This window comes from Sphaerisporangium sp. NPDC049002 (genome assembly GCF_040649355.1).
In the GTDB taxonomy this organism is placed as follows: domain Bacteria; phylum Actinomycetota; class Actinomycetes; order Streptosporangiales; family Streptosporangiaceae; genus Sphaerisporangium.
The window spans coordinates 1-40,926 of sequence record NZ_JBEZFH010000041.1; the positions used below are offsets into that span (position 1 = coordinate 1).

Consider the following 40,926-nt stretch of genomic DNA (forward strand, 5'->3'; position numbering starts at 1 on the left):
GGGCTCCTGGCCGAGCCCTCAACGGCCCCTGCGGACCTATTCGGCCTCGCTGAAGGTCACTTCGACCCCGCCCACCAGGTCGGAGGCGACGTTGTAGATGACGGATCCGAGCGTGGAGAGAGCGGTGATCAGGACGACGTTCACCGCGCCGAGCAGGGCGGTGTAGCCGAGGATCCTCACGGGCTCGAACCACGACTTGATGTCGATGCCGCTGGTCGTCTTCCCGTCGGGAACGGTGAGCTGCGTCACGGTGTTCACGATCGAGTCGAAGACGCCGAGCGCCGACAGAACGCCGTACAGGACGGCGACGGCCACGAACAGCACCACGAAGCAGACGAGCGAGACGACGAAGCTGAACTTCATCGCCGACCAGGGCTCGATCCTGCGCAGCACCAAGTGGGCCTTGCGGGGAGCCTTGACCGGCGAGGGCTTGTCGCGTTGCTCGGTGCGTCCGAGGGCCGGCTCCGGGGTGGACAGGGCCGACACGGCCCCGAGACCGCCCTGCTTGGACCCGGAACCCGAGGCGGACTTCCCGGCACCGGGACGTGAGCCGGGCTGCGAAGCGCCGCCCGCACCCGGTACGCCTCCGGAACCGGGCCGGGTACCTGGCTGCGGCGCGCCGCCGGGCCGGGGGCTGCCGGAACCCGGTTGCGGTGCGCCGGGCCGGGGGCTGCCGTCCGGGCCCGGCCTCGGGGTGCTGTCGGGGCGGGGTCGTGGAGCGCCGCCGGCACCCGGCCTCGGGTTGGCATCAGGGCCGGGGCGCGGAGTGGTCGACGGGCCCACGGGCGTCGCCGGAGCCGAGGCTGGCGGGGCCGGCGGCTTCTGAGCGGGCCTGGTCGGGCCGCCACCCGGGCCGTCAGGAGAGGGCGACCAGGAATTGTCGGGAACCGACGAGGAACGGATGCGCAGGGTCGCGTCTCCGTTCTCGCCGTCACCGCCAGGGGTCACCGCGTCATCGTCACTGGACACGACGACAACCCTGTCATCACTCGGGCCGGCCGGAGGTCGCGCCGTGCCCGTACTTTCCGAGGAGTTCACGCTCTCCGTCACCTGATTGCGAGTGGAGGAGTTCACCGAGGAGGCGGGGCGGACCCCCTTGGGCGGGTTCCGCTTTCGATTTCCCGAAGTACTGGGCGATTTACCGGAATCACCGATACCACCGGAGTTGGCCTGAGGGCTCATTCCTCCTCATCCCCCCCGTTGTCCTCGCTTTCCAGCGCTTCGGCGTTGCGGGCGAGGGCAACCACGCTGTCTCCCTCCGAGAGGTTCATCAGACGCACTCCCATGGTCTGGCGGCCGGACTGCTTGATCTCGCCCGCGCTGGTGCGGATCACCCCGCCTGCGGAGGTGATAGCGAACACCTCGTCCTCGGGACTCACCATTACTGCTCCGACCAGCTTGCCACGAGCACTGACAATCTTTGCAGTCAGCACACCCTGCCCGCCCCTACCTTGAACGGGATACTGATCCACCGGAGTGCGCTTCGCATACCCGCCCTCGGTCGCGATAAGCACGTCGGCGCCGTCGCTAAGGACGTTCATCGCCAGCAGCTCGTCCCCATCGAGGAACCTCATGCCGATGACACCGCTGGTCGCGCGGCCCATCGGGCGCAGGGCCTCGTCGGAGGCGGTGAAGCGGATGGACTTGGCGCCCCGGGACACCAGCAGGATGTCGTCCTCTTCCGAGACCAGCTTGGCGGCGATGACCTCGTCGTCCTCGCGGAGGTTGATCGCGATCAGGCCACCCGACCTGGGGGAGTCGTACTCGGAGAGCCGGGTCTTCTTCACCAGGCCGCTGCGGGTCGCCAGCACGAGGTAGGGCGAGACCTGGTAGTCACGAAGATCGAGGATCTCCATGACGTGCTCGTCGGGCTGCATCGCCAGGAGGTTCGCCAGGTGCTGGCCGCGCGCGTCACGGCCGGCGTCGGGGAACTCGTACGCCTTGATCCGGTAGACGCGGCCCTTGTTGGTGAAGAACAGCAGCCAGTGGTGGGTCGTCGTGACGAAGAAGTGCTCGACGATGTCGTCCTGCCGGAGCTGCGCGCCGCGCACGCCCTTGCCGCCGCGCTTCTGCGCCCGGTAATGGTCGGTCTTGGTGCGCTTGGCGTAGCCGCCACGGGTGATCGTGACGACCATGTCCTCCTCGGCGATGAGGTCCTCAATGGACATGTCGCCGTCATAGGCGATGATCTCGGTCTTGCGCTCGTCGCCGAACTTGTTGACGATGTCGCCGAGCTCGTCGGCCACGATCTGCCGCTGCCGCGGCTCGGAGGCCAGGATCGCCTGGTATTCGGCGATCTGCGTCATCAGCGCCTCGTACTCGTCGATGATCTGCTGGCGCTCCAGCGCGGCGAGCTTGCGCAGCTGCATGTCGAGGATGGCCTGCGCCTGGATGTCGTCGATCTCCAGGAGCTCGATCAGCCCGCCGACCGCCTGCGCCGCCGAGGGCGACCTGCGGATCAGCGCGATGACCTCGTCCATGCGGTCCATGGCCTTGAGCAGACCGCTCAGGATGTGGGCGCGCTCCTGGGCCTTGCGCAGGAGGTAGCGGGTCCGGCGGACCACGACCTCGATCTGGTGGGCGACGTAGTACTTGACGAACTGGTCGAGGCGGAGCGTCCTCGGCACACCGTCGACCAGCGCCAGCATGTTCGCGCCGAACGTCGTCTGGAGCTGGGTGTGCTTGTAGAGGTTGTTCAGCACGACCTTGGCGACGGCGTCACGCTTGAGGACGATCACGAGGCGCTGGCCGGTGCGCGAGGAGGTCTCGTCGCGCACGTCGGCGATGCCGGTGATCTTGCCGTCCTTCACCAACTCGGCGATGGTCAGCGCAAGGTTGTCGGGGTTGACCTGGTACGGCAGGGCCGTGACGACCAGGTTCTGCCGGCCCTTGGCGTCCTCCTCGACCTCGACGATCGCCCGCATGGTGATCGAGCCGCGCCCGGTGCGGTAGGCGTCGTCGATGCCGCGGCGGCCAACGATCAGCGCGCCGGTGGGGAAGTCGGGGCCCTTGACCCGGGCGATCAACGCTTCGAGGAGCTCCTCGTCGGTCGCCTCGGGGTGCTCCAGGCACCACTTGACGGCCTCGGCGACCTCGCGCAGGTTGTGCGGCGGGATGTTGGTGGCCATGCCGACCGCGATGCCGGCGGCGCCGTTGACCAGCAGGTTGGGGAACCTCGCCGGCAGGACGATGGGCTCCTGGGAGCGCCCGTCGTAGTTGGGCTGGAAGTCGACGGTCTCCTTGTCGATGTCACGGAGCATCTCCATGGCGATCGGCGCGAGCCGGCACTCGGTGTACCGCATGGCGGCGGCCGGGTCGTTGCCGGGCGAGCCGAAGTTGCCCTGGCCGTCGACCAGCGTGTAACGCAGCGCCCAGGGCTGCGCCAGTCGTACGACGGTGTCGTAGATCGACGCGTCGCCGTGCGGGTGGTAGGAGCCCATCACGTCGCCGACGACGCGGGAGCACTTGAAATATCCGCGGTCGGGCCGGTAGCCGCCGTCGTACATGGCGTAGAGCACACGCCGGTGTACTGGCTTCAGACCGTCACGCACGTCGGGCAGCGCCCGCGACACGATGACCGACATCGCGTAGTCCATGTAGCTGCGCTGCATCTCGGACTGGATGTCGACGGGTTCGATGCGGTCAGCGGGAGGTCCCGGCGGGATGTTCACTTCGGTCACGAGTGGTATGTCCTTTTGGAAGATGAGTCTCTACGGCTGCCGCTACACGTCCAGGAATCGGACATCCCTTGCGTTTCTGATGATGAACGATCTCCGTGCCTCGACGTCCTCACCCATGAGCACGGTGAACATCTCGTCGGCCTGGGCCGCGTCGTCGAGCGTGACCTGAAGAAGAACCCGGGTCGCCGGGTTCATCGTGGTCTCCCAGAGCTGGGAGGCGTTCATCTCGCCCAGACCCTTGAAGCGCTGGACACCGTCGTGCTGGCGCGGGTCACGCCGGCCCTGGTCGATGCCACCCTGGATGATGGCGTCCCGCTCGCGGTCGGAGTAGGCGTAACTGGCGTCCTCGCCCTTCCTGTCCCACTTGATCTTGTAGAGCGGGGGCTGGGAAAGGTACACGTGGCCCGCCTCGATCAGGGGGCGCATGAAGCGGAAGAGCAGCGTCAGCAGCAGCGTGGTGATGTGCTGGCCGTCGACGTCGGCGTCCGCCATCAGGATGAGCTTGTGGTAGCGGAGCTTCTCGATGTCGAACTCGGCGTGCACACCCGTGCCGAGAGCGGTGATCAGCGCCTGGACCTCGTTGTTCTTGAGGACCCGGTCGATGCGGGCCTTCTCGACGTTGAGGATCTTGCCGCGGATCGGGAGGATGGCCTGGAACTTGGGATCGCGGCCACCCTTGGCCGAGCCGCCGGCCGAGTCGCCCTCGACGATGTAGAGCTCACACTTCTCGGGCTCGGTCCACTGGCAGTCGGCCAGCTTGCCGGGGAGCCCTGAGCCCGCCTCCAGCAGCGACTTGCGCCGGGTGAGGTCACGGGCCTGGCGCGCGGCGATGCGGGCGCGGGAGGCCTGAAGGGACTTGCTGAGGATCTCCTTGGCCTCGCCGGGGTTCCGCTCGAACCAGTCGCGGATGTAGTCGTTGCACGCCTTCTGCACGAACGACTTGGCCTCGGTGTTGCCGAGCTTGGTCTTGGTCTGGCCCTCGAACTGCGGGTCGGCCAGCTTCACCGAGATGATGGCGGTCAGGCCCTCACGGATGTCGTCACCGGTGAGGTTGTCGTCCTTGCCCTCCTTGAGGAACTTCTGCTCCCGGGCGTAGCGGTTGACGATGGTCGTCAGCGCCGCGCGGAAGCCCTCCTCGTGGGTGCCGCCCTCGGCGGTGTTGATCGTGTTGGCGAAGGTGTAGACCGACTCGCTGTAGGAGGCGTTCCACTGCATCGCGATCTCGACGGAGATGCCGTCGCCCTCGGACTCGAAGTCGATGACCGAGCTGTGGACGGCCTCCTTCTTGGAGTTGATGTGCTTGACGAAGTCGGAAATACCGCCCTCGTAGTGATAAGTCACGATGGTGGGGTCACCGTTGACGTGATCCGGCCGCTCGTCGCGGAGGATGATCGTGAGCCCCTTGTTCAGGAAGGCCATCTCCTGGAACCGGCGCGACAGCGTCTCGAAGTTCCAGGTCGTGGTCTCGAAGATCGTGCCGTCGGCCCAGAACGTGATCGAGGTGCCGGTCTCGTCGGTCGGCTCGCCCTTGACCAGCGGACCGGTCGGCTTGCTCTCGGAGTAGGACTGCCGCCAGTAATGGCCTTCGGTCCTGATCTCGACCTCAAGGCGCGAGGACAGGGCGTTGACGACCGAGACGCCGACGCCGTGCAGGCCGCCGGAGACGGCATAGGACTTGCTGTCGAACTTGCCGCCCGCGTGCAGGACGGTGAGGACGACCTCGACGGCCGGGCGCTCCTCACCGGGGACGATGCCGACAGGGATGCCGCGGCCGTTGTCCACTACCCGGACGCCGTTGTCGGCGAGGAGGGTGACCTCGATGTGATCGGCGTGCCCCGCGAGTGCCTCGTCGACGGAGTTGTCCACAACCTCTTGGACGAGGTGGTGGAGGCCACGCTCACCCGTCGAGCCGATGTACATGCCAGGGCGCTTACGAACCGCCTCAAGTCCTTCGAGAACGGTGATTGAGCTAGCGTCGTAGGACAAGTGCGAAATCCTCCTGCCGCGGACACGCGGCAGGGAAGACCAACAATCGGCTGCCCCTGCCGTGCCCGTCACCGTCGTGAGTGCCTCGATGCGACCACCCAGGGAGATCGGCGCGCGGCCGGGGGTGACTCGCATGCGGACGTGTCCGGAATCCGATTTCATTCTACCGGTCAGAAGCGCATCAGGTGGCATTGACGGCCGCTGTGATGGCCTGTCGGGCGTTGGATGTGCTCTAGAGCATCCCCCCACGGGGAAGGGGGTCACTACCGCCAACGTGATTCTGATCGGTTTCCCCGGGGGTCTCCACCTGAGTTTCGCTGATCGGACGACCCTGTGAAGCCCGGCTCAGCCGTAGGTGTCACCCGGGCCGCGGCTGCCCGTCACCCGGAGCCCGCCCGTCGGCCTTGGCCCGTTCTGGGGGCCGCGCACCTTCACCCGGCGGACCGTGCCGTCTCCGAGCTCCTCGTTCAGGCGTCTGACCAGGGTGGATGCCAGCAGGCGCACCTGCGTGGCCCAGGCGGTGGAGTCGGCGACGACCAGGACCTCCCCGTCGGCGAAGGTCTCCGGCTTGGTGTGGGCCGCCAGATCGGGCCCGACGATCTCGTGCCAGCGCCCGAACACCCCTCCGACGGCCAGCGGCTGCTCCCACCCCCGGTCGGCGAGAAGGTCGCGGATGGCACGGCCGAAAAGCTGTGGATCGCCGGCGTCGCGCCGGACGGAGGACCGGCGGCGAGGCTCACGGCGGGGGAGTTGCCCGCGCCTGGCCGCGTCGGCCTTCGCCTGGGCGAGCTTCTCGCGGGCCATGGCGGCCCCGCGCGCCGCGACCCCGTCGGGGGACTGGATTCCTGATGGCTCACCTGACACGGGTGACGCTCCCTTCCGCGACGTCGAACCGGGCACCGGCGAGCTGCGCGGGGACGTCCTCGGGCACGGCCGCGGTGATCAGGACCTGCTCGGCGGGCGCCACGATCTCGGCCAGGCTGCGGCGCCTGCGGCTGTCGAGCTCGGCGAACACGTCGTCGAGGATCAGCACAGGATCGCCGCCCTCGGCCCTGAGCAGGTCGTACGCGGCGAGACGCAGCGCCAGCGCGAACGACCAGGACTCGCCGTGGCTGGCGTAGCCGCGCGCGGGCAGGTCGCCGAGACGCAGGAGCAGGTCGTCGCGGTGGGGCCCGACGAGCGTCACACCGCGCTCCAGCTCGGCCTGCCGTACCTCGATCAGGCTCGCGCGCAGCGCCTCCTCCAGCCCCGTGCGGTCGACCACGGCGGGCCCCGGGACCGCGGACGGCGTCGGGGCCACGACCCCCCGCGAAGCCCCCGGCTCTGTGGACAACGAGTCGCGGTACTCCATGTCGGCGGGGGCCGACGAGGGGGCCAGCAGGGCGTACGCCTTGGCCACGAGCGGGCGGAGCGCCTCGACGAGCTCCAGCCGCGCGGCGAGCAGCTCGGCGCCGTGGCGAGCCAGGTGGGCGTCCCAGACCTCCAGCGTGCTGAGCGCGTCACCGGCGCCGGCCGCGGAGAACCCCGCCTCGGCCTCCTGTCGGCGGGGGCTCTGCCGCCGCCCCGGCCGCGCCTGCATGGCGGTGCGCAGCAGGGCGCCGCGCTGCTTGAGCACCCGGTCGTAGTCGGCCCGCACCCCGGCGAAGCGAGGAGCGCGGGCGACGAGCAGATCGTCGAGGAACCCGCGCCGGTCGGACGGGTCGCCCTTCACGAGCGCGAGATCCTCGGGGGCGAACAGCACGGTGCGGAGCAGTCCGAGGACGTCGCGCGGCCGGGGGACCGGCGAACGGTTGAGCCTGGCGCGGTTGGCCCGGCCCGGGTTGATCTCGATCTCGACCAGCGCGCGGCGGTCGTCGCGGACCACCACGGAACGGATGATGGCCCGCGCGGCGCCCTGCCGCACGAGCGGGGCGTCGGTGGCGACGCGGAAGCTGCCCAGGGTCGCCACATAGCCGAGGGCCTCGACGAGGTTGGTCTTGCCCTGCCCGTTGGGACCGACGAGCGCCGTCACCCCCGGCTCCAGGGCCAGCTCCACGGCGGAGTAGGACCGGAAGTCGGTCAGCGACAGATGGGCGACATGCACCCCACGAAGGTTAGTGGGCCACTACGACAACATCTGCACAACCGGCATCCGACGCCAAATCCGTGCCATGGGCAGCACCGGGCACGGGCTCAGAGGACGTCTGAGGGCGATCGTGGCGCCGAGGAGACATCCGGGGTGCCAGAGAGGGCGCCGGGACCGGTACGGGGACGTGCGGGCCCGCCGCCGGCCCTCGTACGGCGATCAGTGCCGGGACGGCCCGGCGGCCTCAGCGCTGCGCTTCCAGGGGAGGAGTGACGTCCGCGCCGGGAGCGTCGGCGCCCTTGGCGTGCTGGCCCTCGGCGGAGGAGACGGCGTGGCCGCCGAACTGGTTGCGCAGGGCCGCGACCATCTTCATCGCGGGAGAGTCCTCCTGGCGCGAGGAGAAGCGGGCGTACAGCGCGGCCGTGATGGCCGGCAGGGGCACCGCGTGGTCGACCGCGGCCTGGACGGTCCAGCGGCCCTCGCCGGAGTCCTCGGCGTAGCCCTTGAGCTCCGACAGGTCGGCGTCGTCGTCGAGCGCCCGTACGAGCAGGTCGAGCAGCCACGAGCGGATCACCGTGCCGGTGCGCCAGCTCCTGAACGCGCCCGGCACGTCGGTGACGATGTCGGTGGCCTCCAGCAGCTCCCAGCCCTCGGCGAACGACTGCATGATGCCGTACTCGATGCCGTTGTGGACCATCTTGGCGAAGTGGCCGGCGCCCACGGTGCCCGCGTGGACGAAGCCGTCCTCGCCCTCGGGCTTGAGCGCCTCGAAGATCGGCATGAGCTTCTGGACGTGCTCGGCGTCGCCGCCGACCATCAGGGCGTAGCCGTTCTGGAGACCCCAGACTCCGCCGCTGACGCCGACGTCGACGAACCCGATGCCCTTGGGCTCAAGCTCCTCGGCGTGCTTCTTGTCGTCGAGATAGTGGGAATTGCCCCCGTCGATGACGACGTCGCCCTCGGAGAGCAGCTTGCCGAGCTCCTCGATCGTCTTCCTGGTCGGCTCGCCGGCCGGGACCATGACCCAGACCACGCGGGGGGCCTGGAGCCGCTCGACCAGCTCCTGCAGGCTGCCGGCGTCGCTGGCCTTGGGATCGCGGTCGTAACCGATCACCTCATGGCCGGCGCGGCGGAGCCGCTCGGCCATGTTGCCGCCCATCTTGCCCAGCCCGACCATGCCGATCTGCATCCCAGCCACCCCTCGTGAAGGTCTCCATCATCCACGACGCAACGCACGCGCCATACCCCGCCCCGCCGGGTCCAATCAGGCGGACGACGGGGATCCTAACTCGACAGGCGGATGGGCATGATGAGGTAGCGGTAGTCGGGCGTGAGGCCGTCGTCCACAGGCTTGCCACCGGTGAGGATGGCCGGCTTGGTGGACGTGGTGAACTGCAGCCGGGCCACGTCGGAGTCGATGGCGCCGAGGCCTTCGAGCAGGAACTGGTGGTTGAAAGCGATGTTGATGTCGTCGCCTTCGAAGTCGACCGGGAGCACCTCGACGGCCTGCGCCTCGTCGCCGCTGCCGGCCTCCAGCACGACCTCGCCCCCGTGGAAGGCCAGGCGCACCGGGGTGTTGCGCTCGGCCACCAGCGCGACGCGCTTGACCGCCTCGACGAAGGCCGAGGTCGCGAGGTCGGCGTGGGCGGAGAACTCCGTGGGCAGCAGCGAGCGGTACTTGGGGAACTCGGGGTCGAGAAGGCGGGTGGTGGTGCGGCGGCCCGCGCTGGAGAACCCGATCATGCCTTCGCCGGTGCCGCCCGTGGAGCTGAGGGCGATCTCGACCTCGGCGCCCGTGGTCAGCGACTTGGCCGTGTCGGCGAGGGTCCTGCCGGGGATCATCGCGATGGACGAGAAGTCGGGCTGGTCGGGCTGCCACTTCAGCTCGCGCACGGCGAGCCGGTAGCGGTCGGTCGCGGCGAGGGTCACGGTCTCGCCCTCGATCTCCATGCGGACGCCGGTGAGCATGGGCAGCGTGTCGTCCTTGCCCGCGGCGACGGCGACCTGGGCGACGGCGGAGGAGAAGATGTCGCTGCCGACCCGGCCCGCGGCCGGGGGCATCGCCGGCAGCGAGGGGTAGTCCTCGGCGGGCATCGTCAACAGGGTGAACCTGGCGCTGCCACACGTGACGACGGCCTTGGCACCCTCGACCAGGAAGTCCACAGGCTGTGCGGGAAGGGCACGGGTGATCTCGGCGAGCAGGCGGCCGGACACGAGCACCAGGCCCGGGTCACCGGTCTGCAGCTCCAGGGTCACCTCGGCGGAGACCTCGTAGTCGAAACCTGAGAGCTTGAGCTGCTGCTGGTCGGTGACCTCCAGCCGCATGCCGGCGAGCACCGGCACGGACGGCCGCGCGGGCAGGCTGCGTGCGGTCCACGCGACCGCCTCTGCGAGCACGTCTCGGTCGACACGGAACATCACGTGGATCCGCCTCCTGTTGGTTCGTCTGTGTCTTGATCGCGGTCTTCATCCCGGCTCGACTGCTCCGCGCCGTTGATTCAAGTGTTCACCCTCCCGCACGGGAGGACCGCCAGAACCCTTCTATGGGTCTTGAGTTCTTAATAGAGAGAGATACAGGTCATCTCATTAGGGGGGGTGGATACTGTGGAAGTCTAATATCTTCGCAGCTCAGCGGCGGTTTTTTGTCCACCGGCCCTGTGGGTGGGCGGTGCATTTCCGCGCGCGGCCTGGGGACAACCGAGCGTTGCGCACAGGCCGTCCCCAGTTTGGGGGGTCTTCATCCACCGGTCATCCACGAGGTTTCCACCGGTTATCCACGGGGTAAGAGCAGTGCTCCGGGTCGCCGTCCGACCCTACCCACAGGGCGTCCCCAGGTCGTCCACCGGTAGTCCCCAGGTCTTCCCCAAGTTGTCCCCAGAGTTGTCCCCAGGCCGCGGACCGGCGCGAACCGGCCGTACGCTTGCTTGGTTGCGCTTCTTGGGCGGTATTCGTGGTATTCACCGGCACTGTGCCCTGATCCACAGAGATATCCACAGGCTGTGGATCATCAGGCGTTGCGTGAGTTCTGCTTGATGCGGTTCGTCAGCTCTGTGACCTGGTTGTACATCGACCTGCGCTCGGCCATCAGCGAGCGGATCTTGCGTTCGGCGTGCATGACCGTCGTGTGGTCACGTCCGCCGAACTGCTGGCCGATCTTGGGGAGTGACAGGTCGGTGAGCTCGCGGGCGAGGTACATGGCGATCTGACGGGCCGTCACCAGCACGCGCGAGCGGGAGCTCCCGCAGAGGTCGTCGATCGAGAGCCCGAAGTAGGCCGCGGTCTGCGCCATGATCGTGGCGATCGTGATCTCGGTGCTGGAGTCCTCGGTGATGAGGTCCTTCAGCACGACCTCGGCGAGTTGCAGATCGACCGACTGACGGTTGAGGCTCGCGAAGGCCGTGACGCGGATGAGCGCGCCCTCCAGCTCGCGGATGTTCGTGGAGATCTTGCTCGCGATGTATTCGAGCACGTCACCGGGGGCCGCGAGGCCTTCCTGGATCGCCTTCTTGCGGAGGATCGCGATGCGCGTCTCCAGCTCGGGCGGCTGGACGTCGGTGATCAGACCCCACTCGAAGCGGTTGCGGAGCCGGTCTTCCAGGGTCACCAGCTGCTTGGGAGCCCGGTCGCTGGAGATGACGATCTGCTTGTTGGCGTTGTGCAGCGTGTTGAAGGTGTGGAAGAACTCCTCCTGCGTCTGCTCCTTGCCCTCCAGGAACTGGATGTCGTCCACAAGCAGGATGTCGACCGCGCGGTATCTGGCCCTGAACCCGTCGGCCTTGTGGTCGCGGATCGAGTTGATGAAGTCGTTGGTGAACTCCTCGGAGCTGACGTACCGCACCCGGGCCCCGTCGTAGAGCCGCTGCGCGTAGTGGCCGATCGCGTGGAGCAGGTGGGTCTTGCCCAGCCCCGAGTCTCCGTAGATGAACAGCGGGTTGTACGCCTTGGCCGGCGCCTCGGCGACCGCGACGGCGGCCGCGTGCGCGAAGCGGTTCGACGCGCCGATGACGAAGGTCTCGAAGGTGTACTTGGGGTTCAGCCTGGCGGGCTCGCTGGGCTTGCCGCCACGGCTGTCCCACCGGTTCTGCACAGGGCGGTCGTAGGTCTCGGGCTCCTGCCGGGGGCGCGGCGCCTGGCTCTCCGGCCTGCCGGAATACGGGGGTTGCGCCCCATATCCCCCGGTCTGCTGAGGGTACTGCTGCGACGCGTCGCCCCGGGGGTAGGCCTGAGGGGACTCGCCACGGGGGTACGGCGGCTGGGCCTCGCCGCGCGGGAACGGCGGGGGCGTCTCACCGCGAGGGTACGGCTGCTGGGCGTCGCCACGGGGAAAGGGCTGCGCGGCGTCGCCGCGCTGAAAGGACTGCGACCCGTCGCCGCGGGGGTACGGCTGGGACGGCGGGGCTTCCTGCTGGGGGGCCGGGGGCTGCTCCTGGCCGGCCTGGCCCTGAGTCTGGTAGCCGTCCTGGGGATACGGCTGGGAGGGCACCCCGGGGTTGCCCTGATAGGGCTCCTCGGAGTTGCCCCCATAGGAATAGGAGAAGGGCTGCCCCTGTGGCCGGCCCTGTGGATAGTCGGTGGACGCGCCCTGGTCGGGAAAGGGCTGCTGGCCCATGAGGCCCTGCCTGCCAGGCTGTCCGTACCCGGGCTGCGGTTGTCCACCATGGGGATAACCGGTCGGGGATGCCTGTGGATATCCGTCGGCCCTCGGCTCAGGGTCCTCACCCGCGCCGGTCATCGGGTCGACCATGACGGCCACGCGCATCGGCCGGCCGAACTCCTGCGAGAGCGCCTGCGCGATCAGGGGACGGAGCTTGGTCTCAAGGACGTCCTTGGCGAAGTCGTTCGGCGCCGCGAGGATGATCGTGTCGTTGGCCAGCCCGAAAGGCCGGGTCATGTTGAGCCAGGCGCGCTGCTGAGGCGGGACGCTTCCTTCGGCGAAGCTCTCCAGCGCCCGGGCCCACAACGGACCGAGGTCGACGCCATCCATTGGTCGGCCCCTCCTCCCTTACGCGGCCCCCGCACGCTCGCCGCGATTCGTTATCCACATGAACGCCTGCCGGAGCAAGCTCCGTCGGCGCCGGGCCTCGCGGCTGTCCCCACAGCGTTGTCCGCAGGCTCCTTTCGGCGGTCCACACCGGGTCCACACGCTGTCCACATACGGTCCACACAGTGTCCACAACACTCAGACGTGCGTACAAGCACATCGATGACATGGAGGGGAAAGGTCTGGAGGGCCGACAGTAGCGTTGTGCACATCCCTGTTCAAGACGTTGTCCACAGCCTAGTGGCAGGTTGGGGGCGGCATGGTGCACATACTGTGGACGACGCGGCGGCGGTGGATACAGGGGCTGTGGAATAGTGGATAACCTTGGGCGAGACATGCTGCTCGGCCGTTCTGGTTTGACCTTTGGCCTGTTCGCCCCGTAACGTACGACGGTCGGCTTGTCGCGCGACGGCACTTTGGCGTGCCCACGCATTCGATAGGCCTTGCCCTGTGTGTCAATCGCTCGCACCGTGTGCGGGTGAACTCAAGCCTGGAGCCCACTCGTGAGCAAGCGTACTTTCCAGCCGAACAACCGTCGCCGCGCGAAGACCCACGGCTTCCGGCTGCGCATGCGCACGCGGGCCGGCCGTGCCATCCTCGCCGCCCGCCGTCGCAAGGGCCGCGCGGAGCTCTCCGCCTGACAGCGCGGAGAGCCCGGTGCGTGGTTTCCTCGCCCGTCGGAACTGACCGGCGGGCGATAGCCGTACCCGGGCCCGTGTCCGTCCGAAAGCAGGTCCATTCGTGCTGCCGTCCGCTTCCCGTATGCGCCGTGGCGAGGAGTTCGCGAGCGCCATCCGGGGAGGAAAGCGCGCTGGACGCCCCACCTTGGTCGCCCACCTGAGCACCCGGGGAAACCCGCAGGATCCGCCCTTGGTGGGTTTCGTGGTCAGCAAGGCCGTCGGCGGCGCGGTCGTCAGGAACCGCGTCAAGCGCCGGCTGAGGCACCTGATGCGCCACCGCCTGCACTCCCTACCGCGAGGTAGCCTGCTTGTTGTACGCGCCAATCCACAGGCGGCGTCCGCGCGAAGCGAGCACCTCGCCGCCGAGCTCGACGTCGCGCTGGATCGTTTGATCGGGCGACGGGTGCCTGGGCGACGATCCGATCGTCCGGCCGCGACGGATGGACAGGCATGAGCAGCGGTGACCCGGAGGCGAGAGAGCGGGACGCGGGCGGAGCGAGCCTCCCTCTGCCGAGTGCGACCGTGAGCACGCAGTCTCCGGAGATCTCTCCGGCGGCCCGGGTCCTCATGCTCCCGATCCGGTTCTATCGAGCCTTCATAAGCCCCCTCCTTGGGCCGCGATGCCGCTTCGAACCATCCTGCAGCGCCTACGGCCTCGAAGCGATAGCCGTCCACGGCGCGTTGCGGGGGCTGTGGCTGACCTCCAGGCGAATCGGGCGTTGCCACCCCTTCCACCCGGGAGGTTACGACCCGGTGCCTCCGCGCCCGGTCCGGTCCCACGACGAAACGCAAGGGAGCTAGCTCGGTGGAGCTGTCATTCCTGGAGCCGCTGTATACAGCGGTCGCTACGGTGATCGCCTGGATTCACGCGGCTTACAGCGTCATCATTCCCCCAGACAACGGGCTCAACTGGGCCCTCACCATCATCACGCTGACCGTGCTGATGCGTCTGCTGATCTTCCCGCTCTTCCTCAAGCAGATGCGCTCGTCGAAGAAGATGCAGGAGCTCGCCCCCAAGGTGCAGGAGCTTCGCAAGCGGTACAAGAACGACAAGCAGCGCATGAACCAGGAGGTCATGAAGGTCTACCAGGAGGGGGGAGCCAACCCCCTCGGTGGCTGCCTCCCCGTGGTGGCGCAGTTCCCGATCTTCATCTCCGTGTTCACCGTGCTGAGGGCGATCGCCGAGGACAAGGCCGCCCACGGCATGACCCAGCAGCTCGTGGACAGCGCTCGTGCCGGGCACATCTTCGGGGCGCCGATCCCGGCGACGTTCTTCACCAGCTCCGCCGAGATCCACGCCTTCGGCGCCGACCCCATCCTCACGAAGATCGTCCTTGGCATCTTCGTGGCGATCAGCTCGACCACGACCTTCCTCACGGTGCGCCAGAGCGTCACCCGGTCGATGGCGCAGATGCCGGACAACCCCATGGCGCAGCAGCAGAAGATCCTGATGTACATCTCGCCGCTGTTCGCGATCTTCAGCTTGAACTTCGCGCTCGGGCTTATCCTTTACTGGGTCACCACCAACCTGTGGACCCTCGGTCAGCAACACTGGTTCTACAGCCGGCATCCGATGCCGGTCGTCGACGCCAAGGGCAACGTGGTGGAGCCTGAGCCCAAGCCAGGGCTGCTGAGCAAGATCCTGCCGAGCAAGGCCGCCAAGGAGCCCGAAGACGCTCCGCAGCCGGAGCCCGAGCAGAAGGTCATCCGCCAGCAGCCCACCCGGCAGCCGCGCAGCAAGCGCACAGGTACTAAGAAGCCGTAGCCGGTTGTCTTGAAGGAGAGTCCGGACGTGACCGAAGTCAACGAGGAGCAGGCCCCCCAGGCCGCCGCGCCCGACATCGCCGCCCTCGAACAGGAAGGTGAGATCGCGGCCGACTACCTCGAAGGGCTGCTGGACATCGCCGACCTCGACGGCGACATCGACATGGACGTCGAAGGCGACCGCGCCCTCGTGTCCGTCGTCGACATCAAGGGAAGCGACCTCGTCGGTGCCAACGGTGAGGTGCTGGAGGCGCTGCAGGAGCTCACGCGTCTCGCCGTGCACCGCCGTACGGGCGAGCGGTCGCGCCTGATGCTGGATGTCGCGGGCTACCGCCAGGGGCGCCGCGTGGAGCTGAGCAAGCTCGGCGCCAAGGCCGCCGAGGACGTCAAGCGCTCAGGAGAGGCGAAGTCCCTCCAGCCGATGACGCCCTTCGAGCGCAAGATCGTGCACGACGCCGTCGCGGCGGCGGGGCTGAGGAGCGAGTCCGAGGGCGAGGAGCCCGAGCGTTTCGTCGTCGTCCTGCCCGCGTAGCGCCGCCGCCCGTCCGCCGCAGGGGGTTTCCGGCAGGGTGGGGTGAGACCCTTCCCGCTCGGGGCCGGAGCGATCGCCAGACGTGCGCATTCAGGCCGCCGATCCATCGGATCGGCGGCCCTTCGGCTTTCCAGGCTCTCCTGGTCGAGGCGAGGCCGGGCTTCCGATGCGTCTCCTCCGTTCTAACGGTCCCGTCGTGTCGGTCGGCGGTGGCCTTCTCCCGGTTTCCGGAATCTCGTACTCTTCTTGAGCCGCCCATTGCCTTCGCCATTCCCTGCGTGCCGCAGGGCGTTCCTGCGTGCTCGTCCAGGTGCGGGGGCTCGCGGCCCGCGGTCCAGAGACCCGGTAGCGACAGGACATACGGCTCCAGGTCGTACGACCGACGCGTCGCAGGCGGGGAGGAGTGCCAGGACGGCTACCCTTACGCGGAGATGTTGTGACCGTTCTAGTTGAGTGAGTGATGGCGGAAAGCGACGAACTGCCCGACGCGCCCGCTGTGGCGCGCGAGGTTTTCACCGGTGAGGCCTGGCCCCGGGCCCAGGCGTTCGCGGAAATGCTGGCCGGCCCCGGCGTGGTGCGGGGGCTTCTCGGGCCGAGGGAGATCCCTCGAATCTGGGACCGGCACCTGCTGAACTGCGCGGTGGTGGCGGAAGCGGTGCCCGAGGGTGCCCACCTCGTCGACATCGGCTCCGGCGCGGGGCTTCCGGGCATCGTCCTGGCGATCGTACGGCCCGACGTGCGGGTGACCCTCCTGGAGCCCCTTCTCCGCAGGACGACGTTCCTCAGGGAGTGCGTGGACGAGCTGAAGTTGACCAACGTGGAGGTGGTGCGCGGGCGCGCCGAGGAACTGGCGGGGAAGCAGGTCTTCGACGTCGCTTCGGCTCGCGCCGTGGCGCCGCTCGACCGTCTTCTGTCGTGGTCGATGCCACTTCTCAGGGAGGGCGGCCAGCTTCTGGCGATGAAGGGAGAGCGTGCGGCCGAGGAACTGGACGCCGCCGCGCGGCAATTGCGGTCCTATGGTGCTGCGACCGCCGAGCTTGTCACGGTCGGGCGCGGTAAGGTCGATCCGCCCGCGACTCTCGTCCGGGTGGTCGCCGGACACTCGCCAGCTCGAATTGCGCAGGGTACGCGGCGCCGACGGAAGAGGTGACGGTTATGCCGGATGCGGCAGGCGGCCTTGGCTGGCCGGTCGGTCATGTCTCCTCTTCTGGCGGCAGGCCTTCGGGTCTCGGCTGGCCTTCCTCCCCTGCTGCTGCCACGCCGGTTGAAAGGACGACGACCGTGTCACAGCCCCCCCTTAACCCCGGCGATTCGCCGCTGGTCCGAGAGGCGCTCAGCTCAGTGGTTTCACGTGAAACAGCTCCATCCGCTCCCGTGGCCGCCGCTTCCATCGGCTATTCCTCACCCATGCAGGAGGGCGACTGGCCCCGCCCTCCCAAACAGCGCGTCATCACCATCGCCAACCAGAAGGGCGGCGTCGGCAAGACCACGACGGCCGTGAACCTGGCGGCCGGGCTGTCGATGCACGGCCAGCGAGTGCTCGTCGTCGACCTGGACCCGCAGGGCAACGCGTCGACCGCCCTGTCGGTGGAGCACCGGGGCGACATCCCCTCGGTCTACCACGTGCTGGTCGATGACCTCGCCCTCGGGGAGATCGTCAGCCCGGTCCCCGACATGCCGAACCTCTACTGCGCGCCGGCGACCATCGGCCTGGCCGGCGCCGAGATCGAGCTGGTGTCGCTGGTCGCCAGGGAGGCCCGGCTCAAGCGGGCCCTGGAGGCGTTCGACACGATCGAGCTCGACTACATCATCATCGACTGCCCGCCCTCGCTCGGACTGCTGACCGTGAACGCCATGGTCGCGGCGGAGGAGGTGCTCATCCCGATCCAGTGCGAGTACTACGCGCTGGAGGGGGTCAGCCAGCTCCTTCAGAACGTGGAGCTCGTCCGCGTCCACCTGAACCAGGCGCTCCGGGTCTCCACGATCCTGCTCACGATGTACGACGGCCGTACGCGACTGGCCTCGCAGGTGGCCGAGGAGGTCCGTACGCACTTCGGTGACACGGTGCTCAAAACGGTGATCCCGCGCAGCGTCCGCGTGTCCGAGGCGCCCAGCTACGGTCAGTCCGTGCTGACCTACGACGCGGGCTCCAGCGGTGCCATGGCCTACATGGATGCGGCGAGGGAGATCGCCTTCCGCGCCGCGGCGATGGCGGGAAGCTGACCCCGCCCGGCAGCGGTACTCTCCTGGGAGTGTCCCGCGCCGGGTTCGATCGAACGTCAGGATCAATTAGGACGCGGCGGGCAGAGACGGCGCCGATGGTGGCCGTCTCCCTGCGAGCGGGTTGTCGGCGAGGAGGATTCGTGGCCCAGCAGAGGCGTGGTGGACTGGGGAAGGGACTCGGAGCCCTGATCCCCACCGGGCCGGTCGTCGAGGTTCCGGGTGCGACGGGAGCGGCTCCGGAGACCTCGCCTGCATCGGATGACGGGCTGAGGCCGGTCGCGGGTGCCTACTTCATGGAGATCCCTCTCGAAGCGATCACCCGCAACCCCCGGCAGCCTCGGGAGATCTTCGACGAGGACGCCCTGCGTGAGCTGGCTGACTCGATCCGGGAGGTGGGGCTGCTCCAGCCCATCGTGGTGCGCTCGGTGGGCGGGGGACGCTACGAGCTCATCATGGGGGAGCGGCGCTGGCGCGCCTCCCAGCTCCTCGACCTCAAGGAGATTCCGGCGATCGTCCGGAGCACCCAGGACGACGCGCTGCTGCGCGACGCGCTCATCGAGAACCTCCAGCGGGAACAGCTGAACGCGCTGGAGGAGGCCGCGGCCTACCGGCAGCTCCTGGACGACTTCGGCGCGACCCACGAGCAGCTCGCCCAGCGCGTCGGGCGTTCCCGCTCGCACATCAGCAACACGCTGCGCCTCCTCAATCTCCCCGCCAACGTCCAGCTCAAGGTCGCGGCCGGCACGATCAGCGCGGGCCACGCCAGGGCGCTGCTCGGTCTCAGCGACCCTGCCGCACAGGAGCGGCTCGCCGCCCGTATCTACGCCGAGGGCCTCTCCGTGCGCACCGTGGAGGAGATCGTGTCGATGGGGGAGGCGACCGCGGCCCCCGCTCCCAAGACGCGTCGTGCCAAGGACGCGCCCGAGCCCGCACTCGTGCACCTCGCCACCCGGCTTTCCGATCACTTCGAGACCCGGGTGAAGGTCGACCTCGGCCGGCACAAGGGCCGCATCGTCGTCGAGTTCGCCACCATGGACGACCTTGAGCGCATCATCGGCGCTATGGCCCCCGGCGCGGCCAACTCCATCCGCGCCCTGGACGACTGAGTCCGCGGAGATCTGAAGGCAGGAGTCCTGCGGGTTCACCGGCCAGGCCGGGTTCAACCCGCGGGATCCAGCGGGAGGAAACGGCCTGACCCTTCTCTGCGCCGAAGCATCCGGACGGGGCGCTAGAGGCGACCAGAGAGCACATCCTGAGTGTGGTGGCTTCTCGCTGTTTCACGTGAAACGGCGAGAAGCCACCAACCAGAGGCAATGGACTCCGTCCCAGGCCGGGAGCCCCGGGTATGGACTCTTTACTTCTTCAGGGCCTGACGGATGTCGGCGACGAAGGTGTCCACGTCCTCGGGGGAGGTGTCGAAGGCGGTCATCCACCGCACGACGCCGCTGGGCGCGTCCCACACGTGGAAGAGGTAGCGGGACTGCAACTCGGCGATCGCCCCGGCGGGAAGCGCGGCGAAGACGGCATTCGACTCGACCGGCCATCGGAGGCTCAGCCCGGGGAGATCGGCTACACCGTCCGCCAGCCTGCGCGCCATCGCGTTCGCTTGGGCGGCGTTGCGCCGCCACAGCTCTCCGGTCAGCAGGGCCGACAGCTGCACGGAGATGAAGCGCATCTTCGAGGCGAGCTGGAGCGTCTGCCGCCGGAGATAGGGGCCGGCCTCGGCGAGTTCGGGGCGGAGTACGACGACCACCTCCCCGACCAGGGCGCCGTTCTTGGTGGCGCCGAAACTGAGCACGTCGACTCCGGCATCGGTCGTCAGTTCCCGCAGAGAGCACCCGAGGAAGGCGGCGGCGTTGGCCAGGCGGGCACCGTCCATGTGGAGGAGCATGTCGTTGGCGTGGGCCGTGTCCGCCAGTGCGGCGATCTCGTCCGGTGTGTAGCAGGTGCCGAGCTCTGTGACCTCCGAGATGGAGACCACCCTAGGCTGGACCTCGCTGATGTTGCCCCGGCCGCCGAGCCGCGCGGTCACGTCCCCCGGCGTCAGCTTGCCGTCGGGGGTAGGAACTGTCACGAGCTTGACCCCGAGGACCCGCTCGCTGGCCCCCGTCTCGTGGGTGGCGATGTGCGCCGTGTCGGGACAGATGATGGCCTCGTAGCGGCGTCCCAGCATCATGCTCAACGACACCATGTTGGCGCCCGTGCCGTTGAGGGCCGCGAGGCCGGTGGCGCCGTCGCCGAACTCGGCGCGGATCTGGTCGGCGAGGATGCTCGTCCACCGGTCGTCGCCGTAGGCGGGGGCGTCCCCTGTATTGGCGGCGTTGACGGCGTCGAGTACGGCCGGGTGCGCTCCGGCGTGGTTGTCGCTGGCGAAGCTCTTGGCGTAAAGCGGTTCGATCACGGGGCCAGGCTACGCCGCGCCCGTACAGGCACGCGCGGGACATGGCACCCAAGGGCCGACGGTCCTCGGTCCGTGGCGCGCCAGAGACTCAGGCGCGCCGGACGGCCGCTTCGAGGAGGCCGCGGCAGATGGCGCCGAGGTCCTTGCCCGCGGCCTCCACGGCCATCGGCAGCAGGGACGTCTCGGTCATCCCCGGAGCCACGTTGACCTCCAGGAAGTGCGGCCGGCCGAGCGCGTCGACGATCAGGTCGGTGCGGGAGAGATCCCGCAGGCCGAGCGCGGTGTGCGCGGTGACGGCCAGCTCCGAGCACGCCTCCGCCACCTCGGGCCGGAGCCGCGCCGGAGCGAAGAACTCGGTGTGCCCGGCGGTGTAGCGGGCGGAGTAGTCGTAGACGCCCTCGTCGGCGACGATCTCGACGGGCGGCAGCGCCACAGGCCCGTCCCCGAGGTCGATCACCGAGACCGCGACCTCCACGCCCTCGATGTACTGCTCGACCAGCGCGGTGTCCCCGTAGGCGAAGCAGCCGACCATGGCGGCGGGAAGCTCCTCGGCCTTGCGGACGATGGAACCCCCGAGGGCCGACCCGCCGCGTGACGGCTTGACGAAGAGCGGGAGCCCGAGCCTGTCGATGATGCGCGCCAGCACGGCCGACGCTCCGAGGTCGTGGAAGGTCTCCTTGGGCAGTACGACCGCCTCGGGCGTGCGAACCCCGACAGAACGGACCATCGTCTTTGCGACCGGTTTGTCGTAGGCGATGCGGCAGGCCGCGGGCGCCGCCCCCACATACGGAAGGGAGAGCAGCTCCAGCACCGAGCGGATGGCGCCGTCCTCTCCGCTGCCACCGTGCAGGGTCACGAAGACCACGTCGGGCGGGTCGGCGAGGACGGAGGGCACCAGGCTCGCGTCGGTGTCGCGCGCCTCCACGTCGATCCCGGCGGCACGCAGCACCTCGGTCACGCGGCGACCTGAGCGGAGGGAGACCTCACGCTCGTAGGACAGTCCGCCTGCCAGCACCAGCACGTGGCCGAGATCGCTCATCAAGAACCCTTCTTGCTTCGTGGGACCGGAAAGCGCCCCCCCCGGCGGGCGGGGCGCCTGCCGTACGTCGTCTTCAGGCTAGGTCGGGACCGGGTGTGTCCACGCCGCCGTGGGCGCGCATCGAGCCGGTGCCGAACGTGTCGCGCAGCATCAGCTCCTGCTGGACCACGCCCGCGAGGCGGCGGACGCCCTCGCGGATGCGGTCGGGCTCCGGGTAGCAGTAGGACAGGCGCATGTTCCGCGCGCCCGACCCGTCGGCGTAGAACCCGGTGCCGGGCACGAAGGCGACCCTCTCGGCCACGGCTCGTGGCAGGATCGCCTTGGAGTCGAGCTCCTCGGGCAGTGTCATCCACACGAAGAAGCCGCCGGCGGGCCGTGTCCAGGAGCAGCCGGGCGGCATGAGCGCCTCCAGCGAGCCGAGCATGGCGTCACGACGCTCGCGGTAGAGCTCGCGGAACGACTTGATCTGCTCTCTCCACGGCTGAGTCGCGAGGTACTGCCCGACGGCGAGCTGCGAGAAGCTCGAATGCGACAGCACGGCGGACTCCATCGCCAGCACCAGCTTGTCCCTGACGGCGTGCGGTGCGAGGGCCCAGCCGACGCGGAATCCCGGCGCCAGCGTCTTGGAGAACGACCCGAGATAGACCACCCCATCGGGGTCGTCCGCCCGTAATGCCCGCATCGGGTCGCCGTCGAAGCCCAGCAGGCCGTACGGATTGTCCTCCACGACGAGCACGTCGGCTCGCTGGCAGATGTCCAGCACCTGGTGGCGGCGGTCCGCGCTGAGGGTGACCCCGGCCGGGTTCTGGAAGCTCGGAACGGTGTAGAGGAACTTGACGCGGCGGCCGGAACGCGTCACCGACTCGATGGTCTCCGCGAGCGCCTCGGGGACGAGCCCCTGGTCGTCCATGGCGATGTGCACCACGGACGCCTGGTAGGCGGCGAAAGTGCCGAGTGCCCCGACGTAGGAGGGGCCCTCGGCGAGGACGACGTCGCCCGGGTCGATGAAGATCCTGGTGACCAGGTCGAGGGCCTGCTGGGAGCCGACGGTCACCACGACGTCGTCCGCGCCGGCGTCGATGCCCTCCAGGCGCATGACCTCGCAGATCTGCTCGCGCAGGTGCGGGTCACCCTGGCCGGAGCCGTACTGGAGGGCGACCGTGCCGCGCCGGGCGACGATGTCGGCGACGAGCTCGCCGACGGTGTCGAGGGGAAGGGCCGTGACGTACGGCATGCCGCCGGCGAGCGAGACCACCTCGGGCCTCGAAGCGACGGCGAAAAGAGCTCGGATCTCGGAGGCCACCATGCCGGTTGCCCGTGCGGCGTACCGATCGATGTAGGCGTCGATGCGCGACCCTTGGGCCGCGTTCCTCCGACCGTGATCCTGCTCTTCCGTCACGGTCCACCTCCTAGGCATAGCCGAGCTAGGTCATTGCGGAAAGACCAGAGTACGGCAGAGCGCGCCGGAACCTTCCCCGATTTATCACTTGAAGGGTCTTTTCTGGGCATACCAGCCCATTCCTCGCCACGCCCGGGGATCGGGCTTTCACGGCTTCTGGCCTGCTAGAAGGCATCACGGCACGACAGGCCAGGAGGTTCGATGACCAGGACCGCCGTACTCCGCTTTCACTCGGCTACCATGCCAGTTTGGAGACGCCGTAATTCGTGCGCTTTTCCGCCATGACTCGCGTTCGTCTCGCAAGGATTGGGGGCCCCGGGGTGTCGCGTCGGCTGGTGAATGTCACGCTGGACAACCTTGACGATCTACCACGCCGCTGCAGGCGGTGTGTCTTCTGGGAGCTCGATCCCGTCAGCGGGGAGCGCGCCCAGATGGTGGGTGATCCAGGGCTCGAAAAGGAGGCCTGGATCTCGGCGACCCTGCTCGAATGGGGGAGTTGCGGCAAGATCTGCTACGTAGACGGGGTACCGGCCGGCTTCGTCCTGTACGCGCCGCCGCTCTACGTGCCCCGGTCGGTGGCGTTCCCGACCTCGCCGGTGAGCGCGGACGCCGTGCTGCTGATGACCGCCCACATCATCCCGGAGTTCTCCGGCGGAGGGCTCGGGCGCATGCTGATCCAGGGAGTGGCGAAGGACCTCACCCGGCGTGGCGTCCGGGCCATCGAGGCGTTCGGCGACCTCAAGTGGGAGCAGCCGGGCTGCGTCCTGCCCGCCGACTATCTGCTCGCGGTCGGTTTCAAGACCGTTCGTCCTCACCCGCGCTTTCCCAGGCTCCGCCTGGAGCTGAAGACGGCGGCCTCGTGGCGTGAGGACGTCGAGGTGGCTCTGGAGCGGCTGCTGGGCTCCATGTCCCCCGAACGGGCGCTTCGCCCCGTCTGAGGCGATCTCAGCCCCTCGGCGGACGGCGGCCGGACCTCACAGAGCCCCCTGCGCCCGTATGCACAGGGGGCTCGGCCGCCCGTAGGAGGCGGAGGTACGGCGCGAGCTCGTACCTCAGGGCGTCTAGATGACGCCGTCGAGCTCGCGGAGCAGCATGGCCTTCGGCTTGGCGCCGATGATCTGCTTCACGACCTCTCCGCCCTTGTAAACGTTCAGCGTCGGAAGCTGGAGCACGCCGTAGTCACGCGGGGTCGCGGGATTCTCGTCGATGTTGATCTTCACGATGGTCAGCTTGTCGGCGTGCTCGGTCGCGATCTCCTGAAGGATCGGCGCGACCTGGCGGCACGGCCCGCACCACTCGGCCCAGAAGTCGACGAGAACGGGCTTGTCGCTATTGAGGACCTCTGCCGCGAAGGTGGCGTCGGTGACTGACTTGATCTCGCCCAAGGTGGTTCTCCCCTTAACTGGTGGCGTGGTCCGAGAGCCAGCGCTCGGCGTCCAGCGACGCCGAGCAGCCGGTGCCCGCGGCGGTGATGGCCTGGCGGTAGGTGTGGTCGACGACGTCGCCGGCCGCGAAGACGCCGTCGATGTTCGTCCTGGTGGTCGGAGTGTCCACCAGGATGTAGCCCTCGTCGTCGAGGTCGAGCTGTCCCTTGAAGAGCTCGCTGCGGGGATCGTGGCCGATCGCGATGAACACGCCGGTCACCGGGAGCTCGGTCTCCTCCCCGGTCTTGAGGTTGCGGATCTTGACGCCGGAGACCTTGGTCTCGCCCAGGACGTCGACGACCTCGCTGTCCCATATGAAACTGATCTTCTCGTTGGCGAAGGCGCGATCCTGCATGATCTTGCTGGCGCGCAGCTCGTCGCGGCGGTGGACCACCGTGACCGACCGGGCGAACCGGCTGAGGAAGGTGGCCTCCTCCATGGCGGTGTCGCCGCCGCCGACGACCACGATGTCCTGGTCGCGGAAGAAGAACCCGTCGCACGTCGCACACCAGGAGACGCCTCGGCCCGAGAGCCGCTTCTCGTTCGGGAGGCCCAGCTCGCGGTATCCCGAGCCGGTGGCGACGACGACCGTCCTCGCCAGGTAGGTCTCCGTGTGGGTCTTGACCACCTTGGGGTTCTGGGTGAGGTCGACCTCGGTGACGTCGTCGGCCAGGAGCTCGGCGCCGAACCGCTCAGCCTGCTTGCGGAAGTTGTCCATCAGCTCGGGGCCGAGGATGCCGTCGGGGAAGCCCGGGAAGTTCTCCACTTCGGTGGTGTTCATGAGCGCGCCACCGGCGGTGACGGAGCCCTCGAACACGAGCGGGCTGAGATCGGCGCGTGCCGCGTAGACCGCGGCCGTATAGCCGGCCGGGCCAGACCCTATGATGATCACATTACGGACGTCGCTCACGCCTCTCGCCTTTCGTGCCCATGGTGGTCGTTCGCTGAGCCGCCTGTGCGCGTCGACACGCCGCTCCGGCTCCTCGTCTCCCTGTTGTTCGATGCAGTGGCGTCAACAGATCCTAGGCGTCCGGGATTCCCTCCACGGCCAAGCGCCTTCCCGGACATGACGAAGTCCCCCGGGATCACCTGCGGGGGACTTCGACGAGATGAATGGAAAGGGCTGTATGCCCAGGTCAGGAGGGCCCTACTGCCAGCGGCCCACGGCAGGCCGCCTCATGTTCTCGCAGTTTCCGTCCACGACGTACACCCAGACGGCGTTGCGGAGACGGTCCTTCCAGAAGGCCATCACCGTGGCCTCGTTGCCCTGGTAGAGGGCCTGGTCGACACCGATCGGCTTGGCGGCGGTCTCTGAGTTGAGCCGCTTCCCGACCCTCTCGGAGATCTTGGTCACGCATCGCGCGACCGCGGGGTCCACGGAGGCGTCGCCTCCCGACCCAGGACCCGTGGCGCCGACGTAGGTCGCCAGAGGGCCGTTGAGCACGTCGCTGGAGTAGTTGAAGCCACTACTGCCGATCACGTAGCGGCGGCTCGCGGTCGTCGGTCCACCATCCGTCGCCCCTGGGCTGGAGGACACGCTTGGCAGGGCCAGGTTTTGACCGGGCCGCACCTCGTCGCCCGAGGCCGAAAGCATGGTCGCCGACACTCCGGCGATCCCGATCACGGCGGCGGCCGCCACGCTCGCCGCCGCGGGCATCGCCCACGAACGGCGCCGCGACGCCTTCCTGCGCCTGGCCGGGACGATCGAGCCGTCGTCGGCCACGACACCCAGCCCCACGATCGCGGGCTCCGGCAGCGATGGCGCTGGTCGTGCCGCCGGCACCACTGGAACGATCGGTGTCGGCGCCGGCCGTGGCGCCGAGGGCGCGGTCTCCCATGGGGAGTCGGCCATGATGCGGTCCCAGTCGGGTGCCTCGTCGAGCCTGAGCCCGCCACCGGCCCGCCTGGTCTCCGCCTCTGCGCCCAGGGCCTTGTCGATGCGGAGCGCGACGCCCATGGGCATCGCGGGAACCGGCATCGCCGCGAGCATCTCGCGTACCGCCGCCAGGTCGGCGAGGCTCTCCCCACAGGGATCGCATACCGCGAGATGCTCGCGGACCCGCACGGCCGTAGCGTCGTCCAGGAGCCCCTCTGCCAGCTCGGCGAGGATCTCCAAGTCGTAGTGCGTATCACCCGTCACGAAGTTCTGCTCCCTTCGCGGATGAGACGCGAGACAGGTCTGATCGGTTCCGCAGATGCGAAAGAATCGGGGCGAGTTTCGCCCGGCCACGCGCGCACCGGCTCTTGATCGTGCCCGTGGGCACCTCAAGCACCTGCGCGGCGTCCTCCACCGAGTAGCCCATCATGTCGACCAGCACCAAGGCTGCTCGCTGGTCGGCGGGAAGGAGCTTGAGCGCGGCCGAGACCTCCATGGAGACGTCTCGCTCACCTGTCTGGTCGGGTATCGGGGTGTCCCGCTCGGCGGCCTCGACGAGCTCGTCGTCGGCTACCGGGCGGATGGACTTGCGGCGCATGCGGTCGAGGCAGGCGTTCACGACGATGCGGTGGAGCCAGGTGGTCACCGCCGCTTCGCCGCGAAAGCTGTCTGCTTTGCGGTAGGCGGAGACGAAGGCGTCCTGAACGGCGTCAGCCGCCTCGTCAGGGTCACCGAGCGTACGCAGCGCCACGGCCCACATGCGATCGCGATGGCGGCGGACGATCTCGCTGAAGGCGTGTGGATCACCGCCGATATGGCTCGTCAGCAGGTCGGCGTCGGACAACGCTGACCGTGCGGCGTGCTGAGCCGCCGGCGGGCTATCGGGAGGAGGGTTCACAACGCGTGTCCTGTTAGGCCGATCCGGGAGAGTGCACGACTACGTCATAGATGGTGCCACGAAACTTCCCCTCAAAGGCCGGAAGGCGCGTAAACCAGATCAAAACGTACTGAGCGCTCGTGGCCTTTTCCGGGGTGAGGGTCACTGTTCCTGAGACATTCTCCTGCTTGGCGGCGGTTTTCAATGAGCTCAGGTCGGGGCTGTCGCCGACCCTGAGCTCGACCGTGGACCCGGGCGTATCACCCAGCGAGACGACCACGTCGGAGATCGTGGTCTGCTTGCCCAGCTCCACAATGAGGCCGACGCCCTTTTTGAGACCGCCGAGTTCGGCGCTCTCGTACTTGTCGGTGTGCCACTCGGTCGAAGGCTTGCCGTCGATGGCCAGGCGGGCGATCTCAGGGTGCTCGGTACGGTCGCTGCCGAGCGGGTCGAAACCGTCGGCCCTCGACGGCTTCACCGTGATGATCTTCGGGGCGGGCGCCTGCGACGCCGAGGAGGACGCCTCGGGCGACGGCGGCCGCTTGCCGAGGCTCTGGCCCAGAGTCCAGGCGCCGATGCCGACCGCGGCGATGACCAGGAGGACCACCACGGTGATCATCGCCCGGTTCGCCATGCCGCCCGAGGGTCGCTGGGCGGCCTGAGACGGAGGGCGATGGGGCACCTGCTGCCGGGGCGGCCTGGTGTGCTCGATGTCCTCGGGCGCCTCGGACCGGAGGCTGAGCGCGGGCGGCATCGCCGACACCGACACCGGAACGGGGGCGGGCCTCGGTACCTCGGCGAGGGCCTCCGCCACGGCGGCGGGGGTCGCGAGCGCGGGCAGCCCGCGCCGGGGCTCCTGCAGCAGGGCCCGGCAGGTGATGGCGTCGAGAAAACCGGGAACACCCGCCGTGACCTGGCGGGGAGTGCAGACCTTGCCGTCGTCGAGCGGGGCCGGCGGGAGGTCGACCTCGCCGTCACCCGGCCAGTGACCGGTCAGCGCGGTGTAGAGCAGGCGGCCGAGGCCCTGGGCGTCCTCACGGGCGGGGTCCTCGCTCTCGATGTCGCAGAGAGAGGCGTCCACGGCCAGGCCGAGAAGCTTGACGGTGCTGCCGGCGGTCCAGATGAGGCGGTCGGGGGTCAGGCAGAGATGGGCCAGCCCAGCCTCGTGAGCGTGGGCGACGGCCTCGGCGGCCTCCGCGACGAGCGCGGCCGCGCGCTCGGGCGCCATCGGCCCCGAGGAGACCATGTCGGTCAGGGTCTCGCCGGTGACCCATTCGCTCACGACGTAGGCCTGCCCGTCCTCCTCGGCGGCGTCGAAGACCTGGGTCAGGCGGGGGTCGGTCAGGCGGCTCGCCCCGCGGGCGGCGGTGACGACCTCGGCCACCCGCTCGAAGTCGGGGGAGAGCGTGAGAACGCAGACGGGCCGCGCGAGCACCTCGTCGATGGCCTTCCACAAGGTGGCGCCACCGGACTCGCTGACGCGGTCTTCCAGGCGGAACCGGTCGGCCAGGCGGCCACCGGGTTCCACGGCCGGGGCGCTCATGTGGCGATCCTCTCCCTGGTCGTGGGCGATGTCCGTGCGAAAACCGCCACGCCCCTCCTGCTCCTTGTCAGCCGGTGGTGCCCGATCTCCACCGTGCACAGGGCACCATGGTAGTCCGGAGCGGGTGCCGCCCGTGTTGCCCTTGGATCACGGGCGAACCGGACTTCCGGGTTACCTATGACTAGCGGCCTACCCGTCCCGCCACAAGTCCAATGATCGAGCTGATTTCGGCGATTCGCAGCCGGTGGGACGCGACCAGGTACATCAGCCCGCCGAGCCCGCCGCCCGCCACCAGCATGATCGTGGAGCTGAGCGGCGACACCCCGGCCAGTTGCTTGGTCGCCCACAGTGCGGCGAGGGCGATGACCGCGGCGGGGATGGCGGCGACGTACATGCGCGACAGGCCGGAGGCGACGACCCTGCCACCGAGCCCGCCGCCCACCTTGCGGCTGGCGAGGGTCCAGGCGACCGCCCCGCCGACCACGTACGCGGCGGTGAAGGCCAGGGCGAGCCCCATGACGATGAGGTGGGGGGGCAGCGTGAGGTACAGGATGAAGCTCAGCAGGGCGTTCACCGCGACGTTGCCCCCCGCGATCAGCGCGGGCGTGCGGGTGTCGCCGAAGCTGTAGAAGACCCGCAGCAGGAGCTGGTAGATCGAGAAGGGGACCAGCGCGAGCCCGAACACCTGGAGCACGTTTCCCATGTTCAGAGCGTCGTCCACCGAGGTGCTGCCGTGGGCGAAGATCAGCACGGTCACCGCAGGGCCCAGCACCATGAGCAGCAGCCCCGACGGCACGATCACCGAGCAGACCAGCCGCACGCCGGAGGCGAACTCCTCACGGATGGCGCCCAGCTCACCCTCGTGTACGTACCGGCTCATCCTCGGGAGCATCGCGGTGATCACCGAGACGGCGATGATGCCGTAGGGGAGCTGGAACAGCTGGAAGGCGTAGCTGTACGACGCGATGCCGGCGACATGGCCGGCCTTCTGCTCGAGCGCCTTGGCGGTGGCACCCGTGGCCAGGTTGGTGGTGACGATGTAGCCGACCTGGTTGAACCCGACGAAGGCGAGCGTCCACACGCCCGCCCTGCCCATCTCGCCGAGCCGCGCGTTGCGCAGGTCGAACCGGGGCACGAACCGGAACCCCACACGGTGTACGGCGACGATGAGGACGATCGACTGGATCACGATGCCGGCCGTGGTGCCGATGCCGAGAAGGGCCAGGTCGGACGATGTGACCGCCTCGATGTCGCCGCCCGCGTGGCTGACGAAGTGGTAGAAGAGGCCGACCGCGATGACCACGAGGTTGTTGAGCACGGGCGCCCACATCGGCGCCGCGAACCGGTCGCGGGTGTTCAAGATGGCGCCGGCGATCGCGCCGATGCCGAAGAACGCGATCTGGGGAAGGATGAAGCGCGCCAGCGTGGTGGCGACCTGGGCGCTGCGGGGATCCAGGTCGGTGGTGAGGAGCGCGATGAGCAGCGGGGCGCACAGCACCCCGAGCACGGCGATGGCCAGCAGCGCCATCGTGGCCACGGTCATCAGCCGCTGCTCGTAGGCCCGGCCGCCGTCGGCGTCGTGCTTCTGCGCCTTGACGATCATCGGGACGATCACACTGCTGAGCACACCTCCGATGAGGAGGTCGAACAGGATGAACGGGATCGTGTAGGCGACGTTGTAGGCGTCGCCCAGGGCCGCGACGCCGATGGCCGACGCGAGCACGGCCGTACGTACGAAGCCGGTCAGGCGGGACACCATGGTGCCCGCGGCCATGACCGCGCTGGCGCGCAACATCCGGCTCATGAAGGCCCCTCTCGATGTTGTGCGGGTTCCGGTACGGCTCGCGGGCCGGTCCGCCCCGGCCTGCGGCCCTTCGCGGAGCGCCGGGCGTGGCGGCGCAGGACGCGCAGCATCACGGCGGCGAGCACCACGGTGAGGGCGGCCCCCACGATCACCAGGACGATCGCGGTGTAACCGGTCATGCGAACGGTCACCTCGACCGGAAGGCCGTAGCGCACGCCGCTCTCGCTGGTGAGCTGCACCTTGACCGTCGTCTGGCCGTCGCCGTTGCCCATCATCGGGATGTCCAGCGACCTGGTCTTGCCCGGGCTGATGGTGACCGGAGACTCGTACGTGCCGATCGTGAGGAGCTTGCGGTTGCCGGACGTGATCTTCACGCCGACCGTGACCTCCTCGTCCTGGAGGTCGTTGCGGATGCTGATCGGGACGATGCCGTTCTTCCCCGCGAGCGTGCGCTGCTCTCCCGTGGAGACGGAGATCGCGTCGGTGCGCTCGCTGACGGCCGAGTCGATCTGCTTGAGCAGCGGGTTCGCGCTGCCCGTGCGGCCACGCCAGGCCGTCGAGGTGAGCCTCAGCAGGGCGGTGTCGAAGACCCTGCGGTGGTCCTTGGTGACGGTGGCGGTGAGCTCCGCGCGGTTGCTGAGCTTCTTGACGTCGCTGATGTAGGACTTGGCGAGCTCGGCCTGCTCGTCCTTGTCGGTGTACACCAGGTCGGTGCGGGGCACGCCGTCCTTCGGCGGCTTGACGGAGCTCAGGGAGACCGGCTTGAGCCACGGCGCGGAGGCCGCAGTCTTCAGCACGGTGGTGACGAAGGCCGGGTCGGGATTCCAGCGGCGGGGCGGCGCGGCGATGACCGAACGCGCCTCCTCCGGCCGTTCGGCGCTGATCATCGCGGTCTCGGCGAGGAACCGCTGGCTGATGAGGGTGGTGGTGCCGGGAGCGGTCGTGCCGGTCGTCGTGAGGAGCTGGCTGAGCACGGGATCGGCGAGCAGCACGTTGACACTGCCCTGGACGGTCGCGAGCGAGGTGGCGGCGTCGGGCGTGTAGGCCGGCGGAGGGCTTGCGGGAAGGGCCGTGGAGGAGAGCAGCACCGTGCGGACGTCGCCTACGGCCAGCACGTCGAGGGCGTCGTGGTCGATCACGCCGCCGACCGGCCAGTTGGTGGCGGTGCCCACCTCCTTGCCGAGCAGGTCGCTCGCGACGGAGGCGCCCTTGTCGATCGCGATGCCCGTGGCGGTGTCGAGCCCCTGGTGGCTCACGGCGGCGACGTCGGGGTCGGCGTACGGGGTGGCGATGACGGGAACCTTGGCGAGCGAGGCGCGCAGCCTCTGCAGCCACTGCGCGACACCCTGGTCGGCGGTCTTCCTCGTCGTGGCCGTGCCCGTCTTGAGGCTGTAGTCCTTGGACATGGCCTGCGCGTCGTCGAGGAGGGCCGGATCGACGAACCAGCTCACGCCCTTGGACGGCGTCTCAGCGATCTTCAGGACCTTGCCCAGGCGCCCGTCGTCGGCGACCGCCTGCCGCAGGCCGTCGTCGACGAAGGTGGCGTCGTCGCCGCGATGCGGCTGGTCGACGATGGGAAGCGCCCAGGCGATCTTGGTGCGGGTGATCGGCTGGTCCTTCGGTGCGTACGGAAGGAACGTGCGCTGGGAGGCCAGCGGCCGGCCCACGCCGTCCACGAGCTCGATCGTCAGGGGGTAGACCCCGAACCGGACCATCCCCAGCGAGGCCGGGGTGACGTTGAACTCCCAGGGGAGCTTGCCCGAGGCGGGGAGCTGGCTCACGTAGACCGTGCTCCGCGAGGAGTCGAGGATCTGGCCGCCGTCGGCGAACGCCTGCATCTCGGTGCGGTTGGCGAACGGCTGTCGCGAGAAGCGCAGCCGGACCGAGACCCCCGCGAAAGCGGTCGCGCCGGTGTTGGTGACCGAACCCGAGATCGAGATGGGTGTGGCCGGCTCGCGGGGCGCCTGCGGTGTTATGGAGTCCACCACTATCTGGGCGTCCTGACGGCTGGAAGCCGGCGCGCTCGTGATCCCCCTCGTCTCCGCGGTACTAGTGGAGGTCGTGCCCACGGGGCCCGTGACGGCCCCCGGGGCGATGGCGGCACTGGCGATGGCCGCCGGGGCGATGAGGAACGCGGCGGTCAGAACGGAGATCAGGGCGGCTCCGCGGGTCACGTGCCGGCCAGGGGTGGAGTTCGGCGCACGCCCAGAATGGTATGGCCTAAAGCAGAGCGGGCGGCGATTCGCAGCGGGGGAGGCCCATCACGGGCCGTACTTCCCGGGAGCCGGGCATCCGCACGGTCCTGTGCCGCGCCGCCTGGAGGTCCACGTACTTCCCCGGGGTGAGTGTGAGCAGGTCAAGGGCCCTCAGCCGCAGGGCCGTACGGCGCTCCCCGGTGGGGGTGTACACCAGGTCGTCGGGGTCATGCGAGTCCGCCAGGCGCTCGTCGATCAGTACGGTGAGTTCATCCGGGAGCAGGAGGGGTGACACCGATGTGGCGGCGTAGTCGGTGGCGGAGTTGACCAGGAAAGCGGGCGCCGGCCGCACCCGCCGCGCGCCGAGCAGCGCGCCGACGGCGCCGGGCCGAGGGGGTGAGGCGACCGTCGTGACCACGGCCACGGGCTCGCGTGAGCTGCGCGTCGTCACCTCGAACACCGTGACCCGGATGCACGAACCAGGCTCGACGCCGAGAATTTCGGGGAGGTCGTCGGCGCACGTCAAGGCGCGCGGAAGCCGTACGATCTCATGGTGGATCTGGTGGGACAGGAGCCGGCGGTGGATCGCGAGGGCGTCTTTCATCTCTCGTGCTCCTTGTCTTGTCCGGGTGCCCCCGACAGATCTGCGACTGACCGTAACCTGGTGATCGCATGGGGCGTGTTCCCGGGCGGGTTACACCAGGGCTAGCGCGGAGATTCTCTTCCGTAACCGAAGGACCTACCCAGCTTGTCCGTCTCAAATCTGAGCGTTAGTCAGCAGAGGGCCGTGATCGACCTATTCCGGCGGATTGCCCCAGTCGCCGATGAGCTCGGCGAGCTGTTCGCCACGCATGGGCACGAGCTCGCCGTCGTCGGCGGGTCGGTCCGCGACGTCTTTCTCGGGCGCATCGGGAACGACCTCGACCTGACCACCGACGCCCGCCCCGAGCGGGTGCTGGAGATGGTCAAGGGATGGGCCGACTCCATCTGGACCATCGGCATCGACTTCGGCACGGTGGGCGTCCGCAAGGGCAGCTGGGTCCTGGAGATCACCACCTACCGCAGCGAGTCGTACGATCCGAAGTCCCGCAAGCCCGAGGTGGTCTACGGCGAGACCCTCGAAGCCGACCTCGAACGACGCGACTTCGCGATCAACGCGATGGCGGTGCGGCTGCCGGGGCACGAGTTCGTCGACCCCTACGGCGGGCTGTCCGACCTCGCCGCGAAGGTCCTGCGCACCCCGGGCACCCCCGAGGCCTCCTTCGACGACGACCCGCTGAGGATGCTGCGGGCGGCGCGCTTCGCCTCCCAGCTCGGCTTCGCCGTCGATCCGCCGGTCGTCGCCGCCATGACCTCGATGGCCGACCGCATCGAGATCGTCTCCGCCGAGCGCATCCGTGACGAGCTCGACAAGCTGATCTGCGGCGAGCACCCGAGGGAAGGCCTGGGCCTGCTGGTGGACACCGGCCTCGCCGCCCATGTGCTGCCCGAACTGCCCAAGCTGCGCCTGGAGATCGACGAGCACCACCGGCACAAGGACGTCTACGAGCACACGCTCATCGTGCTGGAGCAGGCGATCGCGCTGGAGGCGGCCGGCGCCGACCGCGTGCTCCGCTGGGCGGCGCTGCTGCACGACATCGGCAAGCCCAAGACCCGGCGGTTCGAGGAGGCAGGCCGGGTCTCCTTCCACCACCACGAGGTGGTCGGCGCCCAGATGACCAAGAAGCGCCTCGCCGAGCTGCGGTTCCCCAAGGACGTCGTGGCCGACGTCTCGCGCCTGGTCGAGCTGCACCTGCGTTTCCACGGCTACGGCACCGGCGAGTGGACCGACTCGGCCGTGCGCCGCTACGTACGCGACGCCGGGCACCTCGTCGAGCGGCTGCACAAGCTGACCAGGGCCGACTGCACGACCCGCAACAAGCGCAAGGCCCAGGAGCTGTCACGCACCTATGACGACCTGGAGGAGCGCATCGCCCGCCTCGCCGACGAGGAGGAGCTGGCGAAGATGCGGCCCGAGCTCGACGGCAACGAGATCCAGAAGATCCTCGGTGTCGGTCCCGGGCCCGTGGTCGGCAAGGCCTACAAGTTCCTGCTTGAGATGCGCCTCGACGAGGGCGTCGTCGGCAAGGAGGCCGCCACGGCGGCACTGGTGGAGTGGGCGCGCGGCCAGGGCGTCGTCCCCGGCTGAGCCCTTCGCCCGTTCATGGGCCGGCCGGGTCGTCCACAGGTGGACGGCTGTTTCGCGGGGTCGTCCACAGGCCGGGCCGGTCCTCGTGGCGGGGTACGCGGCCGGGGTTAGGGTGACCGAGTGGACGCCCGAACGCTGACCGATCTCGACCGCAGACACCTGTGGCACCCCTATGCCCAGGCCTTTCCCGCCGTCCCCGCACACCCCGTCGTGAGGGCCGAGGGTGTGCGGCTGACCCTCGCGGACGGCCGTGAGCTGGTCGACGGCATGTCGTCCTGGTGGGCGGCGATCCACGGCTACAACCATCCGCGTCTCAATGCCGCCGCCCGCGAGCAGCTCGACGACATGGCCCATGTGATGTTCGGCGGCCTCACCCACGAGCCCGCCGTGCGGCTGGGGCGGCGGCTGGCGGAGATGACGGGCCTTCCGAAGGTGTTCCTCGCCGACTCCGGGTCGGTGGCCGTCGAGGTGGCCATCAAGGCGGCGATCCAGTGCACGGGCAGGAGCCGCCTGCTCACCGTCAGGGGCGGCTACCACGGCGACACGTTCGGCGCCATGTCGGTGTGCGACCCGGTCAACGGCATGCACCACCTGTTCAGCGGCGTCCTTCCCCAGCACGTCTTCGCGGACAGGCCACCGGGCGGCTACGGCCGGCGTCCGGGAGGCTCCGAGGATCATGAGGTCGACGAGGCCTATCTCGGCCATCTGGCGGACCTGGTGGCACAACATGCCGGTGAGCTGGCGGCGATCATCGTGGAGCCCGTGGTGCAGGGAGCGGGCGGCATGCGCTTCTATCACCCGGCCTATCTCCGGAGGCTGCGTGAGCTGGCCGACGAGCACGGCGTCCTGCTCATCGCCGACGAGATCGCGACGGGCTTCGGCCGCACGGGCGAGATGTTCGGCTGTGACCACGCGGGCGTCAGGCCCGACATCATGTGCGTCGGCAAGGCGCTGACCGGCGGCTATCTGACCCTGGCGGCCACGCTCTGCACCCTGGAGGTGGCCGAGCGGGTCGGCGTGCTGATGCACGGGCCGACGTTCATGGGCAATCCCCTGGCGGCGGCCGTCGCCGACGCCTCACTGGCCCTGCTGCATGAGCGCCCCTGGCGAGACGAGGTCAAGCGCATCGAGGCCGGCCTGGTCGAGGGGCTGGCCGGCGCGGCCGGCGCTCCCGGAGTGAGGGATGTCAGAGTGCTCGGGGCGATCGGCGTGATCGAGACGGTGCACCCCGTGGACACCTCGAAGGTCCAGGACATCGTGATGGAGCACGGCGTCTGGCTGCGGCCCTTCGGGCACCTCGTCTACACGATGCCGCCCTACACGATCGATCCCGACGATCTGGCACGCGTCACCACCGCGATGACGGCGGCCGCGGCCACATTGCCGGCCTAAGTGATGCCGCGGGGTCGCGCGGTTACTGGGTGACCCTTTGGGGGGAGAGGGGGGTGGCCTTTCCGGCGATCAGGCGGTAGCCGAGGGCGCTGAGGACGTATCCCACCGAGGCGATCACCAGCACGAGGTAGGACTTGCCGTTGGCCGGGAGGATCAGCGCCACCACGGAGGCCGCCAGCACGAGCATGCCGTTGAAGAGCATGTCGTAGATCGAGAACACCCGGCCCAGATAGGCGTCCTCGACGTCGCGCTGCACGATCGTGTCGGTGCAGATCTTCACGCTCTGCCCGGTGACGCCCAGGACGAAGCCCCCCGCGAGGAACCCCACCTGCTGGAACGGCAGGCAGAGCAGCAGCTCAAGCACCCCGCCCGTGGCGAGCATGATCGGGATCCACGTCTCGGGACGGAAGCGCTCGGTGGCCCACGGGGTGATCAGCGCGGCCACGAAGAAGCCGAGGCCCGAGGTGGCGAGCACCCCTGTGATGTGGCTCAGGCCCGCCTCGACGTCCGTGGTGAAGTAGAACCGGTAGAGCATCACGGTCATGACGATGAACATGCCGTACAGGAACCGGTGGGCGCCCATGCTGGCCAGTGCCGCGGCAGGGGCCCTCAGGCGCACGATGTGACGGGCACCGTCGATCATGCCGGTGACCACGTTGCGTACGGCCTCGCGGGCCTGCGGCCGGTTCGGGTCGTACGAGGGCCCGAGCAGGGCCCTCCGCATCGTGGAGGCGATCAGCGAGCTCAGACCGAAGACCACGCCCGAGACGACCAGCAGCATGGCCGTACCGCTGTGCTCGGCGCCGAACAGGAGGCGGAGCAGGAACCCGATCCCGGCCCCGATGAACGTGACGATCGTGCCCGAGGTCGGGGTGACGGCGTTGGCCAGCATCAGGCGCTCGCCCTCGACCACGTGGGGAAGCGCGGCGCTGAGAGCAGAAAGGAAGAAGCGGTTGACCCCGAGCACCGCGAGTGCGGCGCCGTAGAAGCACCAGTCGGGGGCGTTCAGCGCGACCAGCAGGGCGGCCAGGATCAGCAGGACCCCGCGGACCACCGGCGCGATCACCAGGATCTGGCGGCGCGACCAGCGGTCGATGAACACCCCGGCGAACGGGCCGAGGATCGAGTAGGGAAGCAGGAGGACGGCGAACGCGACGGCCGCTTCGGCCGCGCTGGTCTGCTTCTCAGGCATGAAGAAGGCGTAGCCCGCCACGGCGAACTGGAACACGCCGTCGGAGAACTGCGAGACCAGGCGGGTGGCGAACAGACGTCTGAAGTCCCGGCCTCGAAGGACGGCACGAAGGTCGGAGACGTAGGACACGCGGGTCAGCCTACTGGCCCGGTGTCGAAGGCCACATCGGGAACATCCCCGATATGCCCCAAGGGGAGAACGCCCACCGCTTCGGTCGAGCGTGGTGGAAAGCGGCTTTCACCGGGGTCTGGTCGATTACCACGCCGTTGATCCAGTCGCGTCCCATTCCGGTTCGCCCGAGGTAGACGCTTGGTCCACCTGGGAGGACCTTTCCTTATCCGGGGATGACGCTTGTCCAGCGAACGGGCCTGACGGAGGGCCGGGCGCATGACCTGAGCACACATGATCACGTACCCTCGATCGAGTGACCAATGACGAACAGGTCGTGCTCGTGAACGCCGAAGGCGAGGCCATCGGCACCGCTCCCAAGTCCGCTGTGCACGGCGCCGACACGCCCCTGCACTTGGCGTTCTCCTGCTATGTCTTCGACGGCGAGGGAAGGGTCCTTCTGACCCGGCGCGCGTCCCACAAGCGCACCTGGCCGGGGGTGTGGACGAACAGTTGCTGCGGGCACCCTCTGCCGGGTGAGCCTCCCGTGGAGGCGGTCGTCCGCAGGCTCTCCTACGAGCTCGGGCTCGCCGCCGACAGCCTCGAACTGATGCTCCCCACGTTCGCCTACCGCGCGGTGATGCAGGACGGGACGGTGGAGCACGAGATGTGCCCGGTCTACCGGGCCATCGTCTCCAGCGATCCGCGGCCCAATCCGGACGAGGTCGGGGAGACCCGGTGGATGCCCTGGAAGGAGTTCACCAACGACGTCATGAGCGGGCTGCTCGCGATCTCTCCGTGGTGCGGTGAGCAGGTGCCACTGCTCCTCGCTCTCGGCGCCGACCCCGCCGCCTGGGAGGCCGCCGACCCGGCCGACCTGCCCCCAGCGGCCAGAAGCCCTCGATAGGACCTCCCAATACACGAAGAAGCGCCCGGATGATTCCGGACGCTTCCTCATCTCTGTGCCGGCGTCTCTGTGCCGGCGGCGGCCCCGCGCGGGCCACTGTTCGCGTACGGCCGCCGTCGGGCGCTCCCCGGGTGGGTCAGCGCTCGATCTCGCCGCGGATGAACTTCTCGACCCACTCGCGGGCGTCGTCGTCGGAGTACTGCTCCGGCGGTGACTTCATGAAGTAGGACGAAGCCGACAGGATCGGCCCCCCGATGCCGCGGTCCATGGCGATCTTCGCGGCGCGCACCGCGTCGATGATGACGCCGGCGGAGTTGGGGGAGTCCCAGACCTCCAGCTTGTACTCCAGGTTCAGCGGGGTGTCGCCGAAGGACCTGCCCTCAAGGCGGACATAGGCCCACTTACGGTCGTCCAGCCACGGCACGTGGTCCGACGGGCCGATGTGGACGTCGGCCTTGGCCATCTCGTGCGGGATCTGCGACGTGACGGACTGCGTCTTGGAGATCTTCTTCGACTGGAGGCGCTTGCGCTCCAGCATGTTCATGAAGTCCATGTTGCCGCCGAAGTTGAGCTGGTACGTGCGCAGCAGCTCGACGCCGCGGTCCTCGAAGAGCTTGGCCATGACGCGGTGGGTGATGGTCGCGCCGACCTGGGACTTGATGTCGTCGCCGACGATCGGGACGCCGGCGTCGGTGAACTTCTGCGCCCAGACCGGGTCGGAGGCGATGAAGACCGGGAGCGCGTTGACGAAGGCCACGCCCGCGTCGATGGCGCACTGGGCGTAGAAGCGGTCGGCCTCCTCGGACCCCACGGGAAGGTAGGACACCAGGACGTCGACCCTGGCCTCCTTGAGCACCGCCACAACGTCGGCCGGAGACTCGTCGGACTCCTCGATCATCTCGCGGTAGTACTCGCCGAGACCGTCGTAGGTCGGGCCACGCTGCACCGTGACGCCCGTGGGCGGCACGTCGCAGATCTTGATCGTGTTGTTCTCCGAGGCCACGATCGCCTCGGACAGGTCGCGGCCGACCTTCTTGGCGTCGACGTCGAACGCCGCGACGAACTCCACGTCACCGACGTGGTAGTCGCCGAACTGGACGTGCATCAGGCCCGGCACCCGGCTGGCGGGGTCGGCGTCCTTGTAGAACTGCACACCCTGCACCAGCGCCGCGGCACAGTTGCCGACTCCGACGATGGCTACGCGCACGGAACCCATCGCACTCGCTCCTTTACTCATTCGTCTTATCAGGAACGGGCTCGGCGTCCTGCGCCCCCGCCCTGTCCGCTCTTGGCCGGACGGCTTGCGCTCGTTCGGTATCGATCAGCTCGTTCAGCCAGCGCACTTCACGCTCGACTGATTCCAAACCGTGGCGCTGTAATTCCAAGGTGTAACTGTCCAACCGCTCACGCGTGCGGGCGAGAGCCGTGCGAACCCCGTCGAGTCGCTCTTCCAAGCGGCTTCTGCGACCTTCAAGGATGCGCAGCCGTACCTCGGCCTCGGTGTGGCGGAAAAAGGCGAAGTGGACGCCGAAACTCTCGTCTTCCCAGGAGGAGGGCCCCGCCTGGGTGAGCATCTCGTGCAGGCGCTCCTTGCCCTCGGCCGTCAGCTTGTAGACGATCTTCGACCGCCGGCCGGTGAGTGGCAGAGAGGTGTCGCGGGGGGTCTGCGTGGGGGTGCATGGACCGCCCTCGTCCGGCGCCTCCTCCGCGATGAGACCGTCGGCCAGAAGCTGCCGAAGGCACGGATAGAGCGAGCCGTAGGAGAACGCACGAAACATGCCGAGCAGGGCATTGAGCCGTTTCCGCAGCTCATAGCCGTGTAAGGGAGTCTCGTGAAGCGAGCCGAGCACGGCCAGTTCCAGGACTCCGCCCCTGCTGACCGCCACTGGAACCGCCCCCTCTCGCATCGATGTGCTCTGCCGATGTATCGAGTCGATACATCCAGAGGATACGTCGCGTCGGCATAGTGTGCAATCGGCAAAAGCTCAAGCGGTTGGGCGGAATAGTCAAAAAAGTCGTAGTCTGACGCTCATGTGGTCACAGCGAGGGGTCGTGGACTACGGCCTCGCGAAGCGGGCGACCGTACAGTCGCTCCGCTCCGGTCGCGCGGCCAGGAGCGACGTGTGCGATGCGCATCCCTACCTTCTGCGTGCCGCCAGGTATCACGGTGAGCCCACCGAGCGCGTCTGCCCAATATGCGAATGCCGGAACGTGACCCATGTCACATATGTCTATGGCGACCAGCTAGGCCGCGGTGCGGGTCGTGTAAAAGCCACGTCAGACCTTGTTCAGATGGCCCACGAATACGAGGAATTCCGGGTCTACGTTGTTGAGGTCTGCCAAGGTTGTTCATGGAATCACCTGACGGTTTCCTTCGTCCTAGGCAACGGCGGGCCACCGGGCAACTCCGGCAAAGACGGACAGACCGCGGAGACGTAGTCCAGCGAAGTCGAGCTTCACGGCTCAGGAGGCACGCCTCTCCGCCTGACGCTGACAGACGTCGAAGACCCTCCAGATCGCCAGATGACCCAACGAGGACGCGTGAGTTACAGCAGCTATGGCTCCGAGCCGACCGGCCGCCCCGACCCAGTCGAGGGCCCCGGCGGACCA

At 68.7% G+C, this 40,926-nt stretch carries 35 protein-coding genes; 13 read left to right on the forward strand and 22 right to left on the reverse strand.

Annotation, left to right across the window (positions count from 1 at the left end):
* Positions 1-36: 36 nt before the first annotated feature.
* From AB0B89_RS11510 to dnaA, 8 genes are all read right to left on the reverse strand, one after another.
* The gene (locus AB0B89_RS11510; RefSeq protein ID WP_358551183.1) at positions 37-486 is read right to left on the reverse strand and encodes a DUF3566 domain-containing protein; all 450 of its coding nucleotides are present in this window, start codon (positions 484-486) and stop codon (positions 37-39) included.
* 692 nt (positions 487-1,178) lie between these two features.
* Positions 1,179-3,680 (reverse strand): DNA gyrase subunit A, encoded by a 2,502-nt coding sequence (gyrA, locus tag AB0B89_RS11515; RefSeq protein ID WP_358551185.1) that lies wholly within the window; start codon positions 3,678-3,680, stop codon positions 1,179-1,181.
* Between the two features lie 42 nt (positions 3,681-3,722).
* Complete coding sequence (gyrB, locus tag AB0B89_RS11520; protein ID WP_358551187.1) at positions 3,723-5,666, reverse strand: DNA topoisomerase (ATP-hydrolyzing) subunit B; 1,944 nt, start codon at positions 5,664-5,666, stop codon at positions 3,723-3,725.
* A gap of 345 nt (positions 5,667-6,011) precedes the next feature.
* Positions 6,012-6,530 (reverse strand): DciA family protein, encoded by a 519-nt coding sequence (locus AB0B89_RS11525; RefSeq protein ID WP_358551189.1) that lies wholly within the window; start codon positions 6,528-6,530, stop codon positions 6,012-6,014.
* Positions 6,520-7,749, reverse strand: coding sequence for a DNA replication/repair protein RecF (recF, locus tag AB0B89_RS11530; protein ID WP_358551191.1), 1,230 nt, complete (start codon positions 7,747-7,749; stop codon positions 6,520-6,522). Before recF ends, AB0B89_RS11525 begins: the two co-directional genes overlap by 11 nt.
* Positions 7,750-7,975: 226 nt before the next feature.
* A complete protein-coding gene (gnd, locus tag AB0B89_RS11535) occupies positions 7,976-8,929 on the reverse strand; it encodes a phosphogluconate dehydrogenase (NAD(+)-dependent, decarboxylating) (RefSeq protein WP_358551193.1) in 954 nt (317 codons plus the stop codon).
* Between the two features lie 86 nt (positions 8,930-9,015).
* Positions 9,016-10,152: a DNA polymerase III subunit beta gene (gene dnaN, locus AB0B89_RS11540; protein WP_358551195.1), complete on the reverse strand. Its 1,137-nt coding sequence runs from the start codon at positions 10,150-10,152 to the stop codon at positions 9,016-9,018.
* A 586-nt stretch (positions 10,153-10,738) separates the two neighbouring features.
* On the reverse strand, positions 10,739-12,715 hold the full coding sequence (gene dnaA / locus AB0B89_RS11545) for a chromosomal replication initiator protein DnaA (RefSeq protein ID WP_358551197.1): 1,977 nt from the start codon (positions 12,713-12,715) through the stop codon (positions 10,739-10,741).
* A gap of 560 nt (positions 12,716-13,275) precedes the next feature.
* Between dnaA and rpmH the strand changes: the two genes are divergently transcribed.
* The 8 genes from rpmH (at position 13,276) to AB0B89_RS11585 (ending at position 19,077) form a co-directional block, all read left to right on the forward strand.
* Positions 13,276-13,413: a 50S ribosomal protein L34 gene (gene rpmH / locus AB0B89_RS11550; protein ID WP_010849920.1), complete on the forward strand. Its 138-nt coding sequence runs from the start codon at positions 13,276-13,278 to the stop codon at positions 13,411-13,413.
* A gap of 100 nt (positions 13,414-13,513) precedes the next feature.
* Positions 13,514-13,906, forward strand: coding sequence for a ribonuclease P protein component (rnpA, locus tag AB0B89_RS11555; RefSeq protein WP_358551199.1), 393 nt, complete (start codon positions 13,514-13,516; stop codon positions 13,904-13,906).
* A gap of 113 nt (positions 13,907-14,019) precedes the next feature.
* Positions 14,020-14,253, forward strand: a complete 234-nt coding sequence (gene yidD, locus AB0B89_RS11560; RefSeq protein WP_358551242.1) for a membrane protein insertion efficiency factor YidD — start codon at positions 14,020-14,022, stop codon at positions 14,251-14,253.
* Between the two features lie 4 nt (positions 14,254-14,257).
* Entirely contained in the window at positions 14,258-15,217 is a 960-nt protein-coding gene (gene yidC, locus AB0B89_RS11565) for a membrane protein insertase YidC (RefSeq protein WP_358551201.1), read from the forward strand.
* A gap of 27 nt (positions 15,218-15,244) precedes the next feature.
* Positions 15,245-15,748 (forward strand): R3H domain-containing nucleic acid-binding protein, encoded by a 504-nt coding sequence (locus AB0B89_RS11570; protein ID WP_358551203.1) that lies wholly within the window; start codon positions 15,245-15,247, stop codon positions 15,746-15,748.
* Positions 15,749-16,208: 460 nt separating this feature from the next.
* The gene (gene rsmG, locus AB0B89_RS11575; RefSeq protein WP_358551205.1) at positions 16,209-16,898 is read left to right on the forward strand and encodes a 16S rRNA (guanine(527)-N(7))-methyltransferase RsmG; all 690 of its coding nucleotides are present in this window, start codon (positions 16,209-16,211) and stop codon (positions 16,896-16,898) included.
* Positions 16,899-17,155: 257 nt separating this feature from the next.
* The gene (locus AB0B89_RS11580) at positions 17,156-17,971 is read left to right on the forward strand and encodes a ParA family protein (RefSeq protein ID WP_358551244.1); all 816 of its coding nucleotides are present in this window, start codon (positions 17,156-17,158) and stop codon (positions 17,969-17,971) included.
* Between the two features lie 140 nt (positions 17,972-18,111).
* Complete coding sequence (locus tag AB0B89_RS11585; protein WP_358551207.1) at positions 18,112-19,077, forward strand: ParB/RepB/Spo0J family partition protein; 966 nt, start codon at positions 18,112-18,114, stop codon at positions 19,075-19,077.
* A gap of 248 nt (positions 19,078-19,325) precedes the next feature.
* Here AB0B89_RS11585 and AB0B89_RS11590 read toward each other — a convergent pair whose 3' ends face one another.
* The 3 genes from AB0B89_RS11590 to AB0B89_RS11600 all read right to left on the reverse strand — a co-directional run bounded on the left by AB0B89_RS11590 (position 19,326) and on the right by AB0B89_RS11600 (position 22,717).
* On the reverse strand, positions 19,326-20,372 hold the full coding sequence (locus tag AB0B89_RS11590; protein ID WP_358551209.1) for a beta-eliminating lyase-related protein: 1,047 nt from the start codon (positions 20,370-20,372) through the stop codon (positions 19,326-19,328).
* Positions 20,373-20,460: 88 nt separating this feature from the next.
* The gene (locus AB0B89_RS11595) at positions 20,461-21,411 is read right to left on the reverse strand and encodes a D-alanine--D-alanine ligase (protein ID WP_358551211.1); all 951 of its coding nucleotides are present in this window, start codon (positions 21,409-21,411) and stop codon (positions 20,461-20,463) included.
* A 73-nt stretch (positions 21,412-21,484) separates the two neighbouring features.
* Positions 21,485-22,717, reverse strand: a complete 1,233-nt coding sequence (locus tag AB0B89_RS11600; RefSeq protein ID WP_358551246.1) for a PLP-dependent aminotransferase family protein — start codon at positions 22,715-22,717, stop codon at positions 21,485-21,487.
* Positions 22,718-23,130: 413 nt separating this feature from the next.
* On the opposite strand from AB0B89_RS11600, the gene AB0B89_RS11605 reads away from it, so the two are divergent.
* Positions 23,131-23,748 carry a GNAT family N-acetyltransferase gene (locus tag AB0B89_RS11605; RefSeq protein WP_358551213.1) on the forward strand — a complete coding sequence of 206 codons (618 nt, stop codon included), beginning with the start codon at positions 23,131-23,133 and terminating at the stop codon, positions 23,746-23,748.
* 123 nt (positions 23,749-23,871) lie between these two features.
* Here the strand turns inward: AB0B89_RS11605 and trxA are convergent, their stop codons facing one another.
* The 8 genes from trxA to AB0B89_RS11645 form a co-directional block, all read right to left on the reverse strand.
* Positions 23,872-24,195 carry a thioredoxin gene (gene trxA, locus AB0B89_RS11610; RefSeq protein ID WP_358551215.1) on the reverse strand — a complete coding sequence of 108 codons (324 nt, stop codon included), beginning with the start codon at positions 24,193-24,195 and terminating at the stop codon, positions 23,872-23,874.
* A gap of 13 nt (positions 24,196-24,208) precedes the next feature.
* Positions 24,209-25,144, reverse strand: coding sequence for a thioredoxin-disulfide reductase (gene trxB, locus AB0B89_RS11615; RefSeq protein ID WP_358551217.1), 936 nt, complete (start codon positions 25,142-25,144; stop codon positions 24,209-24,211).
* Between the two features lie 237 nt (positions 25,145-25,381).
* Entirely contained in the window at positions 25,382-26,374 is a 993-nt protein-coding gene (locus tag AB0B89_RS11620; RefSeq protein ID WP_358551219.1) for a zf-HC2 domain-containing protein, read from the reverse strand.
* Entirely contained in the window at positions 26,364-27,008 is a 645-nt protein-coding gene (gene sigM / locus AB0B89_RS11625; RefSeq protein ID WP_358551221.1) for an RNA polymerase sigma factor SigM, read from the reverse strand. The genes AB0B89_RS11620 and sigM overlap by 11 nt, the downstream gene beginning before the upstream one ends.
* Before the next feature lie 13 nt (positions 27,009-27,021).
* Positions 27,022-28,530 (reverse strand): protein kinase family protein, encoded by a 1,509-nt coding sequence (locus AB0B89_RS11630; RefSeq protein ID WP_358551223.1) that lies wholly within the window; start codon positions 28,528-28,530, stop codon positions 27,022-27,024.
* 181 nt (positions 28,531-28,711) lie between these two features.
* Positions 28,712-30,334: a murein biosynthesis integral membrane protein MurJ gene (gene murJ / locus AB0B89_RS11635; protein ID WP_358551225.1), complete on the reverse strand. Its 1,623-nt coding sequence runs from the start codon at positions 30,332-30,334 to the stop codon at positions 28,712-28,714.
* Positions 30,331-32,508 (reverse strand): DUF6049 family protein, encoded by a 2,178-nt coding sequence (locus AB0B89_RS11640; protein WP_358551227.1) that lies wholly within the window; start codon positions 32,506-32,508, stop codon positions 30,331-30,333. Before AB0B89_RS11640 ends, murJ begins: the two co-directional genes overlap by 4 nt.
* Before the next feature lie 46 nt (positions 32,509-32,554).
* Positions 32,555-33,133, reverse strand: coding sequence for a YbaK/EbsC family protein (locus tag AB0B89_RS11645; protein ID WP_358551228.1), 579 nt, complete (start codon positions 33,131-33,133; stop codon positions 32,555-32,557).
* 159 nt (positions 33,134-33,292) lie between these two features.
* On the opposite strand from AB0B89_RS11645, the gene AB0B89_RS11650 reads away from it, so the two are divergent.
* Both AB0B89_RS11650 and AB0B89_RS11655 read left to right on the forward strand, forming a co-directional pair.
* Positions 33,293-34,717 (forward strand): CCA tRNA nucleotidyltransferase, encoded by a 1,425-nt coding sequence (locus tag AB0B89_RS11650; protein WP_358551248.1) that lies wholly within the window; start codon positions 33,293-33,295, stop codon positions 34,715-34,717.
* 120 nt (positions 34,718-34,837) lie between these two features.
* Entirely contained in the window at positions 34,838-36,109 is a 1,272-nt protein-coding gene (locus tag AB0B89_RS11655) for an adenosylmethionine--8-amino-7-oxononanoate transaminase (protein WP_358551230.1), read from the forward strand.
* A gap of 22 nt (positions 36,110-36,131) precedes the next feature.
* Here AB0B89_RS11655 and AB0B89_RS11660 read toward each other — a convergent pair whose 3' ends face one another.
* A complete protein-coding gene (locus AB0B89_RS11660) occupies positions 36,132-37,430 on the reverse strand; it encodes an MFS transporter (protein WP_358551232.1) in 1,299 nt (432 codons plus the stop codon).
* Between the two features lie 295 nt (positions 37,431-37,725).
* On the opposite strand from AB0B89_RS11660, the gene idi reads away from it, so the two are divergent.
* The gene (gene idi / locus AB0B89_RS11665) at positions 37,726-38,316 is read left to right on the forward strand and encodes an isopentenyl-diphosphate Delta-isomerase (RefSeq protein WP_358551234.1); all 591 of its coding nucleotides are present in this window, start codon (positions 37,726-37,728) and stop codon (positions 38,314-38,316) included.
* Positions 38,317-38,452: 136 nt separating this feature from the next.
* On the opposite strand, the gene AB0B89_RS11670 is transcribed toward idi, so the two are convergent.
* The gene (locus tag AB0B89_RS11670; RefSeq protein WP_358551236.1) at positions 38,453-39,532 is read right to left on the reverse strand and encodes an inositol-3-phosphate synthase; all 1,080 of its coding nucleotides are present in this window, start codon (positions 39,530-39,532) and stop codon (positions 38,453-38,455) included.
* A 13-nt stretch (positions 39,533-39,545) separates the two neighbouring features.
* Positions 39,546-40,202 carry a PadR family transcriptional regulator gene (locus tag AB0B89_RS11675; protein WP_358551238.1) on the reverse strand — a complete coding sequence of 219 codons (657 nt, stop codon included), beginning with the start codon at positions 40,200-40,202 and terminating at the stop codon, positions 39,546-39,548.
* A 145-nt stretch (positions 40,203-40,347) separates the two neighbouring features.
* Here AB0B89_RS11675 and AB0B89_RS11680 point away from each other — a divergent pair, with 145 nt between their 5' ends.
* Complete coding sequence (locus AB0B89_RS11680; protein ID WP_358551240.1) at positions 40,348-40,755, forward strand: DUF5318 family protein; 408 nt, start codon at positions 40,348-40,350, stop codon at positions 40,753-40,755.
* Positions 40,756-40,926 lie beyond the last annotated feature (171 nt).

Bases quoted from the DNA above. Each gene is read 5' to 3' on its own strand.
- dnaA (WP_358551197.1), bottom strand. From the start codon at position 12,715: ATGGATGGCGTCGACCTCGGTCCGTTGTGGGCCCGGGCGCTGGAGAGC.
- yidD (WP_358551242.1), top strand. From the start codon at position 14,020: ATGCTCCCGATCCGGTTCTATCGAGCCTTCATAAGCCCCCTCCTTGGG.
- rsmG (WP_358551205.1), top strand. From the start codon at position 16,209: ATGGCGGAAAGCGACGAACTGCCCGACGCGCCCGCTGTGGCGCGCGAG.
- AB0B89_RS11580 (WP_358551244.1), top strand. From the start codon at position 17,156: ATGCAGGAGGGCGACTGGCCCCGCCCTCCCAAACAGCGCGTCATCACC.
- AB0B89_RS11595 (WP_358551211.1), bottom strand. From the start codon at position 21,411: ATGAGCGATCTCGGCCACGTGCTGGTGCTGGCAGGCGGACTGTCCTAC.
- AB0B89_RS11600 (WP_358551246.1), bottom strand. From the start codon at position 22,717: ATGGTGGCCTCCGAGATCCGAGCTCTTTTCGCCGTCGCTTCGAGGCCC.
- AB0B89_RS11630 (WP_358551223.1), bottom strand. From the start codon at position 28,530: ATGAGCGCCCCGGCCGTGGAACCCGGTGGCCGCCTGGCCGACCGGTTC.
- murJ (WP_358551225.1), bottom strand. From the start codon at position 30,334: ATGAGCCGGATGTTGCGCGCCAGCGCGGTCATGGCCGCGGGCACCATG.
- AB0B89_RS11645 (WP_358551228.1), bottom strand. From the start codon at position 33,133: ATGAAAGACGCCCTCGCGATCCACCGCCGGCTCCTGTCCCACCAGATC.
- AB0B89_RS11670 (WP_358551236.1), bottom strand. From the start codon at position 39,532: ATGGGTTCCGTGCGCGTAGCCATCGTCGGAGTCGGCAACTGTGCCGCG.
- AB0B89_RS11680 (WP_358551240.1), top strand. From the start codon at position 40,348: ATGTGGTCACAGCGAGGGGTCGTGGACTACGGCCTCGCGAAGCGGGCG.